General features: G+C 67.1%; 41 protein-coding genes, 1 tRNA gene and 3 rRNA genes (2 of these 45 cut by a window edge). 16 read left to right on the top strand and 29 right to left on the bottom strand.

The window, feature by feature from the left end; all coding sequences use genetic code 11:
• The 4 genes from C6I20_RS11985 to C6I20_RS12000 all read right to left on the bottom strand — a co-directional run.
• A protein-coding gene (locus C6I20_RS11985; protein WP_118396175.1) for a hypothetical protein crosses the window boundary here: on the bottom strand, positions 1 to 413 show its 5' portion. It extends 235 nt beyond the left edge of the window; only the first 413 of its 648 coding nucleotides appear in the window; its start codon is at positions 411 to 413; its stop codon lies off the left edge, out of view.
• 239 nt (positions 414 to 652) lie between these two features.
• Positions 653 to 769, bottom strand: a 5S ribosomal RNA gene (gene rrf, locus C6I20_RS11990).
• A 102-nt stretch (positions 770 to 871) separates the two neighbouring features.
• Positions 872 to 3969 (bottom strand): 23S ribosomal RNA (locus C6I20_RS11995).
• Between the two features lie 352 nt (positions 3970 to 4321).
• Positions 4322 to 5838 (bottom strand): 16S ribosomal RNA (locus C6I20_RS12000).
• Together the 16S, 23S and 5S rRNA genes form the textbook arrangement of a ribosomal RNA operon.
• A gap of 614 nt (positions 5839 to 6452) precedes the next feature.
• On the opposite strand from C6I20_RS12000, the gene C6I20_RS12005 reads away from it, so the two are divergent.
• Positions 6453 to 7013 (top strand): 1-acyl-sn-glycerol-3-phosphate acyltransferase, encoded by a 561-nt coding sequence (locus tag C6I20_RS12005; protein ID WP_118396176.1) that lies wholly within the window; start codon positions 6453 to 6455, stop codon positions 7011 to 7013.
• A 10-nt stretch (positions 7014 to 7023) separates the two neighbouring features.
• Here C6I20_RS12005 and mfd read toward each other — a convergent pair whose 3' ends face one another.
• The gene (mfd, locus tag C6I20_RS12010; RefSeq protein ID WP_118396177.1) at positions 7024 to 10533 is read right to left on the bottom strand and encodes a transcription-repair coupling factor; all 3510 of its coding nucleotides are present in this window, start codon (positions 10531 to 10533) and stop codon (positions 7024 to 7026) included.
• Positions 10534 to 10591: 58 nt separating this feature from the next.
• On the opposite strand from mfd, the gene C6I20_RS12015 reads away from it, so the two are divergent.
• Positions 10592 to 11461, top strand: a complete 870-nt coding sequence (locus C6I20_RS12015) for a glycosyltransferase family 2 protein (RefSeq protein WP_216822881.1) — start codon at positions 10592 to 10594, stop codon at positions 11459 to 11461.
• 3 nt (positions 11462 to 11464) lie between these two features.
• Here the strand turns inward: C6I20_RS12015 and C6I20_RS12020 are convergent, their stop codons facing one another.
• On the bottom strand, positions 11465 to 12523 hold the full coding sequence (locus C6I20_RS12020; RefSeq protein ID WP_162891295.1) for an LCP family protein: 1059 nt from the start codon (positions 12521 to 12523) through the stop codon (positions 11465 to 11467).
• Between the two features lie 8 nt (positions 12524 to 12531).
• Entirely contained in the window at positions 12532 to 13134 is a 603-nt protein-coding gene (locus C6I20_RS12025; RefSeq protein ID WP_216823091.1) for an acyltransferase, read from the bottom strand.
• Positions 13135 to 13331: 197 nt separating this feature from the next.
• On the opposite strand from C6I20_RS12025, the gene C6I20_RS12030 reads away from it, so the two are divergent.
• From C6I20_RS12030 to C6I20_RS12070, 9 genes are all read left to right on the top strand, one after another.
• Positions 13332 to 18077, top strand: coding sequence for a DUF4082 domain-containing protein (locus C6I20_RS12030; protein WP_118398876.1), 4746 nt, complete (start codon positions 13332 to 13334; stop codon positions 18075 to 18077).
• Positions 18078 to 18156: 79 nt separating this feature from the next.
• Positions 18157 to 19227 (top strand): Gfo/Idh/MocA family protein, encoded by a 1071-nt coding sequence (locus C6I20_RS12035; protein ID WP_216822882.1) that lies wholly within the window; start codon positions 18157 to 18159, stop codon positions 19225 to 19227.
• Complete coding sequence (locus tag C6I20_RS12040; RefSeq protein ID WP_118396181.1) at positions 19224 to 20222, top strand: NAD-dependent epimerase/dehydratase family protein; 999 nt, start codon at positions 19224 to 19226, stop codon at positions 20220 to 20222. The genes C6I20_RS12035 and C6I20_RS12040 overlap by 4 nt, the downstream gene beginning before the upstream one ends.
• A complete protein-coding gene (locus C6I20_RS12045) occupies positions 20219 to 21361 on the top strand; it encodes a DegT/DnrJ/EryC1/StrS aminotransferase family protein (RefSeq protein WP_118396182.1) in 1143 nt (380 codons plus the stop codon). The genes C6I20_RS12040 and C6I20_RS12045 overlap by 4 nt, the downstream gene beginning before the upstream one ends.
• Positions 21354 to 22034 carry an acetyltransferase gene (locus tag C6I20_RS12050; RefSeq protein ID WP_118396183.1) on the top strand — a complete coding sequence of 227 codons (681 nt, stop codon included), beginning with the start codon at positions 21354 to 21356 and terminating at the stop codon, positions 22032 to 22034. The genes C6I20_RS12045 and C6I20_RS12050 overlap by 8 nt, the downstream gene beginning before the upstream one ends.
• Entirely contained in the window at positions 22031 to 23158 is a 1128-nt protein-coding gene (locus tag C6I20_RS12055) for a DegT/DnrJ/EryC1/StrS aminotransferase family protein (RefSeq protein ID WP_118396184.1), read from the top strand. The genes C6I20_RS12050 and C6I20_RS12055 overlap by 4 nt, the downstream gene beginning before the upstream one ends.
• Complete coding sequence (locus tag C6I20_RS12060; protein ID WP_216822883.1) at positions 23152 to 24615, top strand: lipopolysaccharide biosynthesis protein; 1464 nt, start codon at positions 23152 to 23154, stop codon at positions 24613 to 24615. Before C6I20_RS12055 ends, C6I20_RS12060 begins: the two co-directional genes overlap by 7 nt.
• On the top strand, positions 24612 to 27011 hold the full coding sequence (locus C6I20_RS12065; RefSeq protein WP_118396186.1) for a glycosyltransferase: 2400 nt from the start codon (positions 24612 to 24614) through the stop codon (positions 27009 to 27011). The genes C6I20_RS12060 and C6I20_RS12065 overlap by 4 nt, the downstream gene beginning before the upstream one ends.
• Positions 27008 to 28750 (top strand): asparagine synthase-related protein, encoded by a 1743-nt coding sequence (locus tag C6I20_RS12070; RefSeq protein WP_118396187.1) that lies wholly within the window; start codon positions 27008 to 27010, stop codon positions 28748 to 28750. The genes C6I20_RS12065 and C6I20_RS12070 overlap by 4 nt, the downstream gene beginning before the upstream one ends.
• On the opposite strand, the gene C6I20_RS12075 is transcribed toward C6I20_RS12070, so the two are convergent.
• A complete protein-coding gene (locus C6I20_RS12075; RefSeq protein WP_118396188.1) occupies positions 28719 to 29618 on the bottom strand; it encodes a glycosyltransferase family 2 protein in 900 nt (299 codons plus the stop codon). The genes C6I20_RS12070 and C6I20_RS12075 overlap by 32 nt on opposite strands.
• 2 nt (positions 29619 to 29620) lie before the next feature.
• On the opposite strand from C6I20_RS12075, the gene C6I20_RS12080 reads away from it, so the two are divergent.
• Positions 29621 to 30898, top strand: coding sequence for a glycosyltransferase family 4 protein (locus C6I20_RS12080; protein WP_118396189.1), 1278 nt, complete (start codon positions 29621 to 29623; stop codon positions 30896 to 30898).
• An 8-nt stretch (positions 30899 to 30906) separates the two neighbouring features.
• Here C6I20_RS12080 and C6I20_RS12085 read toward each other — a convergent pair whose 3' ends face one another.
• The 8 genes from C6I20_RS12085 to C6I20_RS12120 form a co-directional block, all read right to left on the bottom strand.
• Positions 30907 to 32061 (bottom strand): hypothetical protein, encoded by a 1155-nt coding sequence (locus C6I20_RS12085; RefSeq protein WP_162891296.1) that lies wholly within the window; start codon positions 32059 to 32061, stop codon positions 30907 to 30909.
• A 202-nt stretch (positions 32062 to 32263) separates the two neighbouring features.
• Positions 32264 to 33595: an O-antigen ligase gene (locus tag C6I20_RS12090; protein ID WP_118396191.1), complete on the bottom strand. Its 1332-nt coding sequence runs from the start codon at positions 33593 to 33595 to the stop codon at positions 32264 to 32266.
• 33 nt (positions 33596 to 33628) lie between these two features.
• Positions 33629 to 34333, bottom strand: a complete 705-nt coding sequence (locus C6I20_RS12095) for a hypothetical protein (RefSeq protein WP_118396192.1) — start codon at positions 34331 to 34333, stop codon at positions 33629 to 33631.
• Between the two features lie 661 nt (positions 34334 to 34994).
• The gene (locus C6I20_RS12100) at positions 34995 to 35939 is read right to left on the bottom strand and encodes a WecB/TagA/CpsF family glycosyltransferase (RefSeq protein ID WP_118398880.1); all 945 of its coding nucleotides are present in this window, start codon (positions 35937 to 35939) and stop codon (positions 34995 to 34997) included.
• A complete protein-coding gene (locus C6I20_RS12105) occupies positions 35936 to 37081 on the bottom strand; it encodes a hypothetical protein (RefSeq protein WP_162891297.1) in 1146 nt (381 codons plus the stop codon). The genes C6I20_RS12100 and C6I20_RS12105 overlap by 4 nt, the downstream gene beginning before the upstream one ends.
• Before the next feature lie 26 nt (positions 37082 to 37107).
• A complete protein-coding gene (locus C6I20_RS12110; RefSeq protein ID WP_118396194.1) occupies positions 37108 to 38124 on the bottom strand; it encodes a PD40 domain-containing protein in 1017 nt (338 codons plus the stop codon).
• Positions 38121 to 38795, bottom strand: coding sequence for a WbqC family protein (locus C6I20_RS12115; RefSeq protein WP_118396195.1), 675 nt, complete (start codon positions 38793 to 38795; stop codon positions 38121 to 38123). Before C6I20_RS12115 ends, C6I20_RS12110 begins: the two co-directional genes overlap by 4 nt.
• Positions 38792 to 39496: a PIG-L deacetylase family protein gene (locus tag C6I20_RS12120; RefSeq protein WP_118396196.1), complete on the bottom strand. Its 705-nt coding sequence runs from the start codon at positions 39494 to 39496 to the stop codon at positions 38792 to 38794. Before C6I20_RS12120 ends, C6I20_RS12115 begins: the two co-directional genes overlap by 4 nt.
• A gap of 584 nt (positions 39497 to 40080) precedes the next feature.
• On the opposite strand from C6I20_RS12120, the gene C6I20_RS12125 reads away from it, so the two are divergent.
• Complete coding sequence (locus C6I20_RS12125; protein ID WP_118396197.1) at positions 40081 to 41814, top strand: bacterial transcriptional activator domain-containing protein; 1734 nt, start codon at positions 40081 to 40083, stop codon at positions 41812 to 41814.
• Positions 41815 to 41854: 40 nt separating this feature from the next.
• On the opposite strand, the gene C6I20_RS12130 is transcribed toward C6I20_RS12125, so the two are convergent.
• From C6I20_RS12130 to C6I20_RS12150, 5 genes are all read right to left on the bottom strand, one after another.
• Complete coding sequence (locus C6I20_RS12130) at positions 41855 to 43102, bottom strand: MFS transporter (protein ID WP_118396199.1); 1248 nt, start codon at positions 43100 to 43102, stop codon at positions 41855 to 41857.
• Positions 43103 to 43133: 31 nt separating this feature from the next.
• A complete protein-coding gene (locus tag C6I20_RS12135) occupies positions 43134 to 43556 on the bottom strand; it encodes a hypothetical protein (RefSeq protein ID WP_162891298.1) in 423 nt (140 codons plus the stop codon).
• Positions 43557 to 43765: 209 nt separating this feature from the next.
• Positions 43766 to 45187, bottom strand: a complete 1422-nt coding sequence (locus C6I20_RS12140; RefSeq protein ID WP_118396203.1) for a sugar transferase — start codon at positions 45185 to 45187, stop codon at positions 43766 to 43768.
• A 96-nt stretch (positions 45188 to 45283) separates the two neighbouring features.
• The gene (pth, locus tag C6I20_RS12145) at positions 45284 to 45850 is read right to left on the bottom strand and encodes an aminoacyl-tRNA hydrolase (RefSeq protein ID WP_118396205.1); all 567 of its coding nucleotides are present in this window, start codon (positions 45848 to 45850) and stop codon (positions 45284 to 45286) included.
• A gap of 10 nt (positions 45851 to 45860) precedes the next feature.
• A complete protein-coding gene (locus tag C6I20_RS12150) occupies positions 45861 to 46517 on the bottom strand; it encodes a 50S ribosomal protein L25/general stress protein Ctc (protein WP_118396207.1) in 657 nt (218 codons plus the stop codon).
• 433 nt (positions 46518 to 46950) lie between these two features.
• On the opposite strand from C6I20_RS12150, the gene C6I20_RS12155 reads away from it, so the two are divergent.
• A complete protein-coding gene (locus C6I20_RS12155; protein WP_162891299.1) occupies positions 46951 to 47835 on the top strand; it encodes a hypothetical protein in 885 nt (294 codons plus the stop codon).
• 29 nt (positions 47836 to 47864) lie between these two features.
• On the opposite strand, the gene C6I20_RS12160 is transcribed toward C6I20_RS12155, so the two are convergent.
• The 4 genes from C6I20_RS12160 to C6I20_RS12175 form a co-directional block, all read right to left on the bottom strand.
• Positions 47865 to 48833, bottom strand: a complete 969-nt coding sequence (locus C6I20_RS12160; protein ID WP_256372176.1) for a ribose-phosphate diphosphokinase — start codon at positions 48831 to 48833, stop codon at positions 47865 to 47867.
• A gap of 1 nt (position 48834) precedes the next feature.
• Positions 48835 to 50298: a bifunctional UDP-N-acetylglucosamine diphosphorylase/glucosamine-1-phosphate N-acetyltransferase GlmU gene (glmU, locus tag C6I20_RS12165; RefSeq protein WP_254052128.1), complete on the bottom strand. Its 1464-nt coding sequence runs from the start codon at positions 50296 to 50298 to the stop codon at positions 48835 to 48837.
• A 30-nt stretch (positions 50299 to 50328) separates the two neighbouring features.
• A tRNA-Gln gene (locus tag C6I20_RS12170) sits at positions 50329 to 50410 on the bottom strand.
• 24 nt (positions 50411 to 50434) lie between these two features.
• Positions 50435 to 51799, bottom strand: a complete 1365-nt coding sequence (locus tag C6I20_RS12175) for an amidase family protein (protein WP_162891300.1) — start codon at positions 51797 to 51799, stop codon at positions 50435 to 50437.
• 60 nt (positions 51800 to 51859) lie between these two features.
• Here C6I20_RS12175 and C6I20_RS12180 point away from each other — a divergent pair, with 60 nt between their 5' ends.
• Both C6I20_RS12180 and C6I20_RS12185 read left to right on the top strand, forming a co-directional pair.
• The gene (locus tag C6I20_RS12180) at positions 51860 to 52348 is read left to right on the top strand and encodes a MarR family winged helix-turn-helix transcriptional regulator (protein WP_118396215.1); all 489 of its coding nucleotides are present in this window, start codon (positions 51860 to 51862) and stop codon (positions 52346 to 52348) included.
• A gap of 89 nt (positions 52349 to 52437) precedes the next feature.
• Entirely contained in the window at positions 52438 to 54222 is a 1785-nt protein-coding gene (locus C6I20_RS12185) for an ABC-F family ATP-binding cassette domain-containing protein (protein WP_118396217.1), read from the top strand.
• Positions 54223 to 54228: 6 nt separating this feature from the next.
• On the opposite strand, the gene C6I20_RS12190 is transcribed toward C6I20_RS12185, so the two are convergent.
• The 4 genes from C6I20_RS12190 to C6I20_RS12205 all read right to left on the bottom strand — a co-directional run.
• Entirely contained in the window at positions 54229 to 55146 is a 918-nt protein-coding gene (locus C6I20_RS12190; protein WP_118396219.1) for a 4-(cytidine 5'-diphospho)-2-C-methyl-D-erythritol kinase, read from the bottom strand.
• A gap of 70 nt (positions 55147 to 55216) precedes the next feature.
• Positions 55217 to 56110, bottom strand: a complete 894-nt coding sequence (gene rsmA / locus C6I20_RS12195) for a 16S rRNA (adenine(1518)-N(6)/adenine(1519)-N(6))-dimethyltransferase RsmA (protein ID WP_371682684.1) — start codon at positions 56108 to 56110, stop codon at positions 55217 to 55219.
• Positions 56086 to 57219 (bottom strand): resuscitation-promoting factor, encoded by a 1134-nt coding sequence (locus C6I20_RS17625; RefSeq protein WP_162891301.1) that lies wholly within the window; start codon positions 57217 to 57219, stop codon positions 56086 to 56088. Before C6I20_RS17625 ends, rsmA begins: the two co-directional genes overlap by 25 nt.
• A gap of 61 nt (positions 57220 to 57280) precedes the next feature.
• On the bottom strand, positions 57281 to 57671 hold the 3' portion of the coding sequence (locus C6I20_RS12205) for a TatD family hydrolase (protein WP_118396223.1). 476 nt of this gene lie beyond the right edge of the window; 391 of the gene's 867 nt are visible here — the last part of the coding sequence; the start codon falls outside the window, past its right edge; the stop codon is at positions 57281 to 57283.

The following is a 57671-nucleotide window of genomic DNA, read 5'->3' on the forward strand; positions in this document are numbered from 1 at the left end:
AGCGCGATCGAGATGACCGAAATCTCCTGGCTGTCCTCGATGGCTGCGTTGATCTGATCAAGGTCACCCTTGGGGAACGCCGTGGCGATCTGATCCTTCTGGGCGCCCGTCAGCTCGTAGTCGCTCGGCCTCGGCGTCACGCCCGCATCCGCGGCGAGCCGACGAGCGATGACCACCGACACCAACGAGGTGATCGCCTGACGCCGGAGCTCGGCATTGTCCGGCGCTGCGCCACCCTGGGCCTCGGCCGAGCGCAAGGTCAGCGTGCAATAGATTGCGGCGGTCTGGTTGAGGCTCTTCATGGAGATCGACTCGCCGGCCACCACGGCGGCGTCGCCCGGGTGCACTGCGCTGCAGGCAGACAGGGTCAGGGCGGTAAGGGTCAGGACGGCAGCGCGTGCACGGGTCAGCATGGACACAGATTACCCACGCTCTGCTCCGCAGCCCACGACAGACCCGGCAGGACCGAGAACCGCGAGTGGGCAACGACGGATAGCTGCGCTGTTCGACGGGCGCGGATGGCCTCAGTCGAATGGAGCGAACGCAAGAATGACCGGCACCAGCGACACGAGGTCACCGATACCGGCCATTCCGTCTTGCTCAAAAATGCAGCAAGGCCGCTCCCGTTAGGGAGCGGCCTCGCGCAAAATTTGTCCGGCGACGTCCTACTCTCCCACACAGTCTCCCGTGCAGTACCATCGGCGCTGAAAGGCTTAACTTCCGGGTTCGGAATGTTACCGGGTGTTTCCCTTTCGCCATGGTCGCCGAAACTCTATTGAGATATCAACAAAACCTTGGAGCCCTTGCGGGCTTTCCGGTTCCCGAAACATATCTCGGGAACCTCACAGTGGACGCGGTGTACATCTTTGTAAGAAACAAGCCCTCGGCCTATTAGTACCGGTCGGCTCCACACATTGCTGTGCTTCCACCTCCGGCCTATCAACCCAGTGGTCTGCTGGGGGCCTTACCTGGTAAACCAGTGGGAAACCTCATCTTGAAACACGCTTCCCGCTTAGATGCTTTCAGCGGTTATCGCTTCCGAACGTAGCTAACCAGCAGTGCTCCTGGCGGAACAACTGGCACACCAGAGGTTCGTCCATCCCGGTCCTCTCGTACTAGGGACAGATTTTCTCAAGTTTCCTACGCGCGCGGCGGATAGGGACCGAACTGTCTCACGACGTTCTAAACCCAGCTCGCGTGCCGCTTTAATGGGCGAACAGCCCAACCCTTGGGACCTGCTACGGCCCCAGGATGCGACGAGCCGACATCGAGGTGCCAAACCATCCCGTCGATATGGACTCTTGGGGAAGATCAGCCTGTTATCCCCGGGGTACCTTTTATCCGTTGAGCGACGCCGCTTCCACTTGCCAGCGCCGGATCACTAGTTCCGACTTTCGTCCCTGCTCGAGCTGTCACTCTCACAGTCAAGCTCCCTTGTGCACTTACACTCGAAACCTGATTGCCAACCAGGCTGAGGGAACCTTTGAGCGCCTCCGTTACATTTTAGGAGGCAACCGCCCCAGTTAAACTACCCATCAGGCACTGTCCCTGATCCAGATAATGGACCTAGGTTAGATATCTAGTACAGCCAGAGTGGTATTTCAACGTTGACTCCACCTGAACTGGCGTCCAAGCTTCACAGTCTCCCACCTATCCTACACAAACTGAACCAAACACCAATACCAAACTATAGTAAAGGTCCCGGGGTCTTTCCGTCCTGCCGCGCGTAACGAGCATCTTTACTCGTAGTGCAATTTCGCCGAGTCCATGGTTGAGACAGCGCCCAAGTCGTTACTCCATTCGTGCAGGTCGGAACTTACCCGACAAGGAATTTCGCTACCTTAGGATGGTTATAGTTACCACCGCCGTTTACTGGGGCTTAAGTTCTGTGCTTCGCTTGCGCTGACACGTCCCCTTAACCTTCCAGCACCGGGCAGGAGTCAGTCCGTATACGGCGTCTTTCGACTTAGCACGGACCTGTGTTTTTAGTAAACAGTCGCTTGGGCCTGGTCTCTGCGGCCTTCAACGCTTCTCGGAGCAAGTCCGATAACGCATCCGGCCCCCTTCTCCCGAAGTTACGGGGGCATTTTGCCGAGTTCCTTAACCATGGTTCACTCGATCACCTTAGTATTCTCTACCTGACCACCTGAGTCGGTTTGGGGTACGGGCGGCTCTAGATCTCGCTAGATGCTTTTCTCGGCAGCATAGGATCACTCACTTCGACTAAAACGTCTCCCCATCAGATCTCAGGCATGTGAATGACGGATTTGCCTATCATTCGCCCTACGTCCTTGGCCCGGGACTACCATCGCCCGGGATGAGCTACCTTCCTGCGTCACACCATTGCTTGCTTACTACCAGATCGGGTCGTGCGCAGCGCCGGCTTCGCTCCGAAGAGTCCCGCCAGTTTTGGGCACTTAGCATTTCTGGGTTCTGCATGGGCGATCTAATGCCGGTACGGGAATATCAGCCCGTTGTCCATCGACTACGCCTGTCGGCCTCGCCTTAGGTCCCGACTTACCCAGGGAAGATTAGCTTGACCCTGGAACCCTTGGTCATTCGGTGGAGGAGTTTCTCACTCCTCATTCGCTACTCATGCCTGCATTCTCACTCGTGTAGCCTCCACGGCTGGATCACTCCGCCGCTTCGCTGGCCACACGACGCTCCCCTACCGATCCATGCGCCTGGACCACGAAGGCCTGGCTATTGCATAAATCCCATAGCTTCGGTGGATAACTTGAGCCCCGCTAAATTGTCGGCGCGGAATTACTTGACCAGTGAGCTATTACGCACTCTTTAAAGGGTGGCTGCTTCTAAGCCAACCTCCTGGTTGTCACTGCGACTCCACATCCTTTTCCACTTAGTTATCGCTTTGGGACCTTAGCTGATGGTCTGGGCTGTTTCCCTCTCGACAATGGAGCTTATCCCCCACTGTCTCACTGCTGCGCTCTCACTTACCGGCATTCGGAGTTTGGCTGAATTCGGTAAGCTTGTAGGCCCCTAGTCCATCCAGTGCTCTACCTCCGGCAAGAAACACGCAACGCTGCACCTAAATGCATTTCGGGGAGAACCAGCTATCACGGAGTTTGATTGGCCTTTCACCCCTATCCACAGGTCATCCCCCCAGTTTTTAACCTAGGTGGGTTCGGTCCTCCACGCGGTCTTACCCGCGCTTCAACCTGCCCATGGATAGATCACTCCGCTTCGGGTCTAGATCCTGCAACTATGGTCGCCCTATTCGGACTCGCTTTCGCTACGGCTACGGCTCGACGCCTTAACCTCGCTACAGAACACTAACTCGCAGGCTCATTCTTCAAAAGGCACGCTGTCACCCTTCACAAGTGAAGAGCTCCAACGGATTGTATGCACATGGTTTCAGGTACTATTTCACTCCCCTCCCGGGGTACTTTTCACCTTTCCCTCACGGTACTAGTCCGCTATCGGTCATCGAGGAGTATTTAGGCTTAACGGGTGGTCCCGCTAGATTCACACCGAATTTCAGGGGTTCGGTGTTACTTGGGATGACACAAAAGAGCCATGAGCTTACGTGTACGGGGTATCACCCTCTATGCCGCGACTTTCCAGTCGGCTTTCACTTCACTCATGGTTTATGACTCTTTGTCTGATCGGCAGAACAGACCATGTGGTCCCACAACACCCCAGTGACAACGCCTGCCGGCTATCACATCACTGAGGTTTAGCCTGATCCGGTTTCGCTCGCCACTACTACCGGAATCACTTTTGTTTTCTCTTCCTGTGGGTACTGAGATGTTTCACTTCCCACGTTCCCTCCTGCTGCCCTATGTGTTCAGACAGAGGTACCTGGACTTTACTCCAGGTGGGTTTCCCCATTCGGACATCCCCGGATCACAGGTCGGTTGTCACCTTCCCGGGCTTTTCGCAGACTCCAACGTCCTTCATCGGCTCTCGATGCCAAGGCATCCACCATGTGCACTTAGTAGCTTGTTGTTACTACAAAGATGCTCGCGTCCACTGTGAAGTTCTCAAAATACGTTCGGTCCCGCATAAAATTCCACGCCTACCAGAAACGCCCTCACGGGTCGAACCTGGTGGTTCGTGGGTATATGCGGTCCGAGAAACCAACTCTTCCGAGCTGATCCCTCAGGACCCAACAGTGTGCCTGATCTGATGACTACTTCCCAACGACTTTCCACGCTCCGAAGAGCAGTACTGACGCTGCTGGCTGTCACCAAGCCAAATAATCGACGATCCACTAGTGAGCTGAAGCGCATCAACACATTCGGTTGATAAACGCCTCATGGACAGCCACCACGATGGGCGACTGCCAGATGCTCCTTAGAAAGGAGGTGATCCAGCCGCACCTTCCGGTACGGCTACCTTGTTACGACTTCGTCCCAATCGCCAGCCCCACCTTCGACAGCTCCCTCCGTAAACGGTTGGGCCACTGGCTTCGGGTGTTGCCGACTTTCATGACGTGACGGGCGGTGTGTACAAGGCCCGGGAACGTATTCACCGCAGCGTTGCTGATCTGCGATTACTAGCGACTCCGACTTCATGGGGTCGAGTTGCAGACCCCAATCCGAACTGAGACCGGCTTTTTGGGATTCGCTCCACCTTGCGGTTTCGCAGCCCTTTGTACCGGCCATTGTAGCATGCTTGAAGCCCTGGACATAAGGGCATGAAGACTTGACGTCATCCCCACCTTCCTCCGAGTTGACCCCGGCAGTCTCCTATGAGTCCCCACCATTACGTGCTGGCAACATAGAACGAGGGTTGCGCTCGTTGCGGGACTTAACCCAACATCTCACGACACGAGCTGACGACAGCCATGCACCACCTGTAAACCGACCACAAGGGGGCCGTATCTCTACGGCTTTCCGGCATATGTCAAACCCAGGTAAGGTTCTTCGCGTTGCATCGAATTAATCAGCATGCTCCGCCGCTTGTGCGGGCCCCCGTCAATTCCTTTGAGTTTTAGCCTTGCGGCCGTACTCCCCAGGCGGGGCGCTTAATGCGTTAGCTGCGGCACGGAGACCGTGGAAGGTCCCCACACCTAGCGCCCAACGTTTACGGCATGGACTACCAGGGTATCTAATCCTGTTCGCTCCCCATGCTTTCGCTCCTCAGCGTCAGGTAATGCCCAGAGAACCGCCTTCGCCACCGGTGTTCCTCCTGATATCTGCGCATTCCACCGCTACACCAGGAATTCCGTTCTCCCCTGCATACCTCTAGTCTGCCCGTATCGGAAGCACGCTCAGGGTTGAGCCCTGAGTTTTCACTCCCGACGCGACAAACCGCCTACGAGCCCTTTACGCCCAATAATTCCGGACAACGCTCGGACCCTACGTATTACCGCGGCTGCTGGCACGTAGTTGGCCGGTCCTTCTTCTGCAGGTACCGTCACTTTCGCTTCGTCCCTGCTGAAAGAGGTTTACAACCCGAAGGCCGTCATCCCTCACGCGGCGTTGCTGGATCAGGCTTTCGCCCATTGTCCAATATTCCCCACTGCTGCCTCCCGTAGGAGTCTGGGCCGTGTCTCAGTCCCAGTGTGGCCGGTCACCCTCTCAGGCCGGCTACCCGTCAATGCCTTGGTGAGCCATTACCTCACCAACAAGCTGATAGGCCGCGAGCTCATCCTTCTCCGCCGGAGCTTTCCACTCCAGACCATGCGGTCCGAAGTCATATTCGGCATTAGCCATCGTTTCCAATGGTTATTCCAAAGAGAAGGGCAGATTGCTCACGTGTTACTCACCCGTTCGCCGCTCGTGTACTCCCGAAGGAGCCTTACCGCTCGACTTGCATGTGTTAAGCACGCCGCCAGCGTTCGTCCTGAGCCAGGATCAAACTCTCCGTTGAAACAGCTAAAGCGCTGTCAAACTTCAGTTCGACTCTGACAAACTATTTGCTGACAAATAAATTGTCCGAATTAATCCATCGACCATCACAGCAAACCCGAAGGCTCACCGATCAACCTCGACGGGGTACTACTAATTAATCTCGTCGACTTTTGGCACACTGTTGAGTTCTCAAGGATCAGACGCACACCTAGCCACAACCAAACGGTCACAGCCTCGGGGCAACTCGTCTAACTTACACGGTTCGATTCACCAGGATGAACCCGGGTCTCTCGCTGTGTATCAGCTTCCGTTATCAGCGATCCGTCTCCGGGAGCCTGTAAAGACCCCGTGCCGTTGATCGTTTCGGTTGAGCTGGCTGGAAGTTCAAGCGGCTGGCTTTTCGGCCGTTCGCTGCGCTGTCCAACAAGAAGAACACTACCTGCCGTATGCGCGGAACGCCAAATCCAGAGCGGCATGATCTCGCGACTCCTGACGCTCGCTGGTCGAGCGTGGCGCCGGACGGCCGGAATAGCGCGGTTTCTGCTTGCCGACGTCGCTGCCACGGAGACTGAGAAGTGGCCCACGTCACTGCCGCACGACGCCTGCGCGCGCGTGCACCCCTAGGCTCGACCCATGATTCGTCAGCGACTGGCCCGCACCGTCATCCGTGCGAAGGGTTTCACGATGGTCGGCGAGGTGCCCGAGACCGGCATCCTGGTCGGGGCCCCTCACACTTCGAACTGGGACTTCGTCACGATGCTCATGGTGATGTGGCACGACGGTGCGCATCCACGAGTGCTCGTCAAGAAGCAGCTGTTCAAGGGCCCACTCGGCTGGGCGCTGCGTGCGTTCGGGGGCGTCCCGCTGGATCGCGACAACGCCAGCCGTGTGGTGGGCGACCTGGCCCGCGAGGCCAAGAGCGGCGAGCCGTTCCGGTTGATCCTGGCGGCGGAGGGCACCCGTTCCAAGGGCGAGTACTGGAAGTCCGGGTTCCTGCGGCTGTCGAAGGACACCGGGCTGCCGATCACGCTGGCGTTCTACGATCCGCCAACCAAGACCATGGGATTCGGACCGACGTTCCACGCCACCGACGACGTACGGGCGGACATGGACCTGGTCCGTGCGTTCTTCGTCGACAAGCACGGAATCAAGCCCAAGAACGCCACCCCGCCCCGTCTCCGCGAAGAGGAGTGAAGCCGCGCAGCTAGGCCGGCACGAGGGTGTCGACGACGGTGCGCGTCCAGTCCAACAGCTCGCGACCGACCAGCGGCGAGCCGCCCACCGGTGCCGTCCTGGGACGCGGCACCAGAGCCACCTCTGCGGCGACCTTGTAGGTGCTGCGGGGATAGATCCGCTGCAGGCGCATCTGGGCCGAGTCGGGCAGCTTGAGCGGGGCAAACCGGACGTTCGGCCCCGCGGCTGTGACCTCGGTCAGGCCGGCGTCCCGCACGCGGACGCGCAGGCGGGCCACATCGAGCAGCATCTCGACCTCTTCGGGCGGCTCGCCGTAGCGGTCGACCAGCTCGGAGCGCAGCTCGTCGACATCGGCCAGCAGACGGACGTCCGCGAGTCGTTTGTACATCTCGAGGCGGAGCCGCTCGCTCTGGACGTACTCGTGGGGCAGGTGCGCCGCGATCGGCAGCTCGATCTTGACTTCGCGCTCGGGCTCGGCGTCGCCGCGGAACTCCGCGACCGCCTCCCCCACGAGCCGGACGTACAGGTCGAAGCCAACGTCGGCGATGTGCCCGGACTGCTCGCCACCGAGCAGGTTGCCAGCACCACGGATCTCGAGGTCCTTCATCGCGACCGCCATGCCGCCGCCGAGCTCGGAATGCTGGGCAATCGTCGCGAGCCGGTCGTGCGCGGTCTCGGTGAGCGGCTTCTCCGGCGGGTAGAGGAAGTAGGCGTATGCCCGTTCGCGCGAGCGACCGACCCGGCCACGGAGCTGATGCAGCTGCGAGAGCCCGAGCGTGTCGGCGCGCTCGATGATCATGGTGTTGGCGTTGGAGACGTCGAGCCCCGACTCGACGATCGTGGTGCAGACCAGCACGTCGTAGCGCTTCTCCCAGAAGTCGACCATGACCTCCTCGAGCTGGTGCTCCCCCATCTGGCCGTGCGCCGCCGCGACCCGCGCCTCAGGCACGAGCTCCTTGATCTTGGCGACGGCCTTGTCGATGCTCTGCACCCGGTTGTGGATATAGAACGCCTGGCCCTCGCGCAGAAGCTCCCGCCGGATCGCAGCAACGATCTGCCGGTCCTCGTATGCCCCGACGAACGACAGCACGGGGTGCCTCTCCTCCGGCGGTGTCGCGATCGTGGACATCTCGCGGATCCCGGTGATCGCCATCTCGAGCGTGCGCGGGATCGGCGTCGCCGACATCGACAGCACGTCCACGGCCGCGCGGAGCATCTTCATGGCTTCCTTGTGCTCGACGCCGAACCGCTGCTCCTCGTCGACGATCACCAGACCGAGGTCCTTGATCTTGACGCCGGGCTGCAGCAGTCGGTGCGTGCCGATGACCATGTCGATCGAGCCGTCGGCGAGGCCCGCGAGCGTCTCCTTGGACTCCTTGTCGGTCTGGAACCGCGACAGCGGCTTCATCGTGACCGGGAACTGGCCGAACCGCTCCGCGAAGGTTGCGTAGTGCTGCTGCACCAACAGGGTCGTCGGGACCAGCAGAATGACCTGCTTGCCGTCCTGGATCGCCTTGAACGCTGCGCGCACGGCGATCTCGGTCTTCCCGTAGCCGACGTCACCGCACACCAGCCGGTCCATCGGGACCGTCCGCTCCATGTCGCGCTTGACCTCGTCGATCGTGACCATCTGGTCAGGTGTCTCAACGAAGGCGAAGGCGTCCTCGAGCTCGGCCTGCCACGGGGTGTCCGGACCGAAGGCGTGCCCCTTGGTCGCCTGCCGCGCGGCGTAGAGCTTGATCAGCTCGCCAGCGATCTGGCGTACTGCCTTGCGGGCCTTGTTCTTGCGCGTCGTCCAGTCCGAGCCACCCAGCCGATCGAGGGTCGGGGACTCGCCGCCGACGTAGCGGCTGATCTGGTCGAGCTGGTCCATCGGGACGAACAGCCGGTCGGCGGGTTGCCCCCGTTTGGACGGCGCGTACTCCACGACGAGGTACTCACGGGCCGCACCCTGCACGACCCGTTGCATGAGCTCGACGTAGCGGCCCAGGCCGTGCTGCTCATGGACCACGAAGTCACCGGCCTTGAGCTCCAGCGGGTCGACCTGCTTACGCCGACGGGCTGGCATCTTGCGCTCGGACCGGTCAGCAGCACGCTGGCCGACGAGATCGTCGTACGTCAGGACAACCAGGCCCAGCGGCACCGACACCAGACCGTGGTCGAGCTCTCCGCAGCTGATCTGCACGACGCGTGGCGACGGGCCGGTGACCTCGTCGTCGAGCGCGGCGGCGACGTCGTTCTCGGCGAGCCACTCCAGCGTGCGTTGGGCCTGGCCATGACCCGGCGCGACGAACACGACGCGCCGGTCGACCGCGATCCACGCCTTGATGTCCGCCAGCGCGGCGGCGGTGTCACCACGGTAGGCAGGCGCCGCCTCCAGGTGCACGGTGCGCGTCTGCTCGTCGAGGTCCAGACCGAACGGCGACTGGGTGAACCAGGTGTGGCCGAGGCCGAGGGTCTCCAGCCGGACGTCATCGAGCGAGTGGAATGCCGCGGAGCCCAGATCGATCGGCGCCTCGGCGCCGGTGGCTGCCGCGGCCCACGATGCCTGCAGGAACTCCTCGCTCGTCGCGACCAAATCGGCCGCACGGGCCTTGACCCGCTCGGGATCCATGACCAGGATCGACGACCGCGGCGGGAACAGGGCGACCAGATTCTCCATCTCGTTGGTCAGGACCGGAGTCAGCGACTCCATGCCCTCGACCGCGTGGCCCAGGGAGATCTTGGTGAAGATCTCGGCCAGCGAAGGGTGCGCTACTGCGAGATCGGCGGCGCGCGCACGGACGTCATCGGTCAGAAGCAGCTCGCGACACGGCGGCGCCCACACATGAGTGACCTCCTCGAGGGTGCGCTGGTCGGCCACCGCGAAGCGGCGGATCTCGTCGACCGTGTCGCCCCAGAACTCGATCCGGAGCGGGTGCTCCTCGGTCGGCGGGAACACGTCGATGATGCCGCCACGCACGGCGAACTCGCCGCGTCGTTCGACCAGGTCGACGCGTGAGTACGCTGCACCGGCCAGCCGCTGCACGACGTCGTCCAGAGCGACGTCGTCGCCCTTGTGGAGCTCGACCGGGGTCAGATCGGCCAGGCCCTTGACCTGCGGCTGCAGCAGGGACCGCACCGGTGCGACCACAACACGCAGCGGTCCTGTGGCGGTCGACGAGTCAGCTGGGCCGGCCTCGGTCGGATGCACCAGTCGACGCAGCACGGCCAACCGGCGTCCAACGGTGTCCGAGCGCGGCGACAGTCGCTCGTGTGGCAGCGTCTCCCACGCCGGGAAGTACGCCACGGCGTCGGCGCCGAGGAGCCCGCCGAGCTGGGTCGTCAGGTCTTCGGCCTCGCGGGCGGTCGCGGCCACGGCCAGCACGGTCGACTGCTGGGCCAGGGCGTACGCCAAGAACGGGCGAAGGGGCTCGGGGGCCTGGAGGTCGAGCTCTTGGAGCCCGTCCCGTCGGTCCGCGAGTGTCTGTACGAGGGTGGGTTCGGTGGCGACGAGATCCGCGAGAGGCTGCAAGGTCATGACCTGCCCAATCTACTGGTCCGCGACAACGGCGCGACGTCCGTGTCACGATGACCACGTGAGCACGACCCCGGCGCCCGACCACGGTCAGGGCTTCGTCGCGAGCGTGGTGATCCCGGCCCACAACGAGGAACGGGGCATTGCCCGAAATCTTGCCGCCCTGCTCGACGGAGCTGGCCCGCTCGACATCATCGTGGTGTGCAACGGCTGCACCGACACCACCGCCGAGGTTGCCCGCGGCTTCGAGCCTGCCGTACGGGTACTCGAGATCACCGAGGCGTCCAAGAGCGCTGCGACGCGGCTCGGCAATGCCTCGAGCGACGTGTTCCCGCGCGTGCACCTGGATGCCGATGTCGCACTGTCCGGTGCGGATCTCGGCCGGCTGCTCGAGCCGTTGGCGCGGCCCGGAGTGCTGGCGACCGCGCCACAGCGGGTCATCCCCCGCGACGGCTGTCATCCCGTGGTTCGCTGGTACTACGACGTGTGGGAGCAGCTGCCCCAGGTGCGCAATGGCCTCTTCGGCCGGGGCGCCTTCGCGCTCAGCCGCGAGGCGCAGGACCGGGTCAGCTCACTGCCCACGGTCATGAGCGACGACCTGGCCGCCTCCGACGCATTCAGGGACTCCGAACGCCTCGTCGTCGAGACCGCGACCGTCATGGTCTGGCCACCCCGCACGATCGGCGACCTGATGCGCCGGCGGATCCGGGTCGTGACCGGCAACGCCCAGGCCAGCCAGGTCGGCGTGCGCCGCGCGGACTCGGCCACCGGCCTCTCGACCCTGTGGGGCCTCGCTCGTCGGCGGCCGGCGCTGGTCCCCCGGATCGGCGTGTTCCTGGCCGTCACGGTCGTCGCCCGCCTGCGTGCCCGCCGAGCCGCGCGGGCCGGCGACTTCACGACATGGCAGCGGGACGAGTCCTCACGCGCCTGATGCTCAGCTGACCTCGTCGGGTATTCCGCTGTCCGGGTTGGCGCCCAGCCAGTCCGTGACGCCGTCGTCGCGCACCGCCGTCCAGAGGTCGTCGTTGCCGATCTCGTCGAGATAGACCACGCTCTGCGCGCCCTCCATGCCGGTGCCCGCGAGCGGCACGGTCAAGTACTGGATGTTGGCCGAGCGCAGGTTGCGCAGCGAGATCAGCAGGCTCCGCATCGAGCCCACCGACCACCCACGGTCGACGGACAGGTTGTTGGTCAGTGTGTCGAGGACGTCGTAGGCCTGGGTCGGGTCCTTGCGGAACTCCTGTCGCAACGTCTCGTCGAGCAGGGTGCGCAGGAAGTACTGCTGCCGATGGATGCGATCGAAGTCCCCACCGGGCAGGCCGGCTCGCTGCCCGACGTAGTCGAGCGCCTCCGCGCCGTCCATCGTGTGCCGGCCCGCCTCCCAGGTGATGTGCCGGTAGCGGTCGTGAACCGTCTCCGGAATGTCCAGGGTCACCCCACCGAGCGCATCGGTCAGCTCCTTGAAGCCGTCCCAGTCCACGACCGCCAGGTGGTCGATGCGGACGTTGGTGAGCTTCTCGATCGTCCGCACCGCGAGCGACGGGCCGCCGAACGAGAACGCCGCATTGATCTTGTTGGCGCCGTAGCCCGGCACCACGACCCACGAGTCGCGCGGGATCGAGATCACCGATGCGCCACGGCGATCGGCATCGATGTGCAAAATCATGATCGCGTCAGACCGCTGGGCGCCCGGGACCCACATCGTCGCCTGGGCCAACGCGCCGGTGGTCTGCTTTTCGGACCGGCGGTCGGTGCCCATCAACAGGATGTTGACCGCGTCCGCGGCCTCGCCGGCAGGCTCGACCGGTCGGGTCGGCAGGCCGACGAACACGTTGTCGATACGGTCGAGCTGGCTCGTCAGCCTGTGCTGGAGGTAGAGCGCGACACCCGCGAGCGTCAGGACGGGAACCATGATGCTGACGGTCAGGCCAATCAGCACCGTGCGCACGCGATGGCGCCGCCGGGGCGGCTCACGTCCGATCTCCGCGAGCACGCTGTCCCTCAGAGCCCGAAGGTCTCGGTGAGGAGGTCGTCGACCACGACGTAGGTCTGGGCCGTCCGCGGACACCGGAACGCGCCGCCGCCGACGTCGTCCAGAGGAACACCGGCCCGGCCGACCCATCCGACCCGACGAGCAGGGACACCCACGACGAGAGCGAAGTCGGGAACGTCCTTCGTCACGACCGAGCCGGCGGCGACCATGGCCCACCGGCCGATCGTGATCGGCGCAATGCAGACTGATCGGGCGCCGATCGCCGCGCCTTCGTGCACCACGACACCGACTGCTTCCCAGTCGTCGGCGGACTTGAGCTCGCCGGACGGCGTGACCGCCCGGGGGAACAGATCGTTCGTCAGCACCACGGCCGGACCGATGAAGACCCCGTCGGCCAGGACCGCGGGCTCGTAGACGAGCGCATGGTTCTGGATCTTGCACCGGTCGCCGACGACCGCGCCCGGCCCGATGTAAGCCCCGCGGCCGATGACGCACTGGACGCCGATCGAGGCCGCCTCGCGCACCTGGGCAAGGTCCCAGACCGTCGTCCCGGCACCGATCGTGGCGCCATCGTCGACGTCGGCGCTGGCCGAAATGCGCGCAGAACTCAGGTCTTCCATGATCGCCCCATGTGCCGATTCTCCCCGGGTTCGTGAAATCAGCGTCAAATCTGGAGGCCCTCGACAAATACCTTCTCCAAACGCCTGTCGCGGGTCCTCGACAGTGGTGATTCTTGCAGGAGTCACAGCAATCCCGGGGCGCCATTCGCCCCGACTGGGCCCGTTCTGTGGCCGGATCCGAGGTCATCATGTCGATCGCACGCACCGCACGTTGGGCACCGTCGCGAGCCATCGCGACGGCTGCCTCCGTGCTGCTGGTTGCTGGGCTGATGACCGCGCTGACCACCGCACCTTCATCGGCTGCTGGGGATCCCTGCGGCACCGGCGGCAACAAGATCTCGTGCGAGAACAGCAAACCCGGCACCCCGCAGAGCGTGTGGGACATCGAGGGCGCGGGCGATGACGACATCCAGGGGTTCGCGACCAACATCAGTGTCAACATCGGGAGCAAGATCGACTTCAAGATCGACACCCGAGCCTCGGCCTACTCGATCACGATCTATCGCACGGGTTACTACGGCGGAGACGGCGCCCGACAGATTGCCACGGTCAGTCCGACGGCATCCCTGCCCCAGAACCAGCCCGCCTGCATCACCGACTCCAGCACCGAGCTCTATGACTGCGGCAACTGGGGAGTGTCGGCGTCGTGGAACGTCCCGAGCACCGCGGTGTCCGGCGTGTACATCGCCAAGCTGCGACGACCCGACACCGGCGGCGTCAGTCACATCACCTTCGTCGTGCGCGACGACTCGAGCCAGTCTGCGATCGTGGCGCAGACCTCCGACCCGACGTGGCACGCCTACAACATGTACGGCGGCTCCAACTTCTACCGTGGCGCGGCCAACGGCCGGGCCTACAAGCTCAGCTACAACCGACCGTTCGCGACGCGCGCCGGCATCGAGGCCCGTGACTTCTACTTCGGCGCGGAGTACCCGCTGGTCCGGTTCATGGAGAAGAACGGCTACGACGTCAGCTACATCGCGGGCGTCGACACCGACCGCAGCGGCGCCCTGCTCAAGAACCACAAGACGTTCGTTTCGATGGGGCACGACGAGTACTGGAGCAAGGCGCAGCGCGCCAACGTCGAGTCGGCGCGTGACGCCGGCGTCAACCTGCTCTTCCTCAGCGGCAACGAGGTCTACTGGAAGACGCGCTACGAGGCATCCGCCGATGCGAGCCACACCGCCAACCGAACCCTGACCTCCTACAAGGAGACCTGGTCCAACGCGAAGATCGATCCCTCCGCCGAGTGGACCGGGACGTGGCGTGATCCGCGGTTCGCACCGAAGGACAAGGGCGGCGGCATGCCCGAGAATGGCCTGACCGGCACGCTCTACATGTCGAACAACACCGATCTGCCAGTGACGGTCAGCGCCGCCGAGGGCAAGCTACGGCTGTGGCGCAACTCCGGCCTCCAGTCCATGGCCGCAGGGTCCAGCACCGCGCTGGCGCCGCACACCGTGGGATACGAGTCCAATGAGGACCTCGACAACGGCTCACGACCCAACGGCCTGATCCGGCTCTCGACAACGACCGGCGCCGTGCCGCAGTACCTGCAGGACTACGGCAACGAGGTCGAGCCGGGAAACACGACCCACCACGTCACGATGTACCGCGCACCGAGCGGGGCGCTGGTCTTCTCGGCGGGCTCGATCCAGTGGACCTGGGGGCTCGACGCGACGCACGACGGCAACGGCGCCGCCGCGGACCGGCGCATGCAGCAGGCCCAGGTCAACCTTTTCGCCGACATGGGCGCACAGCCGACGACCCTCGACACGACGCTCTCCCCCGCGACCAAGTCGACCGACACATCAGGCCCCACCGCGACCATCAGCTCACCGGCCACGAACGCGACGATCGCCAACGGCACCAAGGTCGCCGCAACCGGCACCGCGTCCGACAACGGCGGAGTCGTCGCCGGGGTCGAGGTCTCCACCGACAACGGCAGCACGTGGCACCCCGCGACGGGCACGACCTCGTGGACGTACAGCTACATCCAGCACGGCGACGGCGTCACCCCCCTGAAGGTCCGGGCGATCGACGACAGCGCCAACATCGGGTCGATAGTCAGTCGCAACCTCACGGTCACCTGCCCGTGCTCGGTGTTCGGTGCCGAGGTCCCGTCGAACCCGGCCGCCAACGACTCCAGCAGCGTCGAGCTGGGGCTCCGCTTCTCGCCGACGAAAGACGGATTCGTCTCCGGCGTGCGGTTCTACAAGGGTGCAGGAAACACCGGCACCCACACCGGATCGCTGTGGAGCAGCAGCGGACAGAAGTTGGCGACCGTGACGTTCAGTGGCGAGACCGCGACGGGCTGGCAGCAAGCCACCTTCGCCTCGGCGGTCGCGGTGCTGAAGGACAGCACCTACGTCATCTCGTACGGAGCGCCCAATGGTCGCTATGCCATCGCCTCGAATGCCTTCACCTCGCTCGGGATCGACGCGACGCCGCTGAAGGTCGCCGGTGGATTCGGCGCGACCCCGGCCGGCGTCTACGCCAACCCGGGCCAGTTCCCGAACAACTCCTACAAGAACACCAACTACTACGTCGACGCGATGTTTACGACGACTGACTCCTCGGCGTTGACCGTCACGTCGCAGTGGCCGCTCGCAGACTCCTCGAGCGTGCCGACCAGCACGACCGTCACTGCCACGTTCTCCAAGCCCGTCACGACGAGCTCGGCATCGCTCGGGCTCAAGGACGCCAACGGTGCGGCTGTCCCTGGCAGCACGGCCTACAACTCCACGACGCGGGTCGTCACGTTCACTCCCTCATCCGCGCTGAGCGGGTTCGTGAAGTACACAGCGACAGCCAACGGGGTCGACGCGCAGGGCGGCGGCGTCACCTCCGGCAAGACCTGGTCGTTCACGACGGCCCGGCCGAACCCGGCCCCAGGCGTGTGCCCCTGCAGCATCTTCAACGACTCCACCGTCCCGACGGTCCTGCAGGACTCCGACCCTGCCGCCGTCACGCTCGGCGTCCGCTTCGCCGCCGACACTGCCGGGACCATCACCGGGGTCAAGTTCTACAAGGGCCCCAACAACACCGGAACGCACACCGGAACGCTGTGGAGCACGAGCGGGACCAAGCTCGCGGAGGGCACCTTCACCGGCGAGTCCAGCAGCGGCTGGCAGACGCTGACGTTCAGTCAGCCGGTCACGATCGCGAAGGACACCGAGTACATCGCGGCCTACCGCGCGCCAGCAGGCAAGTACTCCGCGACGCCGGGCGGCTTCAGCTCCGACGTCCCAGGGTCGCCGCTGCGCACGCCGTCCGACGGCGGCTCGTACACCTATGGCACGGGATTCCCGGACGCCCGATCCTCGGCCAACTACCTGGTCGACGTCGTGTTCGAGCGGCCCACGCCGCAGATCGCGATCTCGGCCCAGGACCCGGCCTCCGGCGCGGTCGACGTGAGCCGCTCCACCAGCATCGCGGTGTGGTTCACCGACACCATCAAGCCGGGCGCAACCATGACGGTCAAGCAGGGCACGACGACGATCAGCGGGACCACCACGCTGGGGCCGGATGCGACCAAGCTGACCTTCAAGCCTGCCTCGGCGCTGCCCAAGGACGTCGAGGTCGCCGTGACACTGACGGGCGTCACGTCCACGAGTGGTGCGACGCTGGGCACCAAGACCTGGAGCTTCCGCACGACGGTCAGTGACGATGCCGGGACCGCCCAGTCCTTGTTCAGTGACCAGGTCCCGGCGACCACGGCAGCCAACGACGCCTCCGCCGTCGAGCTCGGCACGGTTTTCACTCCGACCAAGGACGGAAAGGTCACCTCGATCCGCTTCTACAAGGGGATCGGCAACGCCGGGACCCACGTCGGGCGCATCTGGAGCGCTGGCGGTCAGCAGCTCGCGTCGGCGACGTTCACCAACGAGACGCCGACGGGCTGGCAGTCCGCGACCCTGAGCCAGCCGCTCTCGGTGACGGCCGGCACGACATACCTCGTGTCCTACCTTGCGCCACAGGGCCACTACGCCTACACCGGTGGCTTCTTCAACTCAGCCCTGACCAACGGAGACCTGACCGCCCCGGCGGGCAAGAACGGCCGCTACCTGTACGGCGCGGCCGGCGGATTCCCGCTGTACGACTGGGGCTCGACCAGCTACTTCGTCGACGTCTCATTCGTCGCGGACGCCGCCACGATCGCACTGACCGGCCGCAGTCCGGCGGCCAACGCCACCGACGTCCCACGCTCCTCCACGATTTCCGCAACGCTGTCTGCGCCTCTCTCCCCTGGTTACTCCCTAACCATCAAACAGGGCACGGACAGCGTTGCGGGAACCACCAGCCTGTCCGCCGACAAGAAGACGCTGACCTTCCAGCCGGGCGCTGCACTGCCTGCGGATGCTGACCTCACGGTCACCCTGAGCGGGGTCACGTCTACCGAGGGAGCGACCCTGCCGACCCAGACGTGGACGTTCCGCACCGAGGCCGGCAGCACGAGCACGTACTCGCTGTTCACCGGCCAGACCCCGTCGATCCCGTCGATCAACGACAGTGGTGCGGTCGAGCTCGGCACGGCATTCAGCCCCTCGGTGGCAGGGACCATCACGGGCATCCGGTTCTACAAGGGGTCCGGCAACGACGGTACGCACGTCGGCAACCTGTGGTCATCGACCGGGACCAAGCTCGGCAGCGTGACGTTCACGGGCGAGAGCGCGAGCGGCTGGCAGACCGCGTCGTTCCCGGCACCGATCACCGCAACCGCCGGGACGACGTACGTCGTGTCCTACCTGGCGCCGCAAGGTCACTACTCCGGGACCCCGGGATTCTTCAACAGCGCCTATGTGGCCGGGACGCTGTCCGCCAGGGCCGGGAACAACGGGCTCTACAAGTACGGGTCCGCCGGTGGCTTCCCCACCGGGTCCTACAACTCCACGAACTACTTCATCGACGTCGTGTTCCGGAGCTCGTCATGAGGGGTGTCTGACGAACCACCGGGTGCACGGCCATCGGGGGCCACATCGTGGCCGCATTCATCTCAAACTGGAGGACAGCGTGACTACTGGCAAAGAACTCGGGGTTGCCGTCATCGGTGCTGGTTACTGGGGACCGAACCTCGCACGAAACTTCCGGTCGAGCGACGACTGGGAACTGCGTGCCATCTGCGATCTCGACCTGGACCGTGCGCGCCGGGTGGCCGGCGAGCACGTCGCCGTGACGACCGCGCTCGACGAGGTCCTGGCGCGCGACGACATCGACGCCATCGCGATCGCGACTCCCGCGCGGACGCACCAGGCAGTGGCCCTCCCGGCTCTGGAGGCCGGCAAGCACGTGCTGGTCGAGAAGCCACTGGCCGACAGCTTCGCGCACGGCGCCCAGATGGTGCGGTCCGCGCGCGAGCGCGATCTCGTGCTGATGGCCGACCACACGTACTGCTACACCCCGGCCGTGCTGAAGATCCGGGAGCTCATCGCTGCCGGATCGCTCGGCGACATCTTGTTCATCGACTCCGTGCGGATCAACCTGGGCCTGATCCAGCCCGATGTCGACGTCTTCTGGGACCTCGCGCCGCACGACCTGTCGATCCTCGACTTCATCCTGCCGGGCGGGCTCCGCCCCACGGGGGTCGCGGCGCACGGCGCCGATCCACTGCACGCCGGACGGCCCTGTGTCGGCTACCTGACCCTGCCGTTCGGCGACGGCGCGCTGGCGCACATCCACGTCAACTGGCTGAGCCCGACCAAGATCCGGCAGATGGTCATCGGCGGGACCCGGCGCACCCTGGTCTGGGACGACCTCAATCCGCAGCAGCCACTCAGCGTCTATGACCGCGGGGTCGACCTGGCCGGGCAGTCCACGGGCGGCACCGACCGTTCGGACGCCACGATCTCCTACCGGCTCGGGGACACCTGGGCGCCGGCGCTGCCACACCGTGAGGCGCTCGGCCAGATGGTGACCGAGTTCGCGTCCAGCATCCGCGAAGGCCGGGCATCACGCACCGACGGCGAGTCCGGACTGCGGGTCCTGTCGGTGCTCGAGGCGACCGCCGCCAGCGTGCGCGCCGACGGCGCCTTCTCGCAGGTCGAGCGCGAACCGGATCTCCGCGGCAAGGTCAGCGCAGCATGACGGCGCTGGGCGGGGCGCACGTGCTGGTGACCGGCGGTGCCGGCACGATCGGATCCACGATCGTGGACCAGCTGCTCGATGCCGGGGCGGGTCGGGTCGATGTGCTCGACAACCTCGTACGTGGCCGCATGGGCAACCTTGACGAAGCACTCGCGAGTGGTCGCGTGACCCTGATCGAGGGGGACATCCGGGATCGCGACCTTGTGCACGACGTCAGCCGGGGAAAGGACCTGGTCTTTCACCAGGCCGCGATCCGCATCACCCAGTGCGCCGAGGAGCCACGGCTGGCGCTGGAGGTCCTCGTCGACGGCACCTTCAACGTCTACGAGGCCGCGGTCGCCGCCAAGGTCGACAAGATCGTCTCGGCCTCGTCGGCGTCGGTCTACGGTCTGGCCGAGCACTTCCCCACCGACGAGCGGCACCACCATCACAACAACGACACGTTCTATGGCGCGGCCAAGTCGTTCAACGAGGGCATGCTCCGCAGCTTCCGCGCGATGCACGGCCTCGAGCACGTCCTGCTCCGCTACTTCAACGTGTACGGCCCGCGCATGGACGTGCACGGCCTGTACACCGAAGTGCTGGTGCGATGGATGGAGCGCATCGACGACGGAGAGGCGCCGCTGATCTTCGGTGACGGGATGCAGACCATGGACTTCGCCTTCACGACCGACATCGCCCGGGCCAACATCCTCGCCGCCGCGAGCAACGTGACCGAGGGTGTCTACAACATCGCCTCCGGCACCGAGACGAGCCTGCTCGACCTGGCGAACACGCTGCTGGACGTCATGGGGTCGTCCCTGTCCGTCGTGCATGGTCCGGAGCGGGCGGTCAACGGTGTGACCCGACGGCTCGCCGACACCACGGCAGCGGAGCGCGACCTGGGATTCCGGACGCAGGTCGATCTCGCGCATGGTCTCGCCGAACTCGTGGGCTGGTGGCGCCCGCTGCGCGCGGAGATCTCGATCGGACCAAGCCTGCGGGAGATCCGATGAGCCGAATCAACGTCATGCAACCGTGGCTCGGTGCGGAGGAGATCGCCGCAGTCACCGACGTCATCTCTTCGGGCTGGATCGCCCAGGGCCCTCGGGTCGCCGCGTTCGAGGAGGCGTTCGCCGCCTCCCAGCAGGCTGATCACGCGGTCGCTGTCTCGAGCTGCACCGCGGCCCTCCACCTGGCCCTGCTGGTCGCCGGGGTCGAGACCGGTGACGACGTGGTCGTCCCCTCGTTCTCATTCGTCGCGACCGCCAACGCGCCCACCTACATCGGGGCCCGCCCGGTCTTCGCCGACATCGACCCGTTGACCGGCAACGTCACCGGCGAGACAATCCGCTCGGCCCTGACCGGACGGACCAGCGCCGTGGTCGCGGTGGACCAGGGGGGCGTGCCGGTCGACCTGGCCGAGATCCGGGCTGTGTGCGATCCGCTCGGCATCGTGGTCGTCGAGGACGCCGCGTGCGCGATCGGGTCGACGTACCGCGGGCAACCCGTGGGCGCCGACGCTGAGATCGCCGCCTGGTCGTTCCACCCACGCAAGATCGTCACGACCGGCGAGGGCGGCATGATCACGACGTCGCGCCCGCTCTGGGCCGCGCGCGCCCGCCGCCTCCGCGAGCACTCGATGTCGGTCTCGGCCGCCGAGCGCCACGGAAGTGTCCTTGCACCCCCCGAGGAGTACACCGAGGTCGGGTTCAACTACCGGATGACCGACCTGCAGGCGGCAGTGGGGCTCGTGCAGCTGCAGAAGCTGCCCGAGCTCGTCGAACGCAGGCGCCAGCTCGCCGAGGTGTACGCCAAGCAGCTCGAGGACATCCCCGGGCTGCGGCCCGTCGCCGACCCACCGTGGGGCACGTCGAACTTCCAGTCGTTCTGGATCGAGGTCTCCGATCCCTACCCTTGGGACCGCGAAGGGCTGCTGGCGCACCTCGCTTCGTACGACATCTCGGCCCGCCGCGGCATCATGACGTCCCACCGTCAACCCGCCCATGCCAAGTTCGCCGGGGGCCCGCTGCTCGCCTCCGAACAGCTCAGCGACAGCACCCTGATTCTTCCTCTGTTCCACCAGATGTCCGAGTCCGAGCAGGCCAGGGTCATCGATGCCCTGAGGTCTGCGGCTGAGGAGAGCCATGGATGACCTGATCCTCGTCGCCGCGAGCGGCCTGGTGCGCGAAGTCGCCGAGACCGTCGCGATGGCCGGCCGCCACCGCATCCTCGGCATCGTCGACGACGATCCCGCGCTCCACGGAACATCGGTCGGCGGGATTCCGGTGATCGGCGGGATCGACCAGCTCTACTGGGACCGGAGTTCGCACGTCGTCGTCTGCGCCGGCCAGGGAATCGTCCGGCGTCGCATCGTCGAACTGCTGGCCGCGCACGAGATCGGTCCGTCCCGGTTCGCCACGATCGTGCATCCCTCGGTCCACGTGCCGCCGTCATGTTTCGTCGGCGTGGGCTCGGTACTCCTGGCCCACGTCGCGATCACGGCCGATGCCCGCATCGGCCGGCACGTCGTCGTCATGCCGAATGCCACGGTGACGCACGACAACATCCTCGAGGACTTCGTCACGCTGTGCGCCGGAGTGAGCTTGGCTGGGCACGTGAGGGTCGGCCAGGGCGCCTACCTCGGGGCCAACGCGAGCGTCCGACAGTACGTGCACATCGGCGTCGACAGCACACTTGGCATGGGATCGGCGCTGCTCGAGGACCTGCCTGACGGCGAGGTGTGGGTCGGCGCCCCAGCAGCCCGCCCACTGGTCCGAACCGGCGCCGGTGAACGGGCCCCCACCGCGATCGGGGAAGCGTCATGAGGGTTCCCCTGGTCGATCTGGGCGCGCAGCAGCGTGAGATAGATGCCGAGGTGCGGGCGGGCCTCGATGCCGTGTTCGCCACGACCTCGTTCATCGGCGGAGCGGATGTGGCCCGGTTCGAGCAGGAGTACGCGGTCGAGACCGGTGTGACGCACTGCGTGGGGGTCGCCAACGGCACCGATGCGCTCGAGCTCGCGCTACGCGCCGCAGGAGTCACGGTCGGGGGCGAGGTGATCCTGCCCGCCAACACCTTCATCGCGACGGCCGAGGCGGTGTCCCGCATCGGCGCGACACCCGTGCTCGTCGACGTCGACCCGGAGTACCTGCTGATCGAGCCGGATCTCGTGGGCGAGGCGGTCACGTCCCGCACGCAGGCCATTGTTCCGGTCCACCTGTTCGGCCAGGTCGCGCCGGTCGAAAGGCTCACCGGGCTCGCCGCAGCAGCGGGCATCCCGATCGTTGAGGATGCAGCGCAGTCTCAGGGTGCCCTGCGGCACGACCGTCCCGCCGGAAGCCTGGGGCTCGTCGCCGCCACGAGCTTCTACCCGGGCAAGAATCTTGGTGCGGCGGGCGATGCCGGCGCCGTCACGACCAATGACGAAGGCATCGCTCGTACCGTGCGGATGATGGCCGCACATGGCAGCCCCTCGAAGTACGTCCACGACATCATCGGACTCAACTCGCGCCTCGACACCATCCAGGCCGTCGTCCTGCGTGCCAAGCTCCGACGCCTCGCCGGCTGGAACGAGAACCGGCGCAAGGCCGCCGAACGCTATCGGGAGCTACTGACGCAGCTGCCGGGCGTGACCCTCCCGGCCTCGGCCCCAGGCAACCTCGACGTGTGGCACCTGTACGTGGTGCAGGTCGACCACCGCGACACGGTCATCGAGTCCCTCGCCGCGGCCGGTGTGGGGGCCGGGATCCACTACCCCACCGTGGTGCACCTGACCGGGGCGTACGCCCACTTGGGCCGTGCCCGCGGCAGCTTCCCGGTTGCAGAAGCCGCAGCAGATCGGATCCTGTCGCTGCCGCTGTTTCCGCACATCACCCCCGAGCAGCAGGAGCATGTGGCCTCGGCGCTGGCGGCGGCGCTGGCCACCGAGCAGTCCGCACTCCGATGCTGAGTCCAGCCCCGCATGACGACGAGGCGATGCGCGCCGGCAGCGCATCGCGGGCCTTCGCCTGGAGCTTCGCCAACACCGTCGCCGCGCGCCTCGGCACCCTCGCGATCGGCATTGCGCTGGCCCGGCTGCTGGGACCCGAGGAGTTCGGCACCTATGCGGTCGCGTTCATCGCCCTGCTCGCAGTGCTCAGCTTCAACGAGCTCGGGGTGAGCCTGGCCATCGTCCGGTGGACCGAAGATCCCCGGGCCATCGCACCAACCGTCACGTCGATCTCCCTGGCCACGAGCGCGCTGATCACGTTGGCGATGCTGGTCGCGGCCGGCCCCTTCGCCACCGCGATGGGTGACCCGGAGGCCGCCGGCCTGGTCCGGATGCTCAGCCTGTGCGTACTGATCAACGGTGCCGTCGCAACCCCCGCTGCCCTGCTCCAGCGGTACTTCCGACAGGACCGCCGGATGATCTGCGACCAGGTCAACGTGTGGGTCGGCGCCGGGGTCTCGCTCGCCATGGCACTGTCCGGCGCTGGCGCCATCAGCCTGGTCGTCGGCCGGCTCGCGGGCGCCGTGACATCTGGCATCCTCCTGATCGCCTATTCGCCGCTGCCCTACCGGATCGGCCTGGACGTCCGGTACGTACGACCGCTGCTGCGATTCGGCGGGCCTCTCGCCGGTGCCAGCATCATCGTGTTCGCAGTCGGCTTCGTCGACCAGCTCTCCGTCGGCCACGCGCTCGGACCGATTGCGCTGGGGTACTACGTCCTCGCGTTCAACCTCGCGAGCTGGCCGGTCAGCATCTTCTCCCAACCCTTGCGCAGCGTCGCGCCAGCGATGTTCGCACGCCTCCAGCACGATCCCGAGGCGATGGTCGTGGCATTCCACCGGATCCTGCGCCTGCTGGCCGCCGTCGCGCTGCCCAGCTGCCTGCTGCTTGCCGCGGCCGCACCCGACATCATCCGGTTCGTGTACGGCCCGGCCTGGCTGCCTGCTGCCGAGCCCCTGCGCTGGCTCTGCCTCATGGCGGCACTTCGGATCTTCTTCGAGCTGACCTACGACTACCTCGTCGTGCTGCGCCGCTCACGCTCGATCCTGACGGTCCAGCTGATCTGGTTCGTCGCGCTGGTCCCTGCCGTCGTGATCGGGGTCGAGCTGGGCGGCACTGCCGGCGCCGGCGCCGCGGTGACCGGCGTCGCGGCGATCGTGGTCCTCCCGTTGTACCTGCGAGCGCTCAGCGCCGTGGGAGTCCGCGGCGGCGCCGTCTGGCGACACGTGGCTCCAGCCCTCCTTGCTGCCGTGGCCCTGGCCGCGCTCGTCCTGGGTCTGACCCATGTGGTGCCCGGCACGTTCCTCGCGCTCGCGGCCAGCGGGTTGCTGACCGCTGCGGTCGTCGCCGCCCTGGTGTGGCACCACCGCGCCGACGTCGCGGCACTCCGAGACCGTCCGGCTGCGGTGAACGCATGAAGATCCTGGTCTACCCGCACGACTTCGGCATCGGCGGCAGCCAGCTCAATGCCATCGAGCTCGCGCACGCTGTCACGCGCCTGGGTCACGAGGCGATCGTCTACGGCCAGTCGGGGCCGCTCGCAACCCGTGCGTCGCAGCTGGGGCTGGAGCTCATCGAGTCCCCGCCCGTGGGTCGACGGCCGACTCGCAGCATCGCGCAGGACATGGCCCGCATCATCGACGAGCGTCAGATCGACATCGCGCACGGCTACGAGTGGCCGCCCGGCCTCGAGTGCTACCTGGCCTGCCGCGGACACACCGGCGCGCGAGCCGTCACGACCGTGATGTCGATGGCGGTCGCGGACTTCGTGCCCCACACCATGCGTCTGGTCGTCGGGACCGAGCAGATCGCGGCCGTGGAGCGTGCGCGCGGCAGGTCCCTCGTGTCGGTCATCGAGCCTCCCGTCGACACCGAGACCAACTGTCCCGGGATCCTCACCGATGAACCTGACCTGCGCAGCCGATGGGGACTGCGGAGCGACCGCCCGGTCATCGTGTCCGTGTCGCGACTCGCCCGGCAGCTCAAGCTTGAGGGGTTGTTGACCGCAATCGACGCGGTCGAGGCGCTGCATCGCGTCCGGCCGGTCCACCTGCTGATCGTCGGGGACGGCGACGCCCGTCCAGAGATCGAGGAGCGGGCGGCCCAAGTCAACCGCGCCGTCGGCTATCGCGCTGTCGTCCTGACCGGAGAGCTGGAGGACCCACGCCCGGCGTACGAGGTCGCAGACATCTGCATCGCGATGGGCGGCTCAGCACTGCGATCGATGGCCTTCGCCAAGCCGTTGGTCGTGCAGGGAGAGGGCGGCTTCTTCAGGTTGTTGACCCCCGAGACACTCCCAGAGTTCCTGTGGACGGGTTGGTACGGCCACGGCAACGGCGGGCACGATCCCGCCGACCGGCTGAGCCGGCTCCTGGACGGGCTGCTCGAGGACCCTCGGCGGCTGCGCGAGCTCGGTCGGTTCGGGCGCACGATCGTCGAGGAGCGATTTTCCCTCGCGGCCGCCGCGCACCGTCAGCTCGAGGTCTATCAATCCGCGCTGGAGCTGCCGCCCCGCCGATCCCGCCGGGGTGCCGACGAGCTGGCCGCCACGGCCCGATTTGCTGGCTACCACCTGGACAAGCGGGTCGGACGCGCGTTCGGACGGCGTGCCGCGGACGACTTCAATGCCAAGCCGGTCGCACGGTCCGGCCCGGCCCGGCCCGAAACGCCGGACGCAGGACTGCTCGTGCACTTTGCGGGCGTCTCGTGGGATGCCATCGCCGGCACCGACCGACATCTTGTCGGCGCACTGTCCGAAGGACAGCAGGTGATCTGGGTCGATCCGCCGATGTCGTGGGTCGCGCGTCGCCGCCGTGGCGTCACGGTGCCCCCCGTCAGCGAGGTAGGCAACGGCATCCTGCGGGTCAACACCGCTTGTCCGCCCGGCGTGAGTCGACCGTTCCTGCGTCGGCTGGCCCGCTGGTTGACCCAACGTCAGGCCGCCCGGGCCATTCGTCGGATCAACCGCCCCGTGGCGACAATCATCGTGAGCACGCCCGAGCAGCTCATGCCGACGTGGGCCGGAGACATCGTCCGCGTCTACTACGAGACCGATGACTTCGTCGCCGGCGCACCGCTGTTGGGCATCACCACCAGGTACGCCCACAGGTGCCGGTCCGTCAACGTCCGCCGCAGCGACGTGGTCCTGGGCATCACCGAGCCACTCACCGACGACCTCGCCGACGGACATGCCGAGGCGGTGACCCTGCCCAACGGGACGGATCACCGACACTTCCTCGGCGTCGACGACACCCCACCGTCCGCCGAGGTTCGGCTCGACCGTCCGATCGTCGGCGTCGTCGGTCAGCTCAACGACCGGCTGGATCTCGGGATGCTCGAGGCGGTCGCCGATCTTGAGCTCAATCTGCTCCTTCTCGGCCCACGTCACGGCTGTCCGGTGGAGACCCGCGTTCGGCTCGACGCCCTGATCGGGCGACCCAATGTCCAATGGATCGACCGCAGGCCCTTCGACCAGTTGCCGTCCTACCTCGCCGCGATCGACGTCGGACTGACGCCCTACGCCTCGACCGCCTTCAACCGGTCGAGCCACCCATTGAAGACCCTCGAGTACCTCGCGGCCGGACTGCCTGTTGTCTCGACGGACCTCCCCTCGGCGCGCGCCCTCCGCACCGACCTGGTCCACCTGGCCTCGACCGCGACCGAGTTTGCCAAGTTGACCGCGCAGCTGCTCGACCAACCCGTCGATCCCACTCTGGTGCAGCGTCGCAGAGCCTTCGCAGCGACCCACGGGTGGGACGCTCGGGCCGACCTGCTCACCGCGATCATTGCCGGGGCGAGAGCAACTCGGCCATGACGTCCGCGACACGCTCCCGACCGCCCGGCTTCGCGGCCTTCACCGCGAAGGAAGGTTTGCGAGCGCGATCCCGCGCCAGGCAGGTTGCAGGTCAGGTGCCCGGCGCCAGGGTCATCCGGGCCGACGACCACACCTGGGTCGTGCTGTGGGGCGAGCTCTGCGACCAGGAGCTCGACTCACCGATCGCGCTGTGCCGGGCCGGGCAGTCTCGGCAGGCCGATGCGCTGCACGAGATCCTGCCGCCCTTCGCGGCCATCAACTGGGAGGTCGTACCGTCTCGACTCAGCATCACGGTCGATTGGCTCGGACTGCGGCACGTCTACGTCACCGAGCTCCCCGAGATCGCTGGGGCGTCGTCCTCGGCGGCCGCGCTGGCGGGTGCCGACCTGGACACCGAGGCGCTGGGAGTCCAGTCGCTGCTGGGCTGGCAGATCGAGACCCGCACCCCGTTCGCGCAGGTTCGGAAAATTCCGCCCGGGGCCAGGGCCACGCTCTGCCGTGGGAGGCTGACGATGCACGTCGAGGCGCCGGCACGAGTCACACCGACCGAGGATCCGCAGGATGCTCCCCGGCGTGCTGCCGAGCTGCTCTCGTCATTCGTCACCGAATGCCTGGATGACCATCCGGACACTGTTCTCCAGCTGACCGGCGGTCAGGACTCGCGGATCCTGTTGGCGGCGATCCCCCGCAATCGACGCAGCACCGTCGAGGCCATGACGCTCGCGGTACCCGGCAGCCCGGATGTCGCGATCGCCACGCGACTCGCCGCCGAGTTCGGCATGAAGCACCGCGTGGTCGAGCTCGCTGGGCTCGGAGGGCTCAGTGATCACGACGCCTACACACTGTGCGTCTCCGCGGCTCGGGACCTGGACTGCGCGGCCGATCCGGTGGGTTTCGCCACGCTTCGCTGGGCCGAGTCATCGGTCGACCAGCAGCCGAGGCTGGCCGGCCTTGGCGGTGAGGTTGCCCGCGGCTTTTACTACTTCGGTCCGACGGCGCGGGTCGGCGTGTCACGCCACCTTGCGTCGGCACTGGGCCATTGGCGGATGTTCCCCAACGAACGGGTCGATGCTGGGTCGTTGACGCCCGAGTTCGCGACGATGGCACGCGGGTGCGCGGTCGATGGTATCCACCGCGCCCTGGCCGCGGGCTCGGACGACTGGTGGACCGCGACCGACGAGTTCTACCTGTGGCAGCGCATGCAGCGCTGGGCCGGGACGCTCGCGTCAGCGACGTGTTTCGACCGCATCGTGATCAACCCGATGCTCGACCACGGTTTTCTCGAGATTGCCCGCGGCCTGCCACCCGAAGCCAAGAAGAACATGCGATTCCTGAGTCGGATCCTCCTCGAGCTCGACGCGGACCTGGCCGACGTGCCGCTCGACAACCGTCCGACCCCACGCGCGTACGCCAGTCCGACCGTGGCGAACAGGGTGAGACTCGGCGCGACGCAGGCGCACAAGGTCGTCAGCAAGGCCCGGCAACGGATGTCAGGAACGACTCATCCCCCCCCCGGAGCCAACCTCCTCACGGCGAAGGTCATCGGTCACTGGCGAGGCAATCCCGAGCTGCTCGACCCCGTCCACGAGCTGGGGATCTTTCGCCCGGAGTGGCTCGCCGAGCTGCTCGTCGGCAAACGCTCGGCGGACGCATCGGCTGTCGCGCTGCTGGTCAATCTGACCGTCGCCCTGGACGCGACCCACGCGTTCAGCGCGGAATCAACGAGTCTGCACAGTTGAGCTGCGGAGGTCGACGATGAGGACGCACCAGGGCAACGATCGAGGCGCGAGACTGTCGACGACCACGCAGCAGCCAGCTCGTCTCGCTGAGGAGCGTGGCAGCGAAGTAGCACGCCGACGGCAGGAGCCGGTGGCGCCGACGGTACAGGCGGACCCGGTTGATGATCTGCATCGTGTGGATCGCGTCGCTCTGCCCGGACTGCCCACCGACGTGCATGGCCGTCGCCTCCGGCTCGAAGCGGGTGCTGAAGCCCCTCGCCCGCGCACGCAGGCAGAAATCGGTCTCCTCCGAGTACAGGAAGAACGACTCATCCCACTCACCCACTGCGTCGGCGCACCGTCGCGACACCGCGAGGATCGCACCCAGCGCCCAGTCCACTTCGTGCGCAAAGGAGTAGTCGCCCGGATCCTGCACGTGCTCGGAGAACCTCGCCCGGCCGAGTCGGGAGAAACCGAGCGAGCGGAGCAGCGTGGGGTCGCGGCGCAACGACGGCTGGAGGACCCCCTCGGCGGACCGGACCCGCGGGACGGTGATGCCTACGCCGTCGTGCTGCAGCGCGTCAACCAGGAGTCGGATCGACCCGCGATCCATCCGGACGTCCGGGTTGAGGATGACGATCGCGCCGGACGCGTCGGCGGATCGCACGCCGAGATTGATCCCGGCCGAGTAGCCCCGGTTCTCGGCCTGGATCAGCCGACAGTCCGATCTCGCGCGCACGAGCGTCGAGGTCTCGTCACTCGACCCGTTGTCGACCACCACGACCTCGGCGGTCAACCCGTCCAACGCCTGGTCGAGCGAGTCGAGCAACCCCAGGATCATCGGCGCACTGTTGTACGTCACGATGACGATCGCAACGTCGGGGTTCACCCATGAATCGTAAGACGAAACCACCGCTCCGGGCGGAAGAACGACCGGCCGTCGCCGCGAATCTGCGGGTCCTCCTGGTTGCGCCCACCATCGACCAGACGGATGTCGGGGAGGCCTGGGTCGGCTACCAGTGGGGCCGCCACCTGTCGGAGCGATTCGACACGACGGTCCTGACCTACCGCAAGCGCGATCGCCCCAGCGCGGTGCCCCAGCTCCCGCGGGCCAGGGTTGTGGAGTGGGTTGAGCCGCGCGGGCTGGGTCGCGCGGAACGGCTCAACAGCCTGGCGAAGCCCGGATACGTGCCGTTCTACCTCCGGGCCAGGCACTGGATCCGATCGGCGCAGGCCAGCGGAGAGCGATTCGACGTCGGCCACCAGCCCCTCCCGGTCGCGATGCGGTACCCCTCACCGCTGGCGGGACTCGGCATCCCGTTCGTGCTGGGCCCGGTGGGCGGAAGCCTCGGCTCGCCGGAAGGTTTTGAGGACGGCGACACCGCCCCCTGGTACGTCGACCTACGTCGCATCGACCCGTGGCGGTTGCGGCACGACCGACTCTTGCGCAAGACGTACTCCAGCGCGTCCGTCGTGCTGGGGATCGCGCCCTACGTCGGCGAGGCGCTCGCATCGGTGCCTGTGCGCGATCTGAAGATCCTGCCCGAGACGGCACTGGATGTGCTCCCGGACGGTGGGCGCATCGCGCACGGCTCGACAGTGCGCCTGCTGTTCGTCGGACGCCTGGTGCGGACCAAGGGTGCGCGAGAGGCGATCGGTGCGGTCGCACGACTCACGACGCATGATGTGGTCCTCGACATCGTCGGCGACGGATTCGACCGAGCCGCGTGCGAGACCCTCGTAACCACGCTCGGACTGGGCGAACGGGTCCGGTTCCACGGGTCGCGGAGCCGGGCCGAGGTCGAGGAGTTCTACCGGACGGCCGACATCTTCGTGTTTCCGAGTTTTCGCGAGCCGGGCGGCAACGTCGTCTTCGAGGCTATGGGGCACCACCTTCCGGTCGTGACGTGCGACCGGGGTGGCCCCGGCGCCGCCGTCGACGACAGCAGTGGAATGCGCATCCCGGTGGAGTCGCCGGAGCAGATGGTCCGTGACTTCGGAGCCGCTCTCGAGCTCCTGGTGACGGATGCCGCGCTGCGCGCTTCGATGGGTGCGGCGGCCCGCGCCAGGGTCGAACGGATCGGCCTGTGGCCGGCCAAGATCGAGGCCGTCGCGGACATCTACGCATCGATCTGCCGGGAGCCGAAGGCCCCCGGCAGATCGACGTAGTCAGATCGTCAGCGGTTGACGGCCTTGAGGTCCTCGTCCCAGTAGTTGCCGGTCCAGGCATTGCCCGAATCGCCCAGGTCGAACGACGCGACGACTCCGTAGTAGCCGCATCGCGGCGAGTACTTCTTGCTGAACCGGTTGTTGATGAACCGAATGTTCGCGGTCTTGCCCTTCTGTCCAGCGCCGCCGTAGACGCAATAACCACCACCGGCGAGCAGGTTGTCCTCGACCAGGTTGTTCTTCTGGGTCCCGAAGTCCTGGTAGAACGCCACGGCCGCGGTCTGGTCGTACTGGTTGAAGATCGTGTTGTGTCGCACCGTCATGCCACCGGAACCGTTGGACGCGACGCCCACATCGTGCGAGAGGCCGGGCACCGAGGCCATGCCGTGGATGTAGGAGTCCTCCACCAAGCCACCTCCGGAGGAGACGCCCGCACTGCAGGCGTGGATGTTGACCCTCTTGACCGTGGGCTTGGAGTCGCCGATGTTGAAGACACAGGCGATGTCCTGCTGGCTGCCCACCGGGGTCATGATCTCGGAATCCACGATCGTCAGGTTGTCCGCGCCGGGCCGCACGATGACGACCCAGTCCGCCGTTCCGACGCCCCGGCCGCCAGTCACACGGGTGTTCTTGATCGTGACGTTCTTGGCCGTCACGTTGATTTCACCCCGGATGTCGAGACCGTCGATGACCTGGCCGTCCTTTGACGCGTTGACCGAGCCGGAGGCCTTGAGCTTGACGCCCGCGGGAACTCCTGTGTTGGTCTCGTCGGGGTAGCCACAGGAACTGGGCTTGTCGGCGCAGCCGCCCGTGGTCGGAGCGGTGGTCGTGGTCGGAGGCGTCGTGGGCCCGTCCGTCGGCGTTGGAGTCGTCGTCGTGGCGGTCGGCGTTGTTGTCGCGGCTGTGGGTGACGGCTTGGGTGTCGTCACCGGAGTCGACGTCACGCTGCGGCAGAACTTCGCCTTGCGGAGCACGTGCTGCTTCGGGGTCCGGTGGGTGTACCGCCACCAGTGGTGCCGGTGCTGGACCCGGGCGATGCACTTATGCCAGCTCGCTGCACTCTTGGCCTTCGCGGACTGCTCGCCACCGACCGATGGTCGCGAGTGGTTGCTGGTCGCGGTCGCGGCCGAGGATCCGGCGCCGAGCGCGAGGACCAAGCCCACCGCACACACCATCCGGGCTATCACTGTTCCCCGCGGAGTGGTGTTGCTGGCGTTCTTGTGGCTTCCGTGCATGAATCAGTCTTTCGGTCAGGCCCCGGCTAGCGAATGGTTCGAAAGGTGTCGTTCGAAGGTTCGATCTGCATGAGCGCGGGCCCGATCCGCGATTCAACCTTGGAAACGTAACACTTTCCCGGAGTTGACTTCAAACCGCGCGCGACCTCCTGGCTGGCCCGGATTCCGTCTCCTGGCGGCCGAGCCGGATCGTCGCACCGGCCAGGCCGAGCATCAGGAAGTACAACCCTGCCGACATCGGGAAGCTCAGCCCGTCGAAGACCGCGAACGATGCGGCACCGGCCGCGACCGCTGCGGCAAGACCCTGCGCCACCTGTCGCGAGAGCAGCTCGGTCTGGCGACGACGCGTCCTCAGCAGGCAGATGATCGCGGTCAGGATCACCGCGACGAAGGCGCCGAGGCCGACGATTCCCACTTCGATCAACAGGCCGAGAAACTGGTTGTCGAGGATCCGGTAGCTCGGCAGAAACGTCGAGAACCCCCGGCCGAACAGGGGTGACTTCTCGATGAATTCCATGGCGATCGGATAGGAACCGGTGCGGGAGAGGGCGCTGCTGTCCCCACCGATCCGGGTGAAGAGCCCGAGCAGGCTACCCAACATGCCCGGGACCATGATGTAGACGCATACGCCCAGCAGCGCCGCAGCCGCGGCTGCAATCCGCCGTGTGGCAGGGGGCCAGCTCACCGCGATGATGAGGCACCCGACCGCCGCGGAGAGCAACGTCGACCGGGAGATCGACAGCGGCACCGAGATCACCAGCGCCAGCACCGGGAACCAGCGGCGCACCGCTGAGCGTCCGGTGTCGCTGAGCGCCAGGGCCAGCGCGATCGGCAGGATCATCGTGATCACCGCGCCGTACTCGATCGGGTGCGTCGCCATCCCGGTGGGCCGGGTGAATCCTTCACGCTCGGTGAGGCCGAACAGGCTGTGGTTCGACACCAGACCAGGGATGCTGATTCCGTCAACCAGCGGCTGCCCGGTCACGAATTGCGCGATGCCCAAGGTCGCCATGGCTCCACCAGCGGCGACGACCCGCCGCACCAGGACGTGCAGGCGCTCCATGCTGGGAATGCCGTCGTGGGCGACCAGGAGCACCCCGCCCCAACCGGCAAGCAGCACCATCCCCAGCTGCGCCCCGTTGAACTCGGGTCCGGCGATGGGCCGAATCATCGCCATGACGAAGCTTGCGAGGAAGGCGAACACCATCAGCAGGAAGGTCCAGCGCAGCGGCTGGAATCCCGCTCCCGTCGATTCGGGCCTCTGGACGTGCGACCAGATCCACCATGCCAGGCAACCCAGGCCGATTATCGCCGCCGGCGAGCCCGCTCCACCCAAGGGGCCGAGCACGAGCCGTGACGGTATGCCGATCAGTGCGACCAGGTAGATCGTGAGGACCGTGACCCCGTCGGCCCTGGGCAGACTTCGGAAGCCACGCAGGCTCTCAACGGCAGATACGGCCACGCGTGATCCCCGTCCGGAGCGCCGAGGACCTCATCAGGAGTTCCCGCTCGAAGGCCTGATGGCCTGCAGCTCACGCTCGAGGGCGGTCAGGTCGTCGTCGCCGGGGTGCACCCCGAAGAACGCGTCAGGATCCTTGCGCAGCTTCCGGGCGAGCAGGACACCGTCGAGATACCCCACCAGGAGGAGGGCCCCGAAGATCGTCACGAGCGCGACCAGCACAACCAGTCGGTACCGGGCCTTGTTGATGGTCTTGGGCACGTCGTCGGTCGCCACGACAGATGTCGTGATCTGCGAGCCCTTCTTGACACCGAGCGATGACTGGAGCCCCTGAAGCACCAGCGGCACCTCATCCTTCACCGCGTCGAGCTGCCGCTGCGCTCCGGCCTTGGAGCTGTCGACCGCGGTGATCAGCAGGATCGGTGCACTGGTCGCCACGTCCGAGACGACCTCGTAGTGGCCCGTCGGGGCGCGCTCGGCGATCCGCTCGAGCGCGCTGTCGGCGCTCAGCGCACGCGCCAGCACGTCGACGCTCTGCTGGAGGCCACCGAGAAACAGGTAGGGGTTCCCGGAGTCCCCGGTCGTGGTCCGGGGCGGCACCAGGACCAGGCTGGACTTTGCCTCGTAGGTCGGAGAGATCAGACTCGCGGCCGCCACGGACAGGCCCACGGTCAGCAGCAGGCCCACCGCAACGAGGTACCAGCGGCGTAGCAGGCTCTCGCTCAAGTCGCGTAGGTACATGCCGCCTGCTCCTGCCCTGTCAATGAGGTCATTCTACGTTCGATCCTTGGTCGTGGTGGCGGATATCGAAGCAACATTCTCAGCCTGAAGGGCTGCGTTCTCCCCGTCACACCTGCGATAATCGACCAGTGCTCGGGAGGCGAGATGACAGTTGACGAGGTGCTCAGGACCCTCTGGCGTCGTCGCGTCCTGAGCATGGTCGGGCTCGTCACGACCGCGGCAGCGCTGACCTTGGTGTGGTCCCACCAGGGCGTCTACTCGAGCCAGGCCAATGTCGTCTTCCTGGCCCCGTCGACCGTCGAGAAGCCCAACTCTCTGGTTTCCACGACGACTGGCCTGATCTCGATGGCCGGCTACGTCGAGCGGATCGTCAACGCCGGCGTCGAGAAGCCCGCGACCACGTCGAACGTGACGTTGGTGGGTCGCGGAGTCCGCGACGGTTACTCGGTCGAGCTCCCCGATGCAGGCGGCCAGTGGTCGCACAACTTCGAGCAGGCACTGCTCAACGTGCAGGTGACCGGGCCCACCGAGAACGTCGTGCGTGCCCGGCTGTCCCGCCTGTTGCGGTCGATCCGCACGACGACCCAGGACCTGCAGACCGCTGCTCACGTCCCCGCCTCGCGAACGATCCAGACCGAGGTCACGCCGGCCGCCCCCCGTGTCATCCACGCGACCGGGAGCCGGATGCGGGCACTCGCGGCGACGCTGCTGCTGGGTGTGGGACTGACCGCAGGCGCGGTCGTGTCGTTCGATCAGCTGGCAGCCCGACGAAGGCAGGCCGCGGAGCGACTGCCGGGAGGGCCTGCACGTCCGGTACTGCCTTGAGATCAGGGCCGGACGCGTAAGGCGCCGAGGGACGGAGCCGCTCACGCATCACCAGGGCCAGGAAGGCCGAGTTGGTCGTGAGGTAGCGCCGCCACAACCGGCGGGGCTCCTGCATGACGCGGTAGAGCCATTCCATCCCGCATCGCTGCCAGGCTGCGGGCGCCCGCTTGGTGACGCCCGCGAGCACATCGAACGATCCGCCGACCCCGTGCAGGATCGGCACGCCCAGGGTGTCGCCGTGGGTAGCCAGGAAGATCTCCTTCTTGGGTGAGGACATGCCCAGGAACAGCATGTCGGCACCGGAGGCGGCGATGTCCGCCGCGACCTGCTCGGAGTCGTCGTCGGTGAAGTAGCCGTCCCGGCTGCCCGCGATCCGCACCCCGGGCCACTGGTTCGCGATGCATTGCTCGACGGCCCGGAGCACTCCGGGGCGGGCTCCCAGCAGGTAGACGCTGCGGCGGTCCCGGTCGGCCACACCGAGGAACAGCTCGAACAGATCGATGCCCGCGACTCGCTCGGGCAGCCGCTGACCGAGCAGGCGGCTGGCCCACACGACGGACTGCCCATCGGCCAGAAGCACATCGCATCCCAGCAGCGACTCACGCAGGATCGGGTCGGAGCGTAGGTGCACGACCTTGGCGGCGTTGACCACTCCGACGAGCAGCCGCCTGCGCGACAGCAGCGAGGTCTCGGTGAGGCTCACGACCTCCGCCGCCGTCATGGCATCGATCTGCAGCCCGAAAAGCTGCCGGCGGGTTCCGGCGTGCACCAGCGCGTTCATGATGCGTCCCCGTCCCTCGCCGGGAGCCACGCGTACAACAGCCAGCCCAGCTCATACGGCCGGCACTCGTGGTCGACCCGGTTGGCGGGAAAGGCTCGGTCGAGCCGGGGGAGATACAGCCCGGACCGCATCGCGGTGGTCACCGCCGACAGCTTGCGCACGGTCTTGCCCGGCTCACGCCGTCCCACCTTGCGCCAGATCAGTCCCGCCTCCTCGTCGATGAGCTCCTCGTCGATCTCGGGATGCGTGTCGAGCCAGCGCACCCCCCGGACGATCTCTCCCGTACGGTCCGTCCCACCGGCATCGGCCAGATCGAACAGCGCCATCGGCGCCATCCCGTGCTGGTGGACGCTGTAGACGGGGAATCTCTCGACGACGTCGCCAGTACGCGCGTCGTAGTGCCACCACCACTGGCCCGCAGGACCTTGGAGCTCGCACAGCCGGTCGGCGGTGCGCTCCGCCGCGGCCAGCAACGCTGGCTCCTGCGTGGCCGCAAACATCCTGGCCAGTGCCTGGACCGGGTAGATCTGATCGGCGAAGCAACCGACGTGTCGTCTCCAGCGGCTCTGCGTCTCGGGCGGTGACATGTGCGGGAAGAGGCCCCGCGCACCCTGCGTCTCCAGCAGCCGAGCGGTCGCGTGCTCGGCCACGACGTCCCTGGGCCCGCACGCGCGCAGGGCCGCGATCAGCATCCAGGCCAGGTCGACGGTCGGGATCGGTTTCCCGCTGGCCAGCTCGGTCTCGAGCCGGGCCATCAGGGCGGTGTCGGTTGCTCCCAGCACCTCCGCCGACGCCCAGACCGCGAGAGCAGTGGTACCCGGATCAGACTGTCGCTTGGCACGGACCGCGGAGGCACCAGCAACGTCTACGGCGGTCGCCCCCGACAGGACGTACCGCTGGTCACCCAGATCGAGTCGTCCGATCCCGAGCGCGGCGATCGCCGAGTAGCGCAGGCTCGTTCCCTCCCGGACGGGAGCCCCGCCACCTCCTCTCACGGTCTGGGCGAAGTCACCCGACCGGATGTCATGGGCCCACGGCAGGCCACTTTGCGCGGCTCTCAGGAGCCGCAGGACCTGACCGTCGGCACCGTGCACGGCCGCTCGCGCAATGCGGGACGGCGCGCCGGGTATCAGCTGCTCCACTGTGTGCTCCTCTGTCTCCATGACGTTCAGCTCCTCACGACTGAGGGGGACCACGCCTGCTCGATGAACAGCGATGGCTCGGACCCCGGATTGGTGTCGATCTCCCAGATGTCACTGACACCCGCGTGATTCGCGCGGGGCAGGCCGTACAGAAGGGTGTCGGCGTCCAGCCACTCGACCTGGTCGTCGACGCTGTGCTGCTCTCCGCGCAGGACGCTCTCGTGGCCCGTGGCCAGGTCGAGGACCGCGATCCTCCAGTCCGGGGTGGCGCCCCCGACGTCCTTCTTGTAGGCGATCTGGGACCCGTCCGGCGAGAGCGACGGGCACTCGACGCCCTGATGGATCGCGGTGAGGGTCTGCGCCGCGAGGTCCCCCCGCACCAGGTAGGTGTTGCCGCCGGCGGCAACCGTCGCGTAGATCGTGTTGTCGTCCGACCCGAACGTCACGCCCCAGACGTTGCGATCCACCGGGTTGACGGTCTTGCCGCCGATGACCAGGGTGAACTTCTCCAGATCGCCGCGGTCCCCGCCGTCGGCGTCGCGGACACGGGTCGCCGTCGAGAACCCCATCTGCATGTACGAGTGGCCCGTCACGAACGACGTCGTGGCCAGCAGAGTCCCGTCGGGCGACAGCCGGGTCCGACTCGGTTGCCCCGGCAGGGACCACGAGCGCACGGTCTTCCAGCCAGCGTCCAGCTGCATCGCCTCGAACGTCGTCACGATCCCCCGCTTGGTCCGCAGGCACACCGCATCACCCGATGTTGCGTAGACGCGATCGCAGGTCACCCCGGTGAAGGCCCGCGGCCCGCCGGGATCGGACAGGCTGACCATCGACACCCGCCCGTACCTGCTGCCCAGCTCGGTGTTGCGGAACACCACGCGGGGCGACTGCTCCATCGCCGCGACCTGTGTCACCGCAACCTGTGGGGGTGCTTCGGCCCGCTCCGAAGCACGACTCGCCGCCGCCACGACGTAGATCCCCGTCGCGATGATCAACGCCGCGGCGACCACCACGAAAAGGCTGATCCGCAGGCCTGTGGTCATGCCGAGAGACCCTGCCGAGTCCTCGACCGGGAGACCGGATACTCCGCCAGCACGACTGCCATCGGATCGTCGTAGTCCATCAGGATCGAGACGATCGAGTCCGCTGTCACCGGACGGTGTGCCGACCACACGATGTCGATCCCGGCGTCCTCGTAGGCCTCGTCGTGGCCCGTGTAGGCACGTCCGACGGTCTCGGACAGAAAAGTCGTCGCGTCGTACTGCCGCAGGACCGCAGCGAGGCCCGCCCCGCCAACGCCCAGCGGGACTCGTCCGATCGAGACGGGGGTCGTGATGTCAAGCAGTTCACGGATTCCGAGGATGAGCTGGAGGTTGAGCTGCCACAGGAGCTCGGTGTGGGCCTGGTTGATCATGTCCAGCACCAGGTCGCCGTAGCGCGACCAGTGCCTGGCTTCCCGGTAGCGCTCGGTGATCAGGTCCGAGAGCGCAGCGCAGGTCTCCACCGGCAGGATCCTGGCCTCGGAGACCAGCGAGCCGTTCCGGCCGCTGACGACGGGTATCGAGCCCCATCTGCCACGCATCATGACCCGGCGCTGGGGGGCCCGCGGCTGGAACGGATCCGCGATCCTCAGGTCGAAGGTGTCCGCCTTGGCCATGTCGTACCAAAATTCTGAGGACGGCAGCAGGTCGACCTGGCGCGAGGCGACGATCATCGTTGACCGCCCACCAGGACGGCGCCTCGCTCGAGCGGCGCGGCGTGCCGGCCGCCGGTCCGTCCGGCTGCACGGACCATCGCGAACTGCTCGGCCCACCGCACGCCGCGGGCCGCGCCGATCGTCTGGGCGCTCGTCCGGACGTTCCGGGCAAGCGGCGAGCGATAGGCGATCGCCGCAGCGATCTTGCGGGCGAGGTCCTCCTCACGGAGCGGCTCGCAGACGTTCCAGTGGACGTCGGCGGGATAGTCCCCGACGTCGGACGCACCCACGTCGTAGAGCAGCACGGACAACGACGGAAGGGCCTCACGTGCCGCCGGCACACAGATGGCCCGCAGGCCAGCCTCGTACGCGACCAGCCGGTCCTGCTGCTGCGACGGGAACGGCAGGTAGAGCTCGGACGGACGTAGCCGCGCGAGCAGCTCGGACAGCTTGCCGACGAGCCGGTCTGTGTCGTCCCCCACCCGGAGTCGGGGCAGGTCCAGCAGCATGCGCATCGGCTCGCCGAGCATGTGTTGGGCCGTCCTGAACCTGGCCGTGCGCTCCTCGTCGAGATCCGCCAGGATCACGAGTGCCGAGTCGTCGCAGTGCTTGGCCAGCATCCCGCCGCACCCCAGGGCCTCGTCGCCCGCGTGAGCGGCGACGACAAGACGGGTCGTGGGTCGAGCCGCTCGCAGCATGCCGGCGTCGAGATGATTCATGCATGGCTCCATGTAGTCGCGGCGGAGCCCTTCAGAGATCTACCCGCACGCCCCTCCAGAAAGTACGGGTGGTGATCACGGCCCCAAGGTGGTGATGGCCCTCATTGAGGCATGGCCGGGCAAAATTTCCGTGAAAGGCATCCGGGTGCCCCGCCGGGGGCGGGCGGGACGACCGCACAGGAACTCGGGCTCCCGTGCGGCCTCCCTCTATCCACGCCTAGGCGGCATCCTCGGGGCGATGACCGCCGATCGACGCGGAAGCTCCCTCGCGGCGCCCAACATGCCTGACGGCTGCCTCACTACATGACGCCCACTTGAGAAATATTGTCGATCCGCACCGTCAAGACAGCGTGAAAGCGACTTCCGCATCCGTCCTGAACAGGCGCTTTGCGGGAAGCCGCAAGGAGTCGACGTTCGCCTTCGGAGGCCAGGACAGCGCCATAGCCTGAAGGAACTTCCAGACCTGCTGGGTCCGCCGGAAGTGGTGAGAACTGCGAGATACGTCGCTCCGCCAGCATCCGACCCAGAGTGCACATGAAGACGATTGGGGCGTTTCCAGGGTGAGCGATCGTATTGAGATTCGTATGTTTGGCCGGCTTTTCGTGCGCCGGTCCAACGGCCAGGTGGTCGACGCGGATGAGTGGAGCACCGGCAAGACCGCGGACCTGCTTCGGCTTCTCGCTCTCAACGCCAACCGACCGGTCAGCGTCCACAGCCTGCTCGACAAGCTGTGGCCGGACGTCGACGAGGACAAGGCCCGGGCGAGCCTGCGCACAGCGGCGTCGCGCATCCGGCAGACCTTGGGCGAACCATGCGTCGAGCGGCACCTCGGCGGGCTGATCCTGCGCAACACGTGGGTCGATGTGGTCGCCTTCCAGAGCCTGGTCCACGACGCCGGCGCCGCACTCCACCTGCGCCACTGCGCGCAGGTCGTGTCGATCGCCCGCGAAGCCGAGGCGCTGTACGTTGCGGACTTCCACGCCTATGACGACAAGAGCGGCTGGGCCAGCGAGGTCCGTGATTCCCTCAAGCTCGGACGGCAGTCATTGCTCGCCGATGCCGGGGAGTGCGCCGTGCGTCTCCTGTGGATGCGCGATGCGATCGACTTCTCGACCCTCGCCATCGCCGAGGACCCCTGCTTCGAACGGCCACACCGCACACTCATGCAGGCGCACGCAGGCCTCGGCGAGACTGAGCTCGCGCTTCGTGCTTTCGAGCACTGCCGGGTGTACCTGTCACAGGAGCTGGGCGCCGACCCGTCACCCCAGACCCGATCACTGCACATCCAGGTGCTCTCGGGCGGACCCCCCGAGATCTCGCTCAAGCTCTTCGCCGGCCGACAGGGCGACGTTCGGCCACTTTCCCGCACGATAGGCGCCGCCATCGCTGGAAACGGGATCGACGTCGTGTGCGTGAGCGGGCCGACCGGCTCAGGCCGCACTGCGCTGCTGGAGGCCGCTGCGGCCCACGTGCCCCACACGCAGCTCCGCCGGTTGGTAGACGACGCAGACCGCCCGGCAGATGCCCTGCGCCTCGCGACTGTGGTGGGGAGTCACCGATCCGACATCGCCGTGTGGGGAGATTCCGACGGCGAGCCGAGCTGGGAGGTGAACCGCCTTGTCGCGTTCCTCGCACAGCTCGATCCCTCGACCGCCAGGGTCATCGCGGTGGTGGCCTCGGACGAGATCGCCGAGCTCCTGGCCGAGCGATTGGGCGAAGTACCCGCGACCCTGCACCTGCACAGCACGGGCGCGGTCTCGGACGCCGAGCTCGCCGCACTGGCCAGCGCGGCCCTGTCGGCACCGGCCACGGCCCGGCTGCTTGTCGAGCTCACCGAACAGAGTCAACGGCTCGCCGGGCGGGCGGTGTCGATCCTGCGCGAGTGGATCGAGTCCGGGTGGATCATCTCGACGACCGATGGACTCGACCTGTACAACGAGGTCCCGGCCATGACCGGGGTCGCGCCGGTGGGTGACTACTTCCGCACCACGCTCGAGCAGATGACCCTCGCCGAGACCGAGTTCTGCGAGCTGGTCGCGGTGCTCGACCGCCCGGTGAGTGCGCCGATGCTGCGGGGCGTGAGCCACACCCGCCTCGATGAGCCCGACGACCTAGAGCAGGTCCAGACCCGACTCGACGAGATGGCAGACCTCGGCGTGCTGCGCATCACCGCCTCAGGGTACGAGCTGCGCAACCGAGCGATCCGCGACGCCTTCGAGCAGCGGCTCCGCCCCTCGGTCCGGGCGCGTCTCCTGCGCCTCATCGGCCAGGAGTTCCACGAGGCACACCCAGCGGATGCGCATACGGCGGACGTCTGAGACCTCCCCGCCAAAGGCCCAGCCGGAGGTGGATCCGGGCTCAGGTCCTGACGGGGGCCCGATCGAGATCTGTGACCCATACGTAGACCAGGGGCACCACGACCAGCAGCATCCCGGCAATCGCGAGCAGAGCCTGATGCGGACCGACCGCAAACCACAGCACGCCGAATGCGGTCGATGCGACCAGACGGGCCAGGGCCACGACAGTCTGCGCACAAGCGATGCCGCTCGCGCGGACCTCCGGCGCCGAGAGACGACCGGCCACCGCTGCCAGGACACCGTCCGTCGCGGCGTAGAACGTGCCGAGCAGCAGCAGCGGGAGCACCACGAGCACGACTCCACCCCATGGAGCGGCCGCGCAGACGTAGGTCAGCAGGAGTGCGCCGTGGCCGGCGACCAGGACCTTGGTGCGCCCGACGCGATCGGCGAGCCTGCCGATCGGGATGGCCAGGGCCAGATAGGCGACGTTCGTGCCGACGTACATGAGAGGAAACCAGCTGGCCGCGAATCCTCCCCGGTCCAGCAGTGCGAGGTAGATGAACCCGTCGCCGATTGTGAGGAGGCCCAGCACGCCGGCAGCCAACAACAGCTTCCTCATCGACGGGCCGGCCACGTCCCGCCACCGGAACCGGCGGCGCTCCGGGCCGGGTGCGCTCCGCGTCGAGTGGCGGTCTGGCACGAGCAGTCCCAGCAGTGCAAGACCTAGCAGGGCAAACGCCAGGGACACGACCATGACGGTTGTGTAGCCGTCCGGCACGGCCCACAGGATCGCGAAGGCGACCAGCGGGCCGGCCGCGGCGCCGATCGTGTCGAGCGTGCGATGCACCGCAAAGGCCCGGCCCAGGTGCTCGGTGTCCGACGAGTCGGCGATCATCGCGTCTCGCGGGGCGGTCCGGATGCCCTTGCCGATGCGATCGACCGCGAGGACCGCCGTGATCGCACCGAAACCGGTGGCGACGAGGAGTCCCCCTCGTGCCACGGCCGACAACCCGTAGCCGATGAAGGCGACCCACTTGGGATGACCCCCGCGGTCCGCCGCCCACCCCCCGACGATCCGCACAAGAGCGCTGGCGCCCTGGTAGAGACCGTCGAGGAATCCGTACGCGATCGGCGACAGGCCCACGACGGTCGTGAGGTACAACGGCAGGATTGCGGCGACGGACTCGGACGAGATGTCCGTCAGGAGGCTGACCAGACCGAGCGAGACAACGATCGGCGCGACCTTTGTCCTCGTGCCGGAGCGCCCGGCCGCCGCGCCGCGTGGACGATCCCCGAGAGAGATGTACACGGACTATCGAAGCCTGGTCACGCGATGCTGATCACTTGCCCGCGCCGGCGCGCAGAGTGCCGAACAGCGAATAGTTCGTGACCGTCCGGCTCGACCGGGTCACGGTCACGACGATGCCATCGGCGCCTCGCCGAAAGCTCGCAGCGGTCGAGGGCGCTGCCGCCGGGGCACTCGACTCGGTGAATCCCTGCTTTGACAAGACCCCGCGGTAGTAGGCCAGCACAGCATTCGGCGACTTGGGGCTGGTCGCGACGACCGAAACCTGGAGGGTCTTCGCCGTCGAGGACACCCCGCTCGAACCGAGCTTCGAGCCCGGCAGCACAGGGATCACGGACCGTGGGAAACCTGCCACCAGGCCACCTCGAAGGCTCGCGCTCTGGGGGAGCGGTCCGCTGAGCAGCGCACCCTTCTTCGCGGACGACGTGGACTTGCTGAGCCCGGGAAGGCCCTTCACGACCGCACTTTCCGGCTGCCGAATCACCTCCGAACCGTCCCCGTTGGTGACTTGGTTGCCCGAGCCAGCCGACTGGGACCCCTTCTCGGAGGAGCCTCCTGCCGGATCGCCACGGTGCCACCCGCTGGCACCGGCGGCAGCAAGTCCGACCACCACGACCAGTACGGTCGCCGCGATGGGCCCTGCCAGCGAGCGGCGCGCCACGGTGGCTACACCGCCCCGTCGCGGTTGAGCACGACTCGTGCGGTTCTGACGGCGATCCGCAGGTCCTCGCGCAGCGTGGCATTGTCGACGTAGTCCAGGTCGAGCCGAACGGAGTCCGACCAGCTCAGGTTGGATCGTCCACCGACCTGCCAGGCCCCCGTCATGCCGGGCTTGGTGCGCAGCCGGCGCCGGATCCAGTCGTCGTAGGCGTCGACCTCGTGGGGCAGCCCGGGCCGCGGACCGATCAGGGACATGTCGCCCCTGATGACGTTGATGAGCTGTGGCAGCTCGTCGAGGGATGTGCTGCGCAGGAGCCTCCCGACCGTCGTGGTCCGCGGATCCTCCGCCATCTTGAACAGTGGTCCAGCGCCCTCGTCGACGAGCCTGAGCTCGGCGAGCCGCGCCTCCGCATCGACGACCATGGTGCGGAACTTGTAGATCGTGAACGGCTTCCCGTCGAACCCCACCCGGGTCTGGGTGAACAACGCGGGACCGGGCGAGTCACGACGGATCAGGATCGAGACCATCAGCATGACCGGCGACAGGACCGCCAGGAGCAGCGTCGCGCCAGCCCGGTCCATGGCTGCCTTGCCCCACTGACCCGGACGCGAGCGGCGGCCCGGACGAACCGAGAGGACAAGCCGGCGGCCGAGGACCCTGGGGGTGATCCGGTGCGGCCCGGCACCATGCACGTCCGCCGCCACGGAGAGCTCGATCGCCGAGCGCTCCAGCGCCCAGCTCATCCGCCGTACATCATTCGCGCTGAGCAGCGGACCGGGTGCCACCACGACCTCGTCGACGCCCAGACCGATCGCCACACCGGCTACGTCGACGAGCGATCCAAGGATCGGGACGTTCGCGATCTCCTGGGCCGACTCGTCGACGAACTCGGGCAGACACACCCCCCGCACGTCGATCTCCGGGCACACGCTCCACTGCGTGATGAACTGCTCAGCGCCCAGCCGTCCACCGACCACCAGCACCGACCGGGGCGGGCGGGTCAGCCGCGCGAGCAGCCCTGCACAGGCCAGGACGACCGCCGAGCTCAGGACGACCACCAACGCCTGCCGGACCTGCGTCGGCGTCAGCCAGGCGAACGAGGACCCGGCCAGCAGAGCTGCACCGATCGGAGTCAGGAGGCGGTTGACCGGACGGAGGCTGCGGTTGCGCTCGTAGGCCGGTGCCATCGCGAGGTCGAGCGCCATGGTGCAGAGCACCGCCGCTGCCGCGAGCCACACGACCGGGGCTGATCCGGCGAGGGCCGTTGCACCGATGACCGCCGTCGCACACGCCAGCGCGTGCGGAAGGGCTCCGTGGTCGACGAACCGCGGCATCGGGAACCGCACGCCGGCGATGGCCGACGCGAGGCGCGCCTCACCATCCGAGCTGACATTGCCCGGATTTGCCCCGAACTCGACTGACGTCACCAACCCACCCCACAACAAGTGCCCCGAATTGACCGCTGGCTGGAAGCATCCCTTGTTGCCGTGAAATTAATACAAAGCGCCTGAGCCCCGATCGGGTCAGCGGTTGAACACGCTCTGTGTCTGCTGCAGCCCGTGCGTCATGAGGCTCTCGACCGCGTCGGCCGCCTCCTCGACATAGGTCGGAAGGTCCTTGCGCTCGGCGGCCGTGTAGGGCTTCAGTACGAAGTCGTGGACGTCCTGACGTCCCGGCGGGCGGCCGATGCCGACGCGGATCCGATAGAAGTCCCCCGTGTCGATCGACTGACGGATCGACTTGAGCCCGTTGTGCCCGTTGTCGCCGCCGCCGAGCTTGACCCGGAGCATGCCAAAGTCGATGTCGAGCTCGTCGTGGATCACGATCAGGTTGGCCGGCTCGACGTCGAAGAACTTCATCAGCGTCGAGACCGGACCGCCGCTCTCGTTCATGTATGACCGCGACCGGCCGAGCACGGCACGCTCATCGGCCAGCCGACCCTCGACCACATCGGCTCGACCGGACTTGTGCTTCTTCCACGACCCGCCCGTACGAGCAGCGAGGACCTCCGCGACGAGGTGGCCGACATTGTGACGGGTGCTGGCGTACGTCGGGCCCGGATTTCCGAGCCCGACGACCAACCAGGTCACACGACCACGATCATTCAGCCGAGTCGCTCTCCGTGGCGGCGGGGGCCGCGGCCTCTTCAGCGTCAGTGGCGTCGTGCTCGATGCCCGCCTCGGTCTCGGCAACCGCGAGCTCGGCCTCGAGCTGGGCCTCGCTGGGCGCGGCCGTGATGTTGACGATCAGCAGGTCGGCGTCGACCGCGAGGGTCGAACCGTCCGGGAGCTCGATGTCGCTGGCGTGGATCTGGGCGCCGGCGTCGAGGCCCTCGAGCGAGATCTCGAAGGACTCGGGGATGTGGGTCGCCTCGGCCTCGACGGAGATCGAGGAGTTCTCCAGGATGACCAGGTTGCCGCTGATGGCGTCGCCGATCAGGTTGATGCGGACGTCGACGGTGACCTTCTCGCCCTTGCGGACGATCAGGAGGTCGGCGTGCTCGATGAAGCCCTTGAGCGGGTCGCGCTGGACCTGCTTGGGGATCGCGAGGTGCTTCTCGCTGCCCAGGTCAATCGTCAGCAGCGCGTTGGAGTTCTTGAGTGCCAGCATCAGCTGGTGACCCGGAAGCGTCACGTGGACGGGGTCGGAACCGTGTCCGTAGAGGACGGCGGGCACCTTGTCGGCCCGGCGGATGCGGCGGGCGGCGCCCTTGCCGAACTCGGTGCGGGTCTCGGCGGCGATCTTGATCTCGGCCATGGGAAATTCTCCTGGGGATTGATGCGTGGATCGAAAAGTCGGCTGTCAACTCTGACGGGCGCTCAACACAGCACTCCTGCGGAGCACCCTGTCGATCACGGTCCGAAGGACCCTCGCCGAGGCAACCGGGTGAGTCTATCGCAGGCGCTCAGACGGACGAAATCTGGCGACTCCGCAGTCCGAAGAGCATGCGGGTGCGTGGTTGCGCGGAGCCGCTGCCTGATGCCGCACAGGGGGTCCCTGGTTGAGCGAGCCATCGCACGAATAGCCCGCCGGCAGAGCCGGCTACGACCCTCGGTAGCCTGACCGCGAACCAGCCGGCACGCTCCCAGGGGGGACCTTGCGTCCATCATCGTTGCTTGCTCTGCCTGTCGCACTCGTTCTCGCCGTGGCCGGGTGCAGCGCCGACGACGGAGAAGAAGTCAGCTCCGCGTTGACGCTGCCTGCAGCCGGCCAGTGCATCGCTCAGGAGGTCGACGACGCCAACGACGTCGTTCCCGACACCCAGACCGCCGTGCCGTGCACCGAGCCACACGTCTACGAAATCCTGGCCGTGGTCGACATTCCCACAGACTTCCTCGCTGGCAGGACCGACGACGAGAAGCTCGCACGGCGCACCGAGCTGGCCACTACGGGCGACGACTCCCTGCCCGTGCGCAAGAAGATGTCCGCCCAGCTGGCTCCCTCGTGCGAGCAGGCATACCGCGACGCGTCCGGGGCCGCCGAGCTCACCGTGGCCGGCAAGTCCGCCGAGGACGTCCGCCTGACACCCATCCTCAACGGTGCGAGCCGGTGGACCACCGTGACCTCGCCCAAGCTGTGGCTCGATGGCACGACCCAGCTGATTTGCTCTGTCCGCTTCGCCGTGCCCCCGACCGACGACGGGCCGGGCCCCGTTGCGCCCGTGACCTCGCCGAACAAGGACCTGGTCATCTCGTCCCTGCTGACCGAGGACTTCCCCGACGCGTACCGCGGGTGCACGGTATCGACGACTGGCCCGTCGAAGTCGACGCCATGCGGCTCGCCACATCAACAGGAGTACCTCTGGACCGTCGACATGCGAGCGGTCTACGGCAAGGACTTTCTCAAGGACTCAGATCTTGCCAACGGCAAGGTGAGCGACGACGAGCTGTCGATGATGAAACGCGCCTGCGGCGAGCCCCTTGCGCAGCTGGGCGGCTCGATGGGCATCGAACGCCAGGTGGGCATCCGAAGGCCCAAGGAGGCGTCCACGACAGGCCCCTCGCTGGCGATCAACTGCCTGCTGGAGACCGTCGACACGAGCTCGTCGCTCGGCAGCGAGTTCGTCGCCTTCTGAGCCGGCGATCGCTCGTCGCGCCCTTGGTGTCAGGACTTGAACAGCGAGGTGACTGAGCCCTCTTCGAAGACCGCAGCGGTCGCCTGGGCCAGCAGGGGGGCAATCGACAGGACCGTAAGCTTGTCGAAGCGCTTGTCGTCCTCGATCGGCAGCGTGTTGGTCACAATGACCTCGCAAGCCGTGGAATTCTTAAGTCGTTCGACGGCAGGGCCGGAGAACACCGCGTGCGTCGCGACGATCACGACGTCGGCGGCACCATCGGCCATCAACGCCTCGGCGGCCTGCACGATCGTGCCGCCGGTGTCGATGAGGTCGTCGACCAGGATGCAGACCCGGCCCTCGACGTCGCCGACGACGCGGTTGGCCTTGGACTCGTTGGGCTTGCGCGGGTCGCGAGTCTTGTGGATGAAAGCCAGTGGCGCGCCGGCGAGGGCCGCCGCCCAGGACTCGGCGACCTTGATCCGGCCAGCGTCGGGCGAGACGACCGCGAGCGGCTTCTTGCCGTACTTGCGCTTGACGTGGCGCGTGAGGATCGGCATCGCCAGCAGGTGGTCCACCGGTCCGTCGAAGAATCCTTGGATCTGCGCGGTGTGCAGGTCGACTGTCATGAGCCGGTCGGCGCCCGCAGTGAGAAAGAGATCGGCCATCAGGCGGGCCGAGATGGGCTCACGACCCAGGTGCTTCTTGTCCTGGCGGGCATAGCCGTAGAACGGCAGGATCACGGTGATCCGCTTGGCCGAGGCACGCTTGAGCGCGTCGATCATGATGAGCTGCTCCATGATCGCCTCGTTGATCGGGGCCGCGTGGCTCTGCAGCACGAACGCATCGCAGCCGCGTACCGACTCGTCGAACCGTACATAGATCTCGCCGTTGGCGAAGTCGTACGCCGTCGTGGGGACGACCTCGATCTCGAGGAGATCGGCCACCTCCTGCGCCAACGTGGGGTGCGAGCGGCCCGAGAACAGCAGCATGTTCCGCATCGGCGTGCGTTTGGACAGGCTACTCACCGGGGGCCTCCACAGTTGACTTCGGCTCGGCGTCACGCGCGGCCTGGGCTGACGGGGTGTCGGGCCGCTTGGCCTCCACCCACCCCTCGATGTTCCTCTGTCCTCCGGCACTGACCGCCAGCGCCCCCGCCGGCACGTCCTCGCGGATCGTCGCGCCAGCGCCCGTGAACGCTCCGTCGCCGACTGAGACAGGCGCGACGAACGTGTTGTTGGAGCTGGTCTTGGCGTGGCGGCCGATCGTCGAGCGGTGCTTGTTGACGCCGTCATAGTTGGCGAAGATTGTGCCAGCGCCGATGTTGGCGCCGTCGCCGATGTCCGCGTCGCCTACGTAGGACAGGTGCGGCACCTTGGCGCCCTCGCCGATCGTCGAGTTCTTGACCTCGACGAAGGTGCCGATCTTGCCGCCCGTGCCGAGCACGGCGCCGGGGCGCAGGTAGGCATAAGGGCCGACAGTCGTCCCGTCTCCCAGCACGGCATCCGAGCCGTGCGTGCGCACGACTGTTGCGTCGCGGCCGACCTCGACGTTACGCAGCGTCGTGTCGGGGCCGATCGTCGAGCCGGAGCCGATCACGGTCGCGCCGAGCAGCTGGGTGCCCGGCAGCAGGGTCACGTCGGGTGCGATCGTGACGGCCGAGTCGATCCAGGTCGTGGCCGGGTCGACGATCGTGACGCCCTCGGACATCCAGTGCTGGGTCAGCCGGTGGTTGAGCTCACGACCAAGCCGTGCGAGCTGCGCCCGATCGTTGACCCCCTCGGTCTGCCACACGTCCTCCAGGACGTGTGCGCCGACCGGGCGGCCCTCAAGGACCGCCTTGCCGACGATATCGGTCAGGTAGAGCTCGCCCTGAGAGTTGTTGGCCTCCAGGCTCGCCACGGCGTGGGTCAGGAATTCGGCTTCGACCGCCAGGATTCCGGAGTTGATCTCACAGATCACCCGCTCCTCCTCGGAGGCGTCCTTGTGCTCGCGGATCGCGGTGACTGATCCGACCGCGTCCCTCACGATGCGGCCATAGCCGGTCGGGTTGTCGACCTCGGCGCTCAGGATCGTGACGGTGCGCCCGGACGCCCGGTGGTCGACCAGCAGCTCCGAGAGCGTCTGGGCCGACAACAACGGGACGTCACCGTAGGTCACCAGCACCGTGCCGCGGGGCGGTTCGGCGAGTGACTCCAGGGCGACACGCACGGCATGCCCCGTGCCGTTCCGCTCCTCCTGCACGGCCTGGACGATCGCGGGGTCGTGTGCCGTGATGGCCGCCGACACCTGCTCGCGATCGTGGCCCACGACGGCGACCGTCGTCCGCACACCAGCACCTGACACCGCGACGAGCGCGTGCTCGATCATGCTGCGACCGGCGATCTCGTGCAGGACCTTGGCCCGTGCCGACTTCATCCGGGTGCCCGCTCCTGCTGCCAGCACGATCGCGGTGACGAGAGGTGGATTCGGGTTGCTGCTCACCGGGCTCCTTCTTCGACGTGGAACATGTGCTGGCTCCCCGGGTAGGAGTCGAACCTACGTCGCTAGTCCGCATTCAAAGTGCGGCGGGCCCTGCCGGCAGACCAACCGGGGATCGTGAACACGTGCCAGCGTACCGTCACGCAGGCCGTCCGGCAGCGCCCGCCGCACCGCTCCGCTCGAGCTGGGCCGCGAGCGACATGAGCCGAGCGTCGTCACCCGTGCGGGCGATCAGCTGGACCGCCAACGGGAGTCCGTCGTCGGTGGCTCCGACCGGCATCGAGACGGCCGGCACTCCGGCGTGGTTCCACTGCGCGGTGTACGGATAGAACGCGTTCATCGACAGGACCGTCGCGAGTCCACCCTTGCCACGCCAGTGCTCGACCGGGACGGCCGGCCCCGACATGACCGGGGTCAGCAGGACGTCGACGCCGAGCCGGTCGTGCAAGCCAGCACCGAATGCCACTCCCTGCTGCTTGGCCCACTCGACGGCTCGCCGCCCGAACGGCCGTCCGAGCCGGGCGATCGCCTTGGTGCGGCGCTCCAGCCGCGAGGGATCATCTGTGCCGTCGGCCCCCTCGCGGATGCCGGCGAGGTAGCGGACGGTCAGCGCCTTGGAGTCCAGCTTGTAGGGGATCTCGACCTCGACGACTGTGTGGCCGGCGGACCGAAGCGCCTCGGCCGTCGCCTCCACAGCCGCGCGGACCCGGGGATCCAGCGGCAGCGCCTTGGTCGCGGCGGCGGCGCTGAACGACAGGCCGATGCGCAGCGGCGCCGGGTCAGTGGCGGCTGCCTCGGTCAACGAGGAGCCGAACGTGCCGAACGTGTCGAGGAACAGGGCGCTGTCCGCGACAGCGGCCACGACACAGCCCTGGGTCGAGAGGTCGTGCCACCCGCCCGAGCTCGGCATCGTGCCCTGCGTCGGCTTGAAGCCCACCAGACCACAGCACGCGGCCGGGATGCGGATCGAGCCCGCGCCGTCCGAGGCCGTCGCGATGCCGACCGCACCGGCCGCGACGAGCGCCGCAGAACCGCCCGAGGACCCGCCGGGGGTGTGCCCCAGGTGGCGCGGATTGCGGGTGATGCCGTGCGCGTCGGACTCGGTGAAGCCGAAGATCGCCAGCTCCGGCAGAGCGGACTTGGCGACGATGATCATGCCGGCCGACCGCATCGCCGCGACGAGATCGGTGTCGCGCTCCACCGGCCGGGACATTGCGTTGCTGCCCTTGCCCGTGACGGTGCCTGCGATGTCGAGGTCGTCCTTGACCGCGATCGGGATGCCGAGCAGGCGTCCGACCTCGCCGTCGGCACGCCGACGGTCCGCCTCGTCAGCCGCGGCGAGAGCCTCGTCGGCGTAGACCGCGACGCTCGCGTTGATCGCGAGGTCCGCGACGCGAATCGACTCGAGAGCGGCCTCGGTGAGTTGGCGCGAGGTCACGGCGCCCGACGCGAGCGCCTTGCCCTGGGTCGTGGGTCCGGCGGCGAGCAGCTCGGTGGGAGTCATGTCGTGAGCGTACGACCAAACAATCTCGACATCAAGAATCTTGACGCCTACCATGGGGCTGTGGAAGATGATGTCGATCGACTGATCGCGGCATGGCAGCGGGAGCGTCCGGACATGGACGTCTCCCCCATGCACGTCCTGAGCCGCGTCACCCGGCTCGCGCTCCACCTCGACCGAGCCCGCAAGCAGGCCTTCGCCGCTCACGACCTCGAGCCGTCCGAGTTCGACGTCCTGTCAGCGTTGCGCCGCTCCGGCAAGCCTTACCAGCTGTCTCCGGGCCAATTGGTCCAGGAGACGCTCGTCACCAGCGGGACCATGACCAACCGGGTGGATCGACTCGTTGGCAAGGGCCTGGTCCAACGACTTCCCGACCCCGCGGACCGCCGCGGCGTCCAGGTCCGGCTGACCGGGCCCGGTCGGATCGCGGTCGACGGAGCGCTGGACGCGCTCCTCTCCCACGAGCAGCAGTTGTTGTCCGGCCTGGCGAGCGAGGACGCGGCATCGCTTGCGGATTCGCTCCGCGCCTTGTCCCGCCCGTTCGACCACTGAACGCCCGAGCCCGTCGGCAGTCGTGCCGTCGGACGTCCGTAGGGCGGTGCGTGGTCGGCCGGGTGGTCGAGGCCACCTAGACTTCTGCGGTGGCACATCTACTTGGCGTCGAGTCTCTCGCGCTCGACTTCCCGACCAAAACCGTCTTCGAATCCGTGACGATCGGCATCGACGAGGGTGACCGGATCGGCATCGTCGGTCGCAACGGCGACGGCAAGTCGACCCTGTTGCGCATCCTTGCCGGACGCATGGAGCCGGACTCCGGCCGCGTCACGACCCGCGGTGGAGTCCACATCGGGATGCTCGACCAGACCGACACGCTCGACCAGACGCAGTCCGTCGGCCACGCGATCGTGGGCGACATGGAGGACTACGAGTGGGCCGGTGACGCCAAGATCCGCGACGTCATCGCCGGACTGGTCTCCGACATCGCGTGGGACGCCACGATCGGCAACCTCAGTGGTGGCCAACGCCGCAGGGTCGCCCTCGCCGCGCTGCTCGTCGGCGACGACGACGTCCTGTTCCTCGACGAGCCGACCAACCACCTGGACGTCGAGGGCATCACCTGGCTCGCCGGGCACCTGCGCACCCGCTGGTCGCCCAACGCCGGCGGACTGCTGGTCGTGACTCACGACCGGTGGTTCCTCGACGAGGTGTGCAATGCGACCTGGGAGGTCCACGACGGCATCGTCGAGCCGTTCGAGGGCGGATACGCGGCGTACATCCTGCAGCGGGTCGAGCGCGACCGGCACGCCTCGGCGACCGAGTCCAAGCGTCAGAACCTGATGCGCAAGGAGCTGGCCTGGCTGCGGCGCGGGGCCCCCGCCCGCACGTCCAAGCCGAAGTTCCGCATCGACGCGGCCAACGAGCTGATCGAGAACGAGCCGCCGCCGCGCGACCCGATCGAGCTCAAGCAGATGGCGACGTCACGGCTGGGCAAGGATGTCGTCGACATCCTCGACGTCAGCGTCTCGTACGACCACGAGGTGCTCCGGCACGTCGAGTGGCGGATCGGACCGGGTGAGCGCACCGGAATCCTCGGCGCCAACGGGGGCGGCAAGTCGACCCTGCTGGGTCTGGTGACCGGCAAGGTCGAGCCGACCAGCGGGCGGGTCAAGCGCGGCAAGACCGTCAAGGTCGTGACGCTGACTCAGGAGCTCGACGAGCTCAAGGACGTCGGTTCCGACCGGGTCAGCGACGTCGTGGGACGCCAGCGCACCGCGTACGTGTCCGGCGGCAAGGAGATGACGCCGAGCCAGCTGCTCGAACGTCTCGGCTTCTCCAGCGAGCAGATGGCCACCCCCGTCCGCGATCTGTCGGGTGGCCAGAAGCGCCGCCTGCAGCTGTTGCTGATCCTGCTCGACGAGCCCAACGTCCTGGTGCTCGACGAGCCGACCAACGACCTGGACACCGACATGCTCGCCGCGATGGAGGACCTGCTCGATTCCTGGCCCGGCACGCTGCTCGTGGTGTCGCACGACCGCTACCTGCTCGAGCGCATCACCGACCAGCAGTACGCACTGCTCGACGGCCACCTACGCCACCTCCCCGGCGGCGTCGACCAGTACCTGCGCCTGCGCAAGGAGCAGGACACCCCGGCTGCCTCCAACCCGTCGACCGCCGGCCACACCGCCACGGTGTCCAAGCTGTCGAGCGCCGAGCTCCGCAACACCAAGAAGGAGATCGCCTCGATCGACCGCAAGATGGAAAAGTTGTCGGCACGCATCGACGCGCTGCACGTCGAGATGGCGCAGCACGATCCCACCGATGGTTCGGGGCTGTCGGAGCTGACCAAGTCGGTGCAGGAGCTCGAGGCCAAGGTCGCCGAGCACGAGACCCGCTGGATCGAGCTCAGCGAGCTCGTCGACGCCTGACCCCGGTCAGATCATGCGGGCGCCGGTGACGGGCCCGTGGGACTGCACGACGTCGGCGCACCCGGAGGCGCTGCCCAGCGCGAACGCGATGTCGAGGCTGTGCTGCTCGTCCGAGGCCAGGAACAGCGCCGTGGGTCCGGACCCGGACAGGATCGCGCCGAGCGCGCCGGCCTCGATGCCGATCTCCAGGGTGTCCTGGAGCTCCGGACGCAACGACAGGGCAGCCTCGGTCAGGTCATTGGACAGTGCGCTGCCCAGGGCCTCGGCGTCCCCGGCACGCAGTGCGGCCAGCAGCGCGTCGGGCACGACCGGGTCGGGCACACCCGACCGCTCGTTGATCCGGTCGAACTCGGCGAAGACTGCCTTGGTCGACAGTCCTTCGTGCGCCATCGCGAAGACCCAGTGGTACGACCCACGCGCCAGCACCGGACTGATCGTCTCGCCGCGGCCCCCGCCGATCGCATTGCCACCGTGCAGCAGGAACGGCACGTCGCTGCCCAGGCGCGCCGCCAGCGGCTCGAGCTCGGCACGGGACAGTCCGGTGCCCCATACCTCGTTGCAGGCCACCAGCGCGGCAGCAGCGTCGGCGGAGCCTCCTGCCATGCCCCCGGCCACGGGGATGACCTTGCGGATCGCCAGATCGACTCCCCCGGTCGTCCCGGTGACCTCACGGAGCAGTCGGGCCGCCCGGACGGCCAGATTGTCATCGTCCTCGGGTACGAATGCAGCCTCGGAGCGCACGTCCAGCTCGCTGTGCACCGCGACGACGATGCGGTCGTCGTCGCGCGCTGTTGCCCGCACCTCGTCATGCAGGTCGACGGCCTGATAGACCGTCGCGAGCGGGTGATATCCGTCCGTACGGACCGGGCCGACACCGAGGCAGAGATTGATCTTGGCGGGGACTCTGACGGCAGCGGTGCTCACGCGTTCAACCTAGTGGCAGCCGCGTGACGCTCGTGGCAACCCCTGCAGAATTGGCGACTAGGTCGACGGCTCAGACCGGCGTGAGGAACTGGCCCAGGCGGAAGAACTCCTCGACCCCCAGCTGCTCCCCACGTGCCTGCGGCGAGATGCCGGCTGCCACGAGGGCCGCCTCGGCGGCAGGTCCAGAGCCCGCGAGCTCGGACAGCGCCGCCCGCATGGTCTTGCGACGCTGCGCGAAGGCGGCGTCGACGACTGCGAACGTCCGCAACCGCTGCTCCTCGTCGCCCGGCGCCTCGCGACGGGTCCACGCGACCAGAGCCGACTCGACATTGGGCATCGGCCAGAACACGTTGCGACCTATCGAGCCCGCCAGCTTGACCTCGGCGTACCAGGCAGCCTTGACGCTCGGAACGCCGTAGGTCTTGGAGCCCGGTCCGGCTGCGAGCCGGTGTGCGACCTCGGCCTGGACCATCACGAGGCCGGTCTCGATCGACGGGAACCGCTCGAGGAACGTCAACAGCACCGGGACCGAGACGTTGTAGGGCAGATTGGCCACGAGCGCCGTCGGCGCCGGACCCGGCAGTGATGTCACCTTCATTGCGTCCGAGATGACCAGGTCGAAGTGTGCGGCCTGGTCAGGGGCGTACTCCGCGATCGTCGACGGGAGCTGCTGCGCGAGCACCTCGTCGATCTCCACCGCGGTGACGTGCGCAGCGACCTCGAGCAGGCCCAGCGTCAGTGAGCCGAGGCCCGGGCCGATCTCGACGACGACGTCATCGGCGCCGATCCCGGACGTACGCACGATGCGCCGCACGGTGTTGGCGTCGATGACGAAGTTCTGCCCGCGCTGCTTGGTCGGACGGATGCCGCACGACTCGGCCAGGCGTCGGACATCAGCGGCTCCGAGCAGCCGGCCTGGCTTCGGAGGGGTCGAGTGTGTCAGTTGAACCTCGCGTGAGCACAGCCCCACTGGCCCCAGCCCGAGCGGGCCTGGAGGATCTTGGCGTACTTGATCTGGGTCTCACGGCTGTGCTGGTGCGGCAGACCGGGCCCGCCGACGCTGCGCCACGTCGCGGCGCTGAACTGCAGTCCGCCGTAGTAGCCGTTGCCGGTGTTGATGGACCAGTTGCCGCCGGACTCACACTTGGCGATCTTGTCCCAGACGCTGCCCGACGCCACGCTGGGGGCTGTCTTGGTGCCGTGCTTCTCGATCTGGGGACGCGGGTCGGACAGCGAGCGCGAGACCAGCACGATGCGCTCCCGGACCTTGCCGTCGGCGTAGACCAGCGTGACCTTCTCGGACTTCTCGCCGGGCTTGCCCTCCTGCACGACGGTCTTCACGCCCTTCACAGCCTCGGGGTCCTTCTGGACCTTGAGGCTGTACTTGACCGGAACGGTCTCGGTCTTGGTGACCTTCTTGATGCGGACGACGCGGACATCGGCGTCGGGCTTGACGTACGCATCCTTGCCGGGCTTGACCTCGTCATCGGCGCCCATGCTGATGTCGGCGGCCTTCAGCACGCCTGCGACGGTCGGCGCGGCCGATGTCACGGTCTTCTTCTCGCCATCGGCGATGACGGTCAGCGACTTGGAGCTGCTGACCACGAGGTCCATGCCCTTGCGGGGGACGACGGATCCGCGCTTGGCCGAGACATACGCATCCTTGGCCGGCTCGACACCGAGGGTGTCGAATGCGTCCGCGACGGTCCGGTCGTAGACCGTGTGCTCGGTGACGGTGCCGTCGACGGCGAGGGTCACAGGCTTGGCGTACGACACCGTGATGACGTCACCGTCGGACAGCGCGGCGGATGCGGGCTTGCTGAGCCGGTCTCCGGTGCGGACCGTGACGTCCTTGGCGGCCAGCACGTCGGAGACGTTGTCGCCGAACGTGCGGATCTTGTCGCTCTTGCCGTCGACCGTCAGGGTCACGGTGTGGCTCATGGCGCCGTAGGCGGCGGTACCTCCAGCGACGGTCAGGACGATCGCGAGGTTGAGAGCTATCAGCGGCAACGACTTACGGTTGCGGCGCTTTTCGGAGATGGGCGAGGTGTTTTCGGTTGCAGCTGACGGCATAGAGTTCCTTGGCAGTCGGTGACGGGGCCGACTTTCAACCATAACGACGCCCTTTCCTAGGTCAAATCCTCTGCGGCCAGGCGCCTCCGAAGGCACGATCGGTGTTGGCATCGATCATCTGGCACAACTCGTCAACCGTTTTGCCTGCAATTCCAGCCATGAATCGCACCGTGAGCGGGATCAGAAATGAAGCATTGGGCTGCCCACGATGCGGAACGGGTGTGAGGAACGGCGCATCGGTCTCGACAAGGATACGGTCCGCGGGAGTCACTTGGAGTGCTTCGCGCAGGTTCTCAGCGTTCTTGAAGGTAACGGTGCCAGCGAACGAGAGATATGCGCCGCGGTCCACGCACTCGCGGGCGAACGCCGCGTCTCCGGAGAAGCAGTGCATCACGGTGCGCTCCGGGACTCCCTCGTCGTCGAGCACCGCCAGGACGTCGTCGTGAGCGTCG

This window comes from Aeromicrobium sp. A1-2 (assembly GCF_003443875.1).
GTDB lineage: Bacteria > Actinomycetota > Actinomycetes > Propionibacteriales > Nocardioidaceae > Aeromicrobium.

Bases quoted from the DNA above. Each gene is read 5' to 3' on its own strand.
- C6I20_RS12005 (WP_118396176.1), top strand. From the start codon at position 6,453: ATGATTCGTCAGCGACTGGCCCGCACCGTCATCCGTGCGAAGGGTTTC.
- mfd (WP_118396177.1), bottom strand. From the start codon at position 10,533: ATGACCTTGCAGCCTCTCGCGGATCTCGTCGCCACCGAACCCACCCTC.
- C6I20_RS12030 (WP_118398876.1), top strand. From the start codon at position 13,332: ATGTCGATCGCACGCACCGCACGTTGGGCACCGTCGCGAGCCATCGCG.
- C6I20_RS12040 (WP_118396181.1), top strand. From the start codon at position 19,224: ATGACGGCGCTGGGCGGGGCGCACGTGCTGGTGACCGGCGGTGCCGGC.
- C6I20_RS12045 (WP_118396182.1), top strand. From the start codon at position 20,219: ATGAGCCGAATCAACGTCATGCAACCGTGGCTCGGTGCGGAGGAGATC.
- C6I20_RS12050 (WP_118396183.1), top strand. From the start codon at position 21,354: ATGGATGACCTGATCCTCGTCGCCGCGAGCGGCCTGGTGCGCGAAGTC.
- C6I20_RS12055 (WP_118396184.1), top strand. From the start codon at position 22,031: ATGAGGGTTCCCCTGGTCGATCTGGGCGCGCAGCAGCGTGAGATAGAT.
- C6I20_RS12060 (WP_216822883.1), top strand. From the start codon at position 23,152: ATGCTGAGTCCAGCCCCGCATGACGACGAGGCGATGCGCGCCGGCAGC.
- C6I20_RS12065 (WP_118396186.1), top strand. From the start codon at position 24,612: ATGAAGATCCTGGTCTACCCGCACGACTTCGGCATCGGCGGCAGCCAG.
- C6I20_RS12070 (WP_118396187.1), top strand. From the start codon at position 27,008: ATGACGTCCGCGACACGCTCCCGACCGCCCGGCTTCGCGGCCTTCACC.
- C6I20_RS12080 (WP_118396189.1), top strand. From the start codon at position 29,621: ATGAATCGTAAGACGAAACCACCGCTCCGGGCGGAAGAACGACCGGCC.
- C6I20_RS12095 (WP_118396192.1), bottom strand. From the start codon at position 34,333: ATGTACCTACGCGACTTGAGCGAGAGCCTGCTACGCCGCTGGTACCTC.
- C6I20_RS12100 (WP_118398880.1), bottom strand. From the start codon at position 35,939: ATGAACGCGCTGGTGCACGCCGGAACCCGCCGGCAGCTTTTCGGGCTG.
- C6I20_RS12110 (WP_118396194.1), bottom strand. From the start codon at position 38,124: ATGACCACAGGCCTGCGGATCAGCCTTTTCGTGGTGGTCGCCGCGGCG.
- C6I20_RS12115 (WP_118396195.1), bottom strand. From the start codon at position 38,795: ATGATCGTCGCCTCGCGCCAGGTCGACCTGCTGCCGTCCTCAGAATTT.
- C6I20_RS12120 (WP_118396196.1), bottom strand. From the start codon at position 39,496: ATGAATCATCTCGACGCCGGCATGCTGCGAGCGGCTCGACCCACGACC.
- C6I20_RS12125 (WP_118396197.1), top strand. From the start codon at position 40,081: ATGTTTGGCCGGCTTTTCGTGCGCCGGTCCAACGGCCAGGTGGTCGAC.
- C6I20_RS12150 (WP_118396207.1), bottom strand. From the start codon at position 46,517: ATGGCCGAGATCAAGATCGCCGCCGAGACCCGCACCGAGTTCGGCAAG.
- C6I20_RS12175 (WP_162891300.1), bottom strand. From the start codon at position 51,799: ATGACTCCCACCGAGCTGCTCGCCGCCGGACCCACGACCCAGGGCAAG.
- C6I20_RS17625 (WP_162891301.1), bottom strand. From the start codon at position 57,219: ATGCCGTCAGCTGCAACCGAAAACACCTCGCCCATCTCCGAAAAGCGC.